52 protein-coding genes and 1 tRNA gene (1 of these 53 running past the window's edge) are annotated in these 56909 nt (G+C 60.0%); 32 read left to right on the top strand and 21 right to left on the bottom strand.

The features are described from left to right. Together recO and pdxJ are read left to right on the top strand one after the other, a co-directional pair. On the top strand, positions 1–545 hold the 3' portion of the coding sequence (gene recO / locus ACB039_RS04400) for a DNA repair protein RecO (protein ID WP_371165206.1). Its footprint begins 166 nt before the window's first position; only the last 545 of its 711 coding nucleotides appear in the window; the start codon falls outside the window, past its left edge; it ends in the stop codon at positions 543–545. Positions 546–629: 84 nt separating this feature from the next. Continuing rightward, the gene (gene pdxJ, locus ACB039_RS04395) at positions 630–1367 is read left to right on the top strand and encodes a pyridoxine 5'-phosphate synthase (protein ID WP_041205039.1); all 738 of its coding nucleotides are present in this window, start codon (positions 630–632) and stop codon (positions 1365–1367) included. A gap of 69 nt (positions 1368–1436) precedes the next feature. Here pdxJ and ACB039_RS04390 read toward each other — a convergent pair whose 3' ends face one another. From ACB039_RS04390 to barA, 3 genes are all read right to left on the bottom strand, one after another. Continuing rightward, the gene (locus ACB039_RS04390) at positions 1437–2357 is read right to left on the bottom strand and encodes an N-acetylmuramoyl-L-alanine amidase (protein WP_371165205.1); all 921 of its coding nucleotides are present in this window, start codon (positions 2355–2357) and stop codon (positions 1437–1439) included. A 41-nt stretch (positions 2358–2398) separates the two neighbouring features. Further along, positions 2399–2884: a DUF1456 family protein gene (locus ACB039_RS04385; RefSeq protein ID WP_005332775.1), complete on the bottom strand. Its 486-nt coding sequence runs from the start codon at positions 2882–2884 to the stop codon at positions 2399–2401. A 63-nt stretch (positions 2885–2947) separates the two neighbouring features. After that, on the bottom strand, positions 2948–5668 hold the full coding sequence (gene barA / locus ACB039_RS04380) for a two-component sensor histidine kinase BarA (RefSeq protein WP_371165204.1): 2721 nt from the start codon (positions 5666–5668) through the stop codon (positions 2948–2950). A gap of 272 nt (positions 5669–5940) precedes the next feature. On the opposite strand from barA, the gene rlmD reads away from it, so the two are divergent. The 14 genes from rlmD to rpoS all read left to right on the top strand — a co-directional run bounded on the left by rlmD (position 5941) and on the right by rpoS (position 20738). Then, positions 5941–7263, top strand: coding sequence for a 23S rRNA (uracil(1939)-C(5))-methyltransferase RlmD (gene rlmD, locus ACB039_RS04375; RefSeq protein WP_005332772.1), 1323 nt, complete (start codon positions 5941–5943; stop codon positions 7261–7263). 251 nt (positions 7264–7514) lie between these two features. Beyond that, positions 7515–9725, top strand: a complete 2211-nt coding sequence (gene relA, locus ACB039_RS04370; RefSeq protein ID WP_005332770.1) for a GTP diphosphokinase — start codon at positions 7515–7517, stop codon at positions 9723–9725. A gap of 79 nt (positions 9726–9804) precedes the next feature. Continuing rightward, positions 9805–10602, top strand: coding sequence for a nucleoside triphosphate pyrophosphohydrolase (gene mazG, locus ACB039_RS04365; RefSeq protein WP_041205042.1), 798 nt, complete (start codon positions 9805–9807; stop codon positions 10600–10602). 141 nt (positions 10603–10743) lie between these two features. Further along, positions 10744–12381 carry a glutamine hydrolyzing CTP synthase gene (gene pyrG / locus ACB039_RS04360; RefSeq protein WP_371165203.1) on the top strand — a complete coding sequence of 546 codons (1638 nt, stop codon included), beginning with the start codon at positions 10744–10746 and terminating at the stop codon, positions 12379–12381. Between the two features lie 89 nt (positions 12382–12470). Continuing rightward, positions 12471–13769: a phosphopyruvate hydratase gene (gene eno / locus ACB039_RS04355; protein ID WP_025328247.1), complete on the top strand. Its 1299-nt coding sequence runs from the start codon at positions 12471–12473 to the stop codon at positions 13767–13769. A gap of 288 nt (positions 13770–14057) precedes the next feature. Beyond that, positions 14058–14375, top strand: a complete 318-nt coding sequence (gene ftsB / locus ACB039_RS04350; RefSeq protein ID WP_025328246.1) for a cell division protein FtsB — start codon at positions 14058–14060, stop codon at positions 14373–14375. Next, complete coding sequence (ispD, locus tag ACB039_RS04345) at positions 14368–15078, top strand: 2-C-methyl-D-erythritol 4-phosphate cytidylyltransferase (RefSeq protein ID WP_005332753.1); 711 nt, start codon at positions 14368–14370, stop codon at positions 15076–15078. The genes ftsB and ispD overlap by 8 nt, the downstream gene beginning before the upstream one ends. A 79-nt stretch (positions 15079–15157) precedes the next feature. After that, positions 15158–15634: a 2-C-methyl-D-erythritol 2,4-cyclodiphosphate synthase gene (gene ispF / locus ACB039_RS04340; protein ID WP_041205043.1), complete on the top strand. Its 477-nt coding sequence runs from the start codon at positions 15158–15160 to the stop codon at positions 15632–15634. Beyond that, on the top strand, positions 15634–16692 hold the full coding sequence (gene truD / locus ACB039_RS04335; protein ID WP_041206808.1) for a tRNA pseudouridine(13) synthase TruD: 1059 nt from the start codon (positions 15634–15636) through the stop codon (positions 16690–16692). The genes ispF and truD overlap by 1 nt, the downstream gene beginning before the upstream one ends. Further along, the gene (gene surE, locus ACB039_RS04330; protein WP_005332745.1) at positions 16673–17434 is read left to right on the top strand and encodes a 5'/3'-nucleotidase SurE; all 762 of its coding nucleotides are present in this window, start codon (positions 16673–16675) and stop codon (positions 17432–17434) included. Before truD ends, surE begins: the two co-directional genes overlap by 20 nt. 4 nt (positions 17435–17438) lie before the next feature. Beyond that, the gene (locus ACB039_RS04325) at positions 17439–18056 is read left to right on the top strand and encodes a protein-L-isoaspartate(D-aspartate) O-methyltransferase (RefSeq protein WP_005332743.1); all 618 of its coding nucleotides are present in this window, start codon (positions 17439–17441) and stop codon (positions 18054–18056) included. Continuing rightward, positions 18053–18634 (top strand): YqaA family protein, encoded by a 582-nt coding sequence (locus ACB039_RS04320; protein ID WP_041205044.1) that lies wholly within the window; start codon positions 18053–18055, stop codon positions 18632–18634. The genes ACB039_RS04325 and ACB039_RS04320 overlap by 4 nt, the downstream gene beginning before the upstream one ends. 9 nt (positions 18635–18643) lie before the next feature. Beyond that, complete coding sequence (locus ACB039_RS04315; RefSeq protein WP_041205045.1) at positions 18644–19708, top strand: LysM peptidoglycan-binding domain-containing protein; 1065 nt, start codon at positions 18644–18646, stop codon at positions 19706–19708. Between the two features lie 46 nt (positions 19709–19754). After that, positions 19755–20738, top strand: coding sequence for an RNA polymerase sigma factor RpoS (gene rpoS / locus ACB039_RS04310; RefSeq protein WP_005331913.1), 984 nt, complete (start codon positions 19755–19757; stop codon positions 20736–20738). 87 nt (positions 20739–20825) lie between these two features. Here the strand turns inward: rpoS and tsaD are convergent, their stop codons facing one another. Then, on the bottom strand, positions 20826–21839 hold the full coding sequence (gene tsaD, locus ACB039_RS04305) for a tRNA (adenosine(37)-N6)-threonylcarbamoyltransferase complex transferase subunit TsaD (RefSeq protein WP_005331910.1): 1014 nt from the start codon (positions 21837–21839) through the stop codon (positions 20826–20828). 179 nt (positions 21840–22018) lie between these two features. Between tsaD and rpsU the strand changes: the two genes are divergently transcribed. From rpsU to ACB039_RS04280, 5 genes are all read left to right on the top strand, one after another. Next, positions 22019–22234, top strand: a complete 216-nt coding sequence (rpsU, locus tag ACB039_RS04300; protein WP_005309452.1) for a 30S ribosomal protein S21 — start codon at positions 22019–22021, stop codon at positions 22232–22234. A gap of 15 nt (positions 22235–22249) precedes the next feature. After that, the gene (locus ACB039_RS04295; protein ID WP_005331908.1) at positions 22250–22693 is read left to right on the top strand and encodes a GatB/YqeY domain-containing protein; all 444 of its coding nucleotides are present in this window, start codon (positions 22250–22252) and stop codon (positions 22691–22693) included. An 88-nt stretch (positions 22694–22781) separates the two neighbouring features. Further along, positions 22782–24569 carry a DNA primase gene (gene dnaG, locus ACB039_RS04290; RefSeq protein WP_005331907.1) on the top strand — a complete coding sequence of 596 codons (1788 nt, stop codon included), beginning with the start codon at positions 22782–22784 and terminating at the stop codon, positions 24567–24569. Between the two features lie 183 nt (positions 24570–24752). Next, positions 24753–26648, top strand: coding sequence for an RNA polymerase sigma factor RpoD (gene rpoD / locus ACB039_RS04285; protein ID WP_263685420.1), 1896 nt, complete (start codon positions 24753–24755; stop codon positions 26646–26648). Positions 26649–26838: 190 nt separating this feature from the next. Next, positions 26839–26915: transfer RNA gene (locus ACB039_RS04280), tRNA-Ile, on the top strand. 213 nt (positions 26916–27128) lie between these two features. Here ACB039_RS04280 and ACB039_RS04275 read toward each other — a convergent pair. The 11 genes from ACB039_RS04275 to purH all read right to left on the bottom strand — a co-directional run bounded on the left by ACB039_RS04275 (position 27129) and on the right by purH (position 38985). Next, the gene (locus tag ACB039_RS04275; protein ID WP_125607575.1) at positions 27129–27851 is read right to left on the bottom strand and encodes a hypothetical protein; all 723 of its coding nucleotides are present in this window, start codon (positions 27849–27851) and stop codon (positions 27129–27131) included. A 219-nt stretch (positions 27852–28070) separates the two neighbouring features. Continuing rightward, positions 28071–28736 (bottom strand): inovirus-type Gp2 protein, encoded by a 666-nt coding sequence (locus ACB039_RS04270; RefSeq protein ID WP_371165202.1) that lies wholly within the window; start codon positions 28734–28736, stop codon positions 28071–28073. A 325-nt stretch (positions 28737–29061) separates the two neighbouring features. Further along, positions 29062–29286 carry a hypothetical protein gene (locus ACB039_RS04265; RefSeq protein WP_371165201.1) on the bottom strand — a complete coding sequence of 75 codons (225 nt, stop codon included), beginning with the start codon at positions 29284–29286 and terminating at the stop codon, positions 29062–29064. Next, on the bottom strand, positions 29286–29474 hold the full coding sequence (locus tag ACB039_RS04260; protein ID WP_041993776.1) for an AlpA family transcriptional regulator: 189 nt from the start codon (positions 29472–29474) through the stop codon (positions 29286–29288). The genes ACB039_RS04265 and ACB039_RS04260 overlap by 1 nt, the downstream gene beginning before the upstream one ends. Before the next feature lie 97 nt (positions 29475–29571). Then, a complete protein-coding gene (locus tag ACB039_RS04255) occupies positions 29572–30096 on the bottom strand; it encodes a hypothetical protein (protein WP_371165200.1) in 525 nt (174 codons plus the stop codon). Beyond that, on the bottom strand, positions 30096–31388 hold the full coding sequence (locus ACB039_RS04250; RefSeq protein ID WP_371165199.1) for a tyrosine-type recombinase/integrase: 1293 nt from the start codon (positions 31386–31388) through the stop codon (positions 30096–30098). The genes ACB039_RS04255 and ACB039_RS04250 overlap by 1 nt, the downstream gene beginning before the upstream one ends. A 479-nt stretch (positions 31389–31867) precedes the next feature. Then, entirely contained in the window at positions 31868–34285 is a 2418-nt protein-coding gene (locus ACB039_RS04245) for an alpha amylase C-terminal domain-containing protein (RefSeq protein WP_371165198.1), read from the bottom strand. A 446-nt stretch (positions 34286–34731) separates the two neighbouring features. Continuing rightward, positions 34732–35286: a cytochrome b/b6 domain-containing protein gene (locus ACB039_RS04240; RefSeq protein WP_182786418.1), complete on the bottom strand. Its 555-nt coding sequence runs from the start codon at positions 35284–35286 to the stop codon at positions 34732–34734. Further along, complete coding sequence (locus ACB039_RS04235) at positions 35267–35641, bottom strand: cytochrome b562 (protein WP_041205049.1); 375 nt, start codon at positions 35639–35641, stop codon at positions 35267–35269. Before ACB039_RS04235 ends, ACB039_RS04240 begins: the two co-directional genes overlap by 20 nt. A 359-nt stretch (positions 35642–36000) precedes the next feature. Beyond that, positions 36001–37290, bottom strand: coding sequence for a phosphoribosylamine--glycine ligase (gene purD / locus ACB039_RS04230; protein ID WP_182786416.1), 1290 nt, complete (start codon positions 37288–37290; stop codon positions 36001–36003). A 102-nt stretch (positions 37291–37392) separates the two neighbouring features. Beyond that, on the bottom strand, positions 37393–38985 hold the full coding sequence (purH, locus tag ACB039_RS04225) for a bifunctional phosphoribosylaminoimidazolecarboxamide formyltransferase/IMP cyclohydrolase (protein ID WP_182786414.1): 1593 nt from the start codon (positions 38983–38985) through the stop codon (positions 37393–37395). A gap of 415 nt (positions 38986–39400) precedes the next feature. Between purH and zntR the strand changes: the two genes are divergently transcribed. From zntR to ACB039_RS04210, 3 genes are all read left to right on the top strand, one after another. After that, on the top strand, positions 39401–39838 hold the full coding sequence (gene zntR / locus ACB039_RS04220; RefSeq protein WP_182786412.1) for a Zn(2+)-responsive transcriptional regulator: 438 nt from the start codon (positions 39401–39403) through the stop codon (positions 39836–39838). Further along, positions 39828–40364, top strand: a complete 537-nt coding sequence (locus tag ACB039_RS04215; protein WP_371165197.1) for a dihydrofolate reductase family protein — start codon at positions 39828–39830, stop codon at positions 40362–40364. Before zntR ends, ACB039_RS04215 begins: the two co-directional genes overlap by 11 nt. Before the next feature lie 121 nt (positions 40365–40485). Next, complete coding sequence (locus ACB039_RS04210) at positions 40486–40704, top strand: alternative ribosome-rescue factor A (protein WP_182786408.1); 219 nt, start codon at positions 40486–40488, stop codon at positions 40702–40704. A 96-nt stretch (positions 40705–40800) separates the two neighbouring features. On the opposite strand, the gene hemW is transcribed toward ACB039_RS04210, so the two are convergent. Together hemW and rdgB are read right to left on the bottom strand one after the other, a co-directional pair. Continuing rightward, positions 40801–41946, bottom strand: a complete 1146-nt coding sequence (gene hemW, locus ACB039_RS04205) for a radical SAM family heme chaperone HemW (RefSeq protein WP_182786406.1) — start codon at positions 41944–41946, stop codon at positions 40801–40803. A 98-nt stretch (positions 41947–42044) separates the two neighbouring features. Continuing rightward, positions 42045–42641 (bottom strand): RdgB/HAM1 family non-canonical purine NTP pyrophosphatase, encoded by a 597-nt coding sequence (gene rdgB / locus ACB039_RS04200; protein WP_041205053.1) that lies wholly within the window; start codon positions 42639–42641, stop codon positions 42045–42047. Between the two features lie 237 nt (positions 42642–42878). On the opposite strand from rdgB, the gene ACB039_RS04195 reads away from it, so the two are divergent. The 3 genes from ACB039_RS04195 to ACB039_RS04185 all read left to right on the top strand — a co-directional run bounded on the left by ACB039_RS04195 (position 42879) and on the right by ACB039_RS04185 (position 45741). Further along, entirely contained in the window at positions 42879–44042 is a 1164-nt protein-coding gene (locus ACB039_RS04195; protein WP_041205054.1) for a multidrug effflux MFS transporter, read from the top strand. Positions 44043–44147: 105 nt separating this feature from the next. Then, positions 44148–45197 (top strand): oxidoreductase, encoded by a 1050-nt coding sequence (locus ACB039_RS04190; RefSeq protein WP_182786404.1) that lies wholly within the window; start codon positions 44148–44150, stop codon positions 45195–45197. 310 nt (positions 45198–45507) lie between these two features. Next, entirely contained in the window at positions 45508–45741 is a 234-nt protein-coding gene (locus ACB039_RS04185; protein WP_025328222.1) for a hypothetical protein, read from the top strand. Between the two features lie 84 nt (positions 45742–45825). On the opposite strand, the gene ACB039_RS04180 is transcribed toward ACB039_RS04185, so the two are convergent. Both ACB039_RS04180 and ACB039_RS04175 read right to left on the bottom strand, forming a co-directional pair. Next, complete coding sequence (locus ACB039_RS04180) at positions 45826–46281, bottom strand: NfeD family protein (RefSeq protein WP_182786391.1); 456 nt, start codon at positions 46279–46281, stop codon at positions 45826–45828. Next, on the bottom strand, positions 46278–47201 hold the full coding sequence (locus ACB039_RS04175) for an SPFH domain-containing protein (protein ID WP_025328220.1): 924 nt from the start codon (positions 47199–47201) through the stop codon (positions 46278–46280). Before ACB039_RS04175 ends, ACB039_RS04180 begins: the two co-directional genes overlap by 4 nt. Before the next feature lie 197 nt (positions 47202–47398). Between ACB039_RS04175 and cysG the strand changes: the two genes are divergently transcribed. The 5 genes from cysG (at position 47399) to cysC (ending at position 53653) form a co-directional block, all read left to right on the top strand. Next, entirely contained in the window at positions 47399–48829 is a 1431-nt protein-coding gene (gene cysG, locus ACB039_RS04170; RefSeq protein WP_182786389.1) for a siroheme synthase CysG, read from the top strand. 104 nt (positions 48830–48933) lie between these two features. Beyond that, entirely contained in the window at positions 48934–49842 is a 909-nt protein-coding gene (gene cysD, locus ACB039_RS04165) for a sulfate adenylyltransferase subunit CysD (protein WP_005327673.1), read from the top strand. Positions 49843–49853: 11 nt separating this feature from the next. Further along, positions 49854–51281: a sulfate adenylyltransferase subunit CysN gene (gene cysN, locus ACB039_RS04160; RefSeq protein WP_317841463.1), complete on the top strand. Its 1428-nt coding sequence runs from the start codon at positions 49854–49856 to the stop codon at positions 51279–51281. 4 nt (positions 51282–51285) lie between these two features. Continuing rightward, a complete protein-coding gene (locus ACB039_RS04155; RefSeq protein ID WP_371165196.1) occupies positions 51286–53010 on the top strand; it encodes an SLC13 family permease in 1725 nt (574 codons plus the stop codon). Between the two features lie 49 nt (positions 53011–53059). Next, complete coding sequence (cysC, locus tag ACB039_RS04150) at positions 53060–53653, top strand: adenylyl-sulfate kinase (RefSeq protein ID WP_371165195.1); 594 nt, start codon at positions 53060–53062, stop codon at positions 53651–53653. 174 nt (positions 53654–53827) lie between these two features. Here the strand turns inward: cysC and ACB039_RS04145 are convergent, their stop codons facing one another. Next, positions 53828–55504: a UvrD-helicase domain-containing protein gene (locus tag ACB039_RS04145; RefSeq protein ID WP_371165194.1), complete on the bottom strand. Its 1677-nt coding sequence runs from the start codon at positions 55502–55504 to the stop codon at positions 53828–53830. Next, entirely contained in the window at positions 55501–56676 is a 1176-nt protein-coding gene (locus tag ACB039_RS04140; protein ID WP_371165276.1) for an ATP-dependent endonuclease, read from the bottom strand. Before ACB039_RS04140 ends, ACB039_RS04145 begins: the two co-directional genes overlap by 4 nt. Positions 56677–56909: the final 233 nt, after the last annotated feature.

Below are 56909 nucleotides of genomic sequence, written 5' to 3'. Positions count from 1 at the left end.
TGAGCTGGCGTGGCAAGGGAGATCTCAAGAACCTCGCCCAGGTCGAATGCCCGGATCACTCCCTGCGACTCGGCGGCGATCGCCTCTTCTACGGCCTCTATCTCAACGAGCTGGTCTACTACCTGCTCGAAGCCCATACCCCCTTCCCCGAGGTGTTCGATGCCTATGCCCGTGCCCTGATGGCGCTGGCGGACGGCGAGACGCCGGAGCTGCCCCTGCGCCGCTTCGAGTTCCTGCTGCTGAAGGCGCTCGGTTATGCGGTGGATTTCGAATATGCCGCCGACGACGACACCCCGATCCAGCCCGATCTGCTCTACGGCTTCGAGCGGGAGCTCGGCTTTGTCGCTTGCGAGCGGGCGCCGGATCCCCGTACCCTGTTCCTCGGCGCCCACCTGCTGGCCTTCGCCGAGGGGCGATTCGATACCCCTCCCTTGCTGCAGGCGGCCAAGCGTTTCAGCCGGCTGGCGCTGCAGCCCTATCTTGGCAAACGCCAGCTCAAGAGCCGGGAGCTGTTTTTAAAGCGTAAAGCCAGCATGCAAGGCTGACACAGATTACAGACATATGGATATTGGCGCGGAGTGATTCACTGACCGCGCAGTCAACAGATGAAGAGTTTCAAGGAGTCCTCAATGAGTGAAATCTACCTGGGTGTGAACATCGACCATATCGCCACCCTGCGCAATGCCCGCGGCACCCAGTATCCGGATCCTGTCCAGGCCGCCTTCGTGGCCGAGCAGGCCGGTGCCGATGGCATTACGGTTCACCTGCGTGAAGATCGCCGCCACATCACCGACCGCGACGTGGAGATACTGCGCCAGACCATCCAGACCAGGATGAACCTGGAGATGGCGGTGACCGAGGAGATGATCGGCATCGCTTGCCGCATCAAGCCCCAGTTCGTCTGCCTGGTACCGGAGAAGCGCACCGAGGTGACCACTGAGGGCGGCCTGGACGTCGCCGGTCAACTGGACAAGGTGACCGATGCGGTGACCCGCCTCGCCGCCGTCGGTGCCCAGGTGTCGCTCTTCATCGACGCCGACCCCATCCAGATCGATGCGGCCGCCGAGAGTGGTGCCCCCTTTATCGAGATCCACACCGGCCGCTATGCTGATGCCACCACGGATGCGGAGCGCAACGCCGAGTTCAAGCGCATCGCCGCCGGCGCCTCCTATGCCGCCGGCAAGGGCTTGAAGGTCAATGCCGGCCATGGCCTGCATTACCACAACGTCAAGGCCATCGCCGCCATTCCCGAGCTTTATGAGCTCAACATCGGTCACGCCATCATAGGCCGCGCCGCCTTCGACGGTCTGGCCAAGGCCGTGAGCGACATGCGCCTGCTGATGCAGGAAGCTCGTCAGGGGATCTGATGCCGGTTTGGCTGCATCGCACAGACAAGGGACGCCTCGGCGTCCCTTGTTGTTTTCGGGGGAGGGGGCTCAGCCCTGCTCGGGAAAGTAGCGCTCGAGCAACGCCATAAGGATGGCCTGACACTCGGCGTCCGGTTCGCCGCTGACCAGGGTGGCTCGGAAATGGAGCTGGAAGGCACGCATTGCGGCGCGGCTCTGCTCATCCCAGGCGCCACTCGGCAGGATACCGTAGCCGTAGCGGGCGAGCTGCTGCTGCCAGGCGAGGGCATTCCAGACGGGGGGCGGCTGCTGGCGCAGCTCGGCTACTCTGGCCTCGTCGGGCCAGGCGCCAACGCCATGGTGCAGGGCCAGCTCGCGCCAGGGGAAGTGAGGGCCGGGATCCTGCTTGCGTTCGGGGGCGATGTCGCTGTGGGCCAGCACCTGGGTGGGGGGAATGTGGTAGCGCTGAACCAGCTCCTGGCTGAGGGCGCCAAGGGCGGCGATCTGGGCCCGGGTGTAGGGTTGCCAGTGCCTCAGGTGAGCGGGGAGGGCCGCTTCTTTCTCGTCATAGCCCAGATTGACTATCTCGATGCCCAGCGAGCTGGCATTGAGCCCGGCATACTGATGCCAGCGGCTGCGACCGGCGTGCCAGGCGCGCTGGCTGTCGGGCACCAGTTGGTAGACGGGAAGCGGCCGTTCGTCGGTGTCGCGGGGGATCAGGTAGTGGGCACTCACCTTGTGTTCGGGTTCAGTCAGCAGGCGCAGGGAGCGGGCGTCATCCTCGTCGGTGTAGTGGAGGATCAGAAAGGCGATACGTTCATTCTGGTTGGCACTGGTATGGCGGGTGGATAGCTCATAAGGTGCCGGTTGGCAGGCGCCAAGCCCCAGCAACAGGCTGAGTGACAGCAAGCTGGTGCGGCATTTACCTGGCCAGGGGGAACAGGAAAACAGGGATGGCCAGCGCGGCCTGCCGCCCAGGCGGAATGACGGGGGGCAGGCGCGCTGGCCCATGGCTCAGGCGCGCCGTCTGGCGGTGACGCGCGCGCGCGGGCTCATGGTTCGGACCTGTACTTGGCGGTGAGGCCGATGAGGAAGTTGCGCAGGATCTGATCCCCGCAATCCTGATAGTGCTTGTGATCCTTGGCGCGGAACAGGGCGCTCAGCTCGGACTTGGAGAGGTTGAAGTTGGCGAGCTTGAGGGTGCCCAGCATGTCTTCTTCCTTGTAGTTGAGGCCGATGCGCAGCTTGCGCAGGATCAGGTTGTTGTTGATCCGGTTCGGGATCACCTGGGGCGGGGCATCTTCCCGCACACCGCGGCGCACGACGATGAAGCCGTCGAGGAACTGGCTCAGTGCCGCGTCCGGGCAAGGGACAAAGCCCGGGTCCTGCTCTTCCCCTTCCGCTGCCTCTTTCAGCAACCAGCTGTGGAGCTGGGCGTGGGTGACGGTCAGGTTGCCCTTGGCAAACATCTCGACCATCTGATCGTTGCTGATGGTAAGGGCGTAGCGCAGGCGGCGCAGAATATCGTTGTTGGTCATGTTGACTCCTGTGGAAACGGCGCGATTTTACCATCTGCGGGCCTCGCAGTCAGAAAAAGCGCCTCACTCGGCCGGGGAGAGGTAGCGAGGGGCCTCCCGCTTCACCTGCTCCAGGGCATCTTGCAGCTCCAGCAATTCGGGCTCGAGATCGCTGACGGCCACACCGTCGCGCAGCTGCTGCTCGAGCTGGGAGAGCAGGCGTTGCAGGCCGGGCACCCCGGAGTAGGCACAGCCGCCGTTGAGGCGATGGAGCTGGGCCAGCACCTCGTCATCCTCCACTCCGCCCGTCAACGCGGCTTCCAGCATGGGCTCCACCTCGTCGAAGCTGGCCAGCAACATGGTCAGCATCTCTTTGGCGAGTGCCTCTTTGCCCGCCGCCTGGCGCACCGCCAGGGCCCAGTCTATCTGTTGATCCCCCTGGTTCTGATGACGCCTGTGGGCGAAGTCGGTGATGAGCTGTGCCAGCATGCCCTCGTCGATGGGCTTGGACAGGTAGTCGTCCATGCCTTGGCGGATCAGCCGCTCTCGTTCACCCGGGATGGCATGGGCGGTGACCGCGACGATGGGGGTCTCGGTGTTGAGGGAGTGATGCCGAATAGCCTGGGTGGCGCTGATGCCATCCATGACGGGCATCTGGATATCCATGAAGATGATGTCGAACGGCTGGCTCTGCGCCAGGTTGACCGCCTCCTTGCCGTTCTTGCACACCACCACCTCGGTCACCATCTCCTTGAGCATGGCGGCGATGAGCTTGAGGTTGGCCGCATTGTCATCCACCGCCAGCACCTTGACGGCTTGCACCCGGCGAGGCGTCGGCGCGGGCAGCGGCGTTCGCCTGGCCGCTTCGGGGGAGAGCAGGGCGTGCAGCAGTTTGCGATGGTTGATGGGCTTGGAAAGGCAGTGGGCGGCGCCATGGGCCAGCATGGCGTCATAGAGCGCCGGCTCGTGGCTGCTGAGCAGCACTATGGTGTTCTGTTGCCCGCTGAGGCCATCGAGACGGGCTATCACCTGTTGCGGGGTATGCAGGGTACTGCCGCCGATGATCACCATGTCCTGGCTGCCCATCTCCGGCCAGCCGTCTGCCATGGTCAGCGACTGCACGTCCAGCTGCCATTCGGCCAGCAGGGAGAGCAGGGAGGCGTGGGTGAAGGGGTCCGGCTCCAGCAGCCAGACCCGCTTGCCCAGGATGCGATCCAGCGGGAGCCGCTCGGTCTGGGGTAGGGGAGAGACCTCCAGCTCCAGATTGAACGAGAAGACGGAGCCTTTGCCAAGCTCGGACTCGAACCGGATCTGACCACCCATCTGCTGCACCAGCTTCTGGGTGATGACGAGCCCGAGCCCGGTGCCGCCATAGCGGCGGGAGATGGAGGAGTCGGCCTGATTGAAGGCCTGGAACAACTGGCGCTGCTGCTCTTCCGAGATGCCGATGCCGGTATCCCGGATGAGCACCCGCAGGCGAACCTTGCTGCCGTTGGGGGCCCCGGTCTGCTCGACGCGCACATCCACGTTGCCGCGCTCGGTGAACTTGATGGCGTTGCCGGTGAGGTTGGTCAGCACCTGTTGCAGGCGCATGGGGTCGCCGGTGAGATAATCCGGCACGGCGGCGTCTACCTGCAAGGAGAGCTCAAGTTGCTTGTCATGGGCACTCGGCCCCAGCAGGTGCATGGTCTCGTTGAGGGTGTCGCGCAGGCTGAACGGTATATGCTCGAGCTGCAGCTTGCCCGCCTCCAGTTTGGAGAAGTCGAGGATGTCGTTGATGATGCCGAGCAGGTTGCGCGCCGACTTCTCTATGGTCTGCATGTAGTCGGTTTGACTCGGTGTCAGGCTGGTTTTGAGCAACTGGCGGGTGAAGCCGATGACGCCGTTGAGTGGGGTGCGCAGCTCGTGGGACATGTTGGCCAGGAACTCGGATTTGACCCGCGCCGCCTCCTGAGCCCGCTTCTTCGCCATGTCGAGCTCGACGTTCTGGATCTCTATCTGCTCGAGCGTCTCTCGCAGATCCGAGGTCGCCTGATCGATGTTCTGCTGCATCTCTTCATGGTATTCGGAGAGCGCCTTGGCCATGGCATTGATGCCGTTCTTCAGCATGTCCAGCTCGCCGGTGAGCTGACCGCTGACCCGGGTATCGAGGCGACCCTCCCTGATCCTGTGCACAGCCTGCACCATGTCGGTGATGGGCTGGGTCACGCTCTTGACCAGGCGAAAGCCAAACAGGGTACTTATGGCGAGGCCGATGAGCACGATGATCACCGCGAAGAAGGCGTCGCGATACTGCAGGACGATGGCCCTGTCGGTGGCGAGCTGCATGGAGATGTAGCCGATGACAGGCGGCTCCAGATCGCTCGGCAGGGGGAAGCCGTCCAGGCTGGTCTCGGCCTGGATGGGGGTGCGCAAGATGATGTCATCGCCGTTGAAAGAGACGCTGGTCAGCGCCGGGATGGCGCTGCCATCGGGCAGGCGCAGCTGGCTGAAGTCCCTGTGGTAGTTGGACGTCACGAACAGCTGGTTGTCCTGGGTGAAGACGGCGATGGACTTGATGAAGGGGGAGTTCTTGCGATGGGTCAGCCCGATCAGCCGCTTGAGCGACTCACGGCTGTGCTGGGTCATGCCGTATTCACTGGCGATGGCCAGGGGCTCTATGATGTTGATGCCCTGATCGATCAGGTTGTTTTCCAGCTGATGGTAGCGGTGGAAGGTAAAGTAACCGGCGATCAGGCCGCCGATGATCAGGGTTGGCAATATGGTAAATGCCAGTACACGGGCTCTGAGGCCGTACTTGGTCATGCTGATAAACCGCCGGCAAACATGATGCAGACCATAGCCCCGGGAGCGTGTGGGCGCAGGGGGAGGGCTGGCAATACAGGCGATGTCACCGTACGGGCGCTCAGGCCGTATCCTGTCATATCAATGGGCCACTTATGGTCAGATTGGGCAATGGGGCAGAGGCTGCAGCTCGGGCCCTCAGGCCGCATTTGGCCATACTATTATTCTTGTGGGACAATGGCCTGCTGCAGATTCCACAATCATGACATAGCCACCTATAGGCACCAAGTTTTATGGCCCAGTTTTTCAAGCCCCAAAAGAAATCAACCCAGCCCCAACGTATTGAATTTACGATAGACAGTCTGGATCACCACTGTGTCGGTGTCGGCCGTCATCAGGGCAAGGCCATCTTTGTCGAAGGGGCACTCCCCGGTGAGCTGATCAAGGCTCGCATCGTCGATGACAAGAAGCAATATGCCCACGCCGCCCTGCAACAGATAGTGACCCCGGCGGCCAATCGCATCGATCCCTTCTGCCCCCATTATCGCGAGTGCGGCGGTTGCAGTGCCCAGCACCTCGGCGAAGCGGATCAGCAGGCGGTCAAGGAGGCCGGGCTGGTCAGCCTGTTCGAGCGCCTTGGCAACATCAAGGCACCGGCGCTCGAGCCCGTGCTCAAGGGAGAGTCCCGCAGCTATCGCCGGGTCTGCCGTCTCGCCATCAAGTTTGACAAGAACGGTCGCTGCACTCGTGTGGGGTTCCGCCGCCGTCAATCCAATGACCTAGTGGAGGTGGCGGGCTGCCCCGTGCTGGCCGACCCCCTCTCTGCCCTCATCACCCCGCTGCGCGAGTGCCTCAATCGTTTGAAGAGCCAGCGCGAGCTGGGGCATGCGGAGCTCATCCAGGCCGAACAGGGCATCATGATGCTGCTGCGCCACACAGGTCGCCCCAACGAGGCGGATCGCGCCCTGCTGGTGGCATTTGCCGAGGCCCAGGGGATCGACCTCTATCTGCAGGCGGCGGATGAGCGCATCGAACCCCTGCGTCAACAATTTCAGCCGAGCTACACCCTCGATGGCCTGTCTCTTGCATTCGCCCCTGGCGACTTCATTCAGGTCAACGGCCCCATCAACCAGAGCATGGTGACCCAGGCGCTGACGTGGCTGGGGGCGACCAAGGACGACAAGGTGCTGGATCTCTTCTGCGGCATCGGCAACTTCACCCTGCCGCTGGCCCGTCAGGCCCGTGAAGTGGTGGGAGTCGAGGGGGAGCTTGCCATGGTGGCCCGTGCCGAGGAGAACGCCCGTCGCAACGGCATCGACAACGCCCGTTTCTACAAAGCGGATTTGAGCGGCGACATCGTCGGCATGTCCTGGGCGCGGGAAGGCTTCGATCTGGTGTTGCTGGATCCGGCCCGGCCCGGGGCGCTGGAAGTCATGAGCCACGTGGCGGCACTTTCGCCCAAGCGGGTGGTCTATGTTTCCTGTAACCCTGTCACCCTGGCCCGGGACAGCCAGGTGCTGGTGAAGGGGGGTTATCGACTGGCTCGCCTGGGGATGCTGGACATGTTCCCCCACACCGGTCATCTGGAGTCCATGGCGCTGTTTGAACGGGATTGAGCAGGCTGTTTTGAGATTGCCGGTGCTGCGTTTTGTCGGTCTTCCGATGCCGGTAGCGCTGTTTGCGCAGGGGTGATTAGGGTAATCTAGATCTGCAAAAATGGGCCTGATGTGCGAGAGAAACCTGTTGCCGGGATCGGCAACATGCCTTGAAAACTCTCCCGCGCATCCCCATTTGAGGCAGTCATCAGCTGATGAGGGGATGGCAGAAAGCATCGGCTTTCGGCCCCATAATTTTAAGGATTGATACCATGGTTGCGGTGCGCGAAATTCATTTGAAAGACAATTTCACTCTGGAGGAGTGGGTCAGTTCCCTTACCCTGAGTGAAAGCGACAAGAATCAACTGCGAACCGTCTACCAGTACTGTCTGACGCTTGGCGACGAGGCGCTCACCAACCGCCTGCTGGTGCGTGGCGTCGAGATGGTGGGCATACTGCTGATGCTCAGCATGGATCTCGCCACCCTCAAATCGGCCATTCTCTATCCCTTCGTCGAAGCCGGCCTCATCAAGCAGGAGAAGGTGAACGAGGACTTCGGTCCCAAGATCGCCAAGCTGGTGGAAGGGGTGCTGGAGATGGAGGCCATCCGCTCTCTGCAGACCCTGCACCGTAGCGAGACCTCCCCGGAGCAGGTGGACAACGTGCGCCGCATGTTGCTCGCCATGGTGGAGGATGTGCGAGCTGTCGTCATCAAGCTGGCGGAGCGGATCGCCTGCCTGCGGGAAGCCAAGCTGGCGGATGAGGAGACCCGGGTGCTGATGGCCCAGGAGATCACCAACATCTATGCGCCGCTCGCCAACCGCCTCGGCATAGGTCAGCTCAAGTGGGAGCTCGAAGATCTCGCCTTCCGTTACCTGCACCCGGATACCTACAAGCAGATCGCCAAGCAGCTCGACGAGAAACGACTCGATCGGGAGCGCTACATCCGCGAGTTCGTGCAGTCCCTGCGCGATGCGCTGGCGGAGGCCGGGGTCGAGGCCGAAGTCTATGGCCGCCCGAAACACATCTACAGCATCTGGCGCAAGATGCAGAAGAAGCACCTCGAATTCAACGAGTTGTTTGACGTGCGTGCGGTGCGGGTGATCACCAAGCGGCTGCAGGATTGCTATGCGGCTCTTGGCATAGTTCACACCCATTTCCACCATATTCCCCGCGAGTTTGACGACTATGTCGCCAACCCCAAGCCCAACGGCTACCAGTCCATCCACACAGTGGTGGTGGGGGAGGAGGGGAAGACGGTGGAGATCCAGATCCGCACCGAGCAGATGCATCAGGATGCCGAACTCGGCGTCGCGGCTCACTGGCGCTACAAGGAAGGGGCTCAGGCCGCCGCCAAGACCAGTACCTTCGAAGACAAGATCGAGTGGCTGCGCAAGCTCCTCGCCTGGCAGGAGGATCTCTCCGAAAGCGGCTCCCTGCTGGACGATCTGCGCAGTCAGGTGTTCGAGGACAGGGTCTATGTATTCACCCCCAAGGGGGACGTCATCGACCTGCCGGCGGGGGCCACCCCGCTCGATTTCGCCTATCACGTCCACAGCATGATCGGCCACCGCTGCATCGGGACCAAGGTGGATGGCCGCATTGTGCCCTTTACCTACACGCTGCAGACCGGCGATCAGGTGGAGGTGATCACCCAGAAGGAGCCGAACCCGAGCCGCGACTGGATGAACCCCAATGCGGGCTTCCTGCGCTCCAGCCGGGCGCGGGCCAAGGTGGCGACCTGGTTCAGAAAGCTGGATCGGGACAAGAACATTGCCGCCGGCAAGGAGCTGCTGGAGAAGGAGCTGGACAGGCACAACCTGACGCTCTCCAAGGTGGACAAGGTGGTGCTGGAACGCTTCCATGCGGAGGAGCTGGAGGATCTGCTGGCCGGGATCGGCAGCGGCGACATCCGCATCAACCAGCTGCTCAACTACCTCGACACCCGTTACAACAAGCCGACGGCGGAGGAAGAAGACCGCCGCCTGCTGGAGAAGCTGGAGCAGAAGGCCAATGCGCCCTTCCGCCCCAAGGCCAAGGATCACATCGTAGTGGAAGGGGTCGGCAATCTGATGACCCACATTGCCCGCTGCTGCCAGCCCATCCCGGGGGACTCCATCCAGGGTTTCATCACCATGGGCCGCGGCGTCTCCATCCACCGGGAGGATTGCGAACAGCTGAAAGAGCTCTCTCGCCGCAACCCGGAGCGACTGATCGATGCGGTCTGGGGGGAGAACTACTCCGGTGGTTATGGTCTCACCATCCGCATCCTCTCCAACGACAGATCCGGCCTGCTGCGGGACATCACGACCGTGCTGGCCAACGAGAAGATCAACGTGATGGGGGTGCGCTCGCGCTCCAACGTGCGTGAGCAGACCGCCGAGATCGACATGGAGCTGGAGATCTACAACATCAACGCCTTCAACAGGGCCTTGGCCAAGCTCAGCCAGCTCAACGACGTGATCAGTGCCAAGCGCCTCTGATACCCGATAAATAGTGACCGGCCCCCGTGGTCGGTTGTGCTTTATGACCCTTCTTGAACGAATCGAAAGCGAAGATCCCATGTCCCAACGTTACGACCTCCCTCAATTGCTCGACATCATGGCTCAACTGCGCTCCCCGGACGGGGGCTGCCCCTGGGATCTCAAGCAGAGCTTCCAGACCATAGTGCCCCACACCCTGGAAGAGGCCTACGAGGTGGCCGATGCCATCGAGACTCAGGATTGGGATGGATTGAAGGGGGAACTCGGGGATCTGCTGTTCCAGGTGGTCTTCTACGCCCAGCTTGGCAAGGAGCAGGGACTGTTCGATTTTGCCGACATAGTCGATGCGGTGAGCGAGAAGCTGATTCGCCGCCACCCCCATGTGTTCTCCGATGCGGACCTCGGTGACGAGCAGGCGGTCAAGGTGAACTGGGAGGTGGAGAAGGCCAAGGAGCGGGCCGCGCTGGATAAAGAGAGCGTGCTCGATGACATCCCCCTCTCGCTGCCGGCCCTGACCCGGGCCGCCAAGATCCAGAAGCGCTGCGCCACCGTCGGTTTCGACTGGAAGACGCTCGGGCCGGTAGTGGACAAGATCCACGAGGAGATCGAGGAGGTGATGGAAGAAGCGCTGATGGTCGATGTGGACGAGGCACGGGTAAGCGACGAGCTTGGCGATCTGCTGTTTGCCACCGTCAACCTGGTGCGCCATCTTGGCAAGGATCCCGAGCAGGTGCTGCGTGGTGCGAACGCCAAGTTCGAACGACGTTTTCGTCAGGTTGAGCAGTTTATTGCAGCGGAAGGGCTGAAAATGACGGATTGCACCCTGGAGAAGCTGGATGCAGCCTGGTGCCGGGCCAAGGAAACCGAGCAAAGTTGATTTGGCGCAAGACGAGGGAGCGGCGAGCCTGATAGATTTTTGTTCATTGTTTGGGAGAGGGGGTTTTGGTATACTGTTTCCCCGTCCTGCTTCATCCCCGAAGCACCCCTTAAAATTCCCTAAACTTCTTTCAGGTTCAGCATGACGACAAAATATATTTTTGTAACTGGTGGCGTTGTTTCATCCCTCGGCAAAGGCATTGCCGCAGCTTCTCTGGCAGCCATTCTGGAAGCCCGCGGTCTGGATGTGACCATCATGAAACTGGACCCCTATATCAACGTGGATCCGGGCACCATGAGCCCGACCCAGCACGGCGAAGTGTTCGTAACCGAGGACGGGGCTGAGACCGATCTGGATCTGGGCCATTACGAGCGTTTCATCCGCACCAAGATGACCCGTCGCAACAACTTCACCACCGGTCGCATCTATGCCGACGTGCTGCGCAAAGAGCGTCGTGGTGACTATCTGGGCGCCACCATCCAGGTCATCCCGCACATCACCAACGCCATCAAAGAGCGGGTAATTGCCGGCGCCGAAGGCCATCAGGTTGCCATCGTCGAAGTAGGCGGCACAGTGGGCGACATCGAGTCCCTGCCGTTCCTCGAAGCCATTCGTCAGCTGGCTGCCGAAGTGAGCCGCGACAATGCCATGTTCATGCACCTGACCCTGGTGCCTTACCTGGCCGCCGCCGGCGAGGTGAAGACCAAGCCGACCCAGCACTCCGTCAAAGAGCTGCTCTCCATCGGGATCCAGCCGGATGTGCTTATCTGCCGCTCCGATCGCGCCATCCCGGCCAACGAGCGTGCCAAGATTGCCCTGTTCTGCAACGTGCCGGAGCGCGCCGTCATCTCCATGAAGGACGTCGACTCCATCTACAAGATCCCGGCCCTGCTCAAGTCCCAAAATCTGGATGACTACTTCATCGCCCGTTTCGGCCTGGAGTGCAAGGAAGCCGACTTGTCCGAGTGGGAACAGGTGGTCTACGAAGAGGCCAATCCGACTGCAGAAGTGACCATCGGCATGGTCGGCAAGTATGTCTCCCTGCCGGATGCCTACAAGTCCGTCAACGAAGCACTCAAGCACGGCGGCCTGAAGACGCGTCTTTCCGTCAACATCAAGTACATCGACTCCCAGGACATCGAGACCCGTGGCTCCGAGCTGCTGGAAGGTCTGGACGCGATCCTGGTGCCGGGTGGCTTCGGTGAGCGTGGCGTGGAAGGCAAGATCCTGGCCGCCCAGTATGCCCGTGAGAACAAGATCCCTTACTTGGGTATTTGTCTCGGCATGCAGGTTGCCATGATCGAATTCGCTCGCAACGTAGCGGGCATGACCGGTGCTCACTCCTCCGAATTCAAGAAAGATTGCGCCTATCCGGTTGTCGGCCTCATCACCGAGTGGGTGGATGAAGAGGGCAACGTCGAGACCCGTACCGAGAAGTCTGATCTGGGCGGAACCATGCGTCTGGGTTCCCAGCTCTGCCACCTGGTGGAAGGCTCCAAGGTGCGCCAGATGTACGGCAGCCCGACCATTTACGAGCGTCATCGTCACCGTTACGAGGTGAACAACAAGCTGCTGCCGCAGATCGAAGCGGCCGGTTTGAAGGTGACCGGTCTCTCCTCCGACAAGAAGCTGGTGGAAATTATCGAGATTCCGGATCACCCTTGGTTCGTGGCGGCGCAGTTCCACCCGGAGTTCACCTCGACTCCCCGTGATGGCCACGCCCTGTTCGCCGGTTTTGTGAAGGCGGCAGGCGAGTATCAGAAGCGTAATTTGAAGTAATTGAAAATAAATGCGGTTGGGGCTCTGTGCCGCAGCCGCTTTTTTTGGCATATTTTTGTTGTTTTTTTACGAAACCTGAGGAAATACACATGTCCAAGATCGTTAAAGTGATCGGTCGTGAAATCATCGACTCCCGTGGTAACCCGACCGTTGAGGCCGAAGTTCACCTGGAAGGTGGTTTTGTTGGTATGGCAGCCGCTCCGTCTGGCGCGTCCACCGGTTCCCGCGAAGCGCTGGAACTGCGTGACGGCGACAAGAGCCGTTTCCTGGGTAAAGGCGTGCTGAAAGCCATCGAAGCCGTAAACGGCCCGATCGCTCAGGCTCTGCTGGGTAAAGATGCCAAGGACCAGGCCGCTATTGACCAAATCATGATCGACCTCGACGGTACCGAGAACAAATCCAAGTTCGGCGCCAACGCCATCCTGGCCGTTTCCCTGGCTAACGCCAAAGCCGCTGCTGCTGCCAAGGGCCTGCCGCTGTACGCCCACATCGCCGAGTTGAACGGCACCCCGGGTGTCTACTCCATGCCGCTGCCCATGATGAACATCATCAACGGTGGTGAGCACGCCGACAACAACGTCGACATCCAGGAGTTCATGATCCAGCCGGTTGGCGCCAAGACCCTGAAAGAAGCCATCCGCATGGGTGCCGAGGTCTTCCACAACCTGGCCAAGGTACTGAAGTCCAAGGGCTACGCCACTGCAGTGGGCGACGAAGGCGGTTTCGCACCGAACCTGAAGTCCAACGCCGAAGCGCTGGAAGTGATCGCCGAAGCCGTTGCCGCTGCCGGTTACAAGCTGGGCACCGACATCACCCTGGCCATGGACTGCGCTGCTTCCGAGTTCTACGACGCAGAGAAGAAAGAGTACAACCTGAAGGGCGAAGGTCGTATCTTCACCTCCAACGAGTTCTCCGACTACTTGGCCGACCTGACCACCAAGTTCCCGATCGTCTCCATCGAAGATGGCCTGGACGAATCTGACTGGGAAGGCTTCGCCTACCAGACTGCTGAACTGGGCAAGAAAATCCAGATCGTGGGTGACGACCTGTTCGTAACCAACACCAAGATCCTGAAGCGCGGTATCGACAACGGCATCGCCAACTCCATCCTGATCAAGTTCAACCAGATCGGTTCCCTGACCGAAACTCTGGCTGCCATCAAGATGGCCAAGGACGCTGGCTACACCGCCGTCATCTCCCACCGCTCCGGTGAGACCGAAGACGCGACCATCGCCGACCTGGCCGTGGGTACCGCTGCTGGCCAGATCAAGACCGGTTCCATGAGCCGTTCTGACCGTGTTGCCAAGTACAACCAGCTGATCCGTATCGAAGAAGCCCTGGGTGCCAAGGCTCCGTTCCGCGGTCTGAAAGAAGTCAAAGGCCAGTAATTACTGCCTGCAATTCTTAAGCTGTTGAAAAGCCCCGCCACTCTGGCGGGGCTTTTTTGTATCCGTCGCCACCCCATTGTCAGGCCAGCCGCTGATCGGCGGCGGTTTTCGTATGGTTGCCGCCAATCTGGCGCCAAGGCCGCCCGTCCTGGGAACTGCGCGGTTTTTTGGCCCTCGTCTGCGGGGCCCAGCCATCTTTTTTAGTCCCCCGCCCCGTCTGGCACACCGGCTTTCTTTTGTCTTGCCTGCGAATATGGGAAACTAGGCCGCTTGAAGGAGACTCAGTGCATGCGGCTACTCACTCTTATCCTGCTCCTCCTGTTGGGAGGGCTGCAATATGACTTCTGGCTGGGGAAAAACGGCCTATCAGATTATCGGGAGCTCTCCAATGCCATCGAGCGGCAACAGCAGGACAATCTGGTTCTCAAGGACCGCAACAACCTGATTTACCGGGAGATCGACGATCTGACCTCGGGCCTTGAGGCCATCGAGGAGCTGTCGCGCAACGATCTTGGCTACATCAAGCAGGGCGAGACCTTCTACCGGATCATTCCCAAAGACAAAGACCAAGCAACGGAGCCGGACGGCGTCCCCTACGATGACTGATTTCCACAGCGGGCTGACCGCCATAGTTCCGGCCGCCGGTATCGGTAGCCGCATGGGAGCAGACTGTCCCAAGCAGTACCTGACACTGGCGGGGAAGACCATCCTGGAGCATACGCTCGGCTGTTTACTGTCCCATCCGGCCATAGCCCGGGTGATAGTGGCGCTGGCGCCGCACGATGAGTGGTTCGAGCAACTGGCCGTGGCGGCCGACCCGCGGGTGCTGCGAGTGGAAGGGGGAAGCGAGCGTGCCTATTCGGTGCTCAACGCCCTGCATGTGGTAGAGGGGAAGTGGGTACTGGTGCACGACGCCGCCCGCCCCTGTCTGACCCAGGGGGATCTCGATGCCCTGATAGCCAGTGCCATGGCGTGCGATGGCGCCATCCTCGGCAGCCGGGTGCGCGACACCATGAAACGCACAGACGGGGCTGGCAACATAGTGGCGACCGTCGAGCGCGAACAGCTTTGGCATGCCCTGACGCCGCAGATGTTTCCCACCGGCACCCTGAAGCGGGCGCTGGAGGAGGGGCTGGCCCTGGGGGCCCTCATCACAGACGAAGCCTCCGCCATGGAGCGCGCCGGTTTTACCGTGAAGATGGTGGAGGGGCGTGCCGACAACATCAAGGTGACCCGCCCGGAAGATCTCTCCCTGGCCGAGCTCTTTTTACAACAACAGAGTGCGCGCCAGCAGGCGCGACCCGATTGACCCGCAGAGGGGCCCGCATGATCCACATTGGACATGGTTTTGATGAGACAGATTTCTGTGTATTGAGGGGGGATCAGGCATGATGCGAATTGGACATGGTTTTGACGTGCACAAGTTTGGCGGGGTTGGCCCCTGCATGCTGGGTGGCGTCCCGGTACCCTATGAGCAGGGCCTGCTGGCCCACTCCGACGGCGACGTCGTGCTGCATGCGGTGAGCGATGCCCTGCTGGGGGCCATCGGCGCTGGCGACATCGGCCGTCACTTCCCCGATACCGCCGCCGCGTTCAAAGGGATCGACAGCCGCATCCTGCTGCGGGACGTCTTTGCCCGGGTACAGCAGGCGGGTTACGCCATCGGCAACCTGGATGTGACCATCATCGCCCAGGCCCCCAAGATGGCGCCCCATATCGAGGCCATGTGCGCCGTGCTGGCGGCCGATCTGCAATGTGATTTGAACCGGGTGAATGTCAAGGCGACCACCACAGAACAACTCGGGTTTACGGGGCGCAAGGAAGGGATCGCCACCGAAGCCGTCGTCTTACTGGTGAAACAATGATGCTGGAACAGCTGAGCTATCTGCACGGGGAGCCTGTCGCCCGCGGCATCCTCAAGGCCGAGGCCGCCGACTTCGTGGTGAATGAAGATCTCGGCTTCGAACCCTGCGGGGAGGGGGAGCACATCTTCGTGCGGGTGCGCAAAACCGGCGAGAACACCGCCTGGGTCGCGGGCCTGCTGGCCGATGCGGCCGGCGTCAACCGCAATGCGGTGACCTGGGCGGGTCTCAAGGATCGCCACGCGGTGACCGAGCAGTGGTTCGGCATTCATCTGCCGGGCAAGGGCGAACCGGATCTCTCTGTCATCCAGAGCGACAGCATCCAGATCCTGCAGGCCAAGCGCCACAACAAGAAGCTGCGGGTTGGCTACCTCAAGGGCAACCACTTCACCCTGCGCCTCACCGGTCTGGAACAGGCAGGCGATCTGGAAGCCCGGCTGCAGGCCATCGCCACTCAGGGCGTGCCCAATTACTACGGCGAGCAACGCTTTGGCCGGGATGGCAACAACCTGGACGCGGCCAAGGCGATGTTTGCCGGCAAGCGGATCAAGGATCGCAACAAGCGCTCCCTCTATCTCTCCGCCGCCCGCAGCATGCTGTTCAACGCCATCGTCAGCGCCCGCATCGAACAGGGGCTGGCACACCAGCTGCTGGCCGGTGACTGTGTGATGCTGAGGGGCAGCCACTCCATCTTCAGTGAAGAGGTGCTGACTCCCGAGCTGGAGGCGCGCCTCGCCTCCGGCGACGTGCAGCTCACCGCCCCCCAGTGGGGTCGTGGCCGGCTGGCGAGCCAGGGTGCCGCCGCCGAGTTTGAACAGGCAGTGCTGGCCCCTTACGCCGAATGGTGTGACGGGCTGGAGAAGGCCGGACTGGATCAGGACAGGCGTCCACTGCTGCTCAAGCCGGAGCAGATGAGCTGGCAGCAGGATGGCGAGGTGCTGACCCTCTCCTTCTTCCTGCCGGCCGGAGCCTTTGCCACCAGCGTGGTGCGCGAGTTAATGCAGGCCGAAGAGGCCGATCACGGTTTCAGGAACCCAACCGATGCGAATTCTGGTCAGTAATGACGATGGAGTACATGCCGAGGGCATTCGTGCCCTCAGCGAGGCGCTGACTGCCTGCGGCGAAGTCATTGTGGTGGCGCCGGATCGCAACCGCAGCGGCGCGAGTCACTCCCTGACGCTGGAAGTGCCGCTGCGGGTTACGCGCCTTGGCGAAACCGGCTTTAATGGCAGCGAGAGCTATGCGGTGAAGGGTACCCCGACCGACTGCGTGCACCTGGCGGTCAACGAGCTGGTGCGCCCGGAGCCGGACATGGTGGTGGCCGGAATAAACCACGGCGCCAACCTGGGGGATGATGTCATCTACTCGGGCACGGTCGCTGCGGCCACCGAGGGACGCCACCTTGGCTTCCCCTCCATCGCCATCTCCCTGGTGGGCAAGACCCACTTCGCCACGGCGGCCCACTATGCGGCCTTGCTGGTGAAGGGGCTGATGAAACATCCCCTGCCTGCCGATCAGATCCTCAACGTCAACGTGCCGGACCTGCCCCTCGAACAGATCAAGGGGATCAGGGTGACCCGCCTTGGCAACCGCCATCCCGCCGAGTCGGTGATCCGCAGCGAGGATCCCCGTGGCCAGCCCATCTACTGGATAGGCCCCCCCGGCAGCCAGCAGGATGCGGGAGACGGCACTGATTTCGCCGCCATCGAGCAGGGTTATGTCTCCATCACCCCATTGACCATCGACATGACTGCCTATGACAGTCTGGCGAGTCTGGGTGCCTGGCTGGATCTGCAGGGATGACGTTGTGATAGTACAGCGCCTGTTGAATCAACTGATTGCCCAGGACATTCGTGATTTCCGCGTGCTCGCGGCGATTGCGAAAGTGCCGCGCCAGCTGTTTGTGGATGAAGCCATGGCTCACAAGGCCTGGGACAATACGGCCCTGCCCATCGGCCATGGCCAGACCATCTCCCAGCCCTACATAGTGGCGCGGATGACAGAGTTGCTGATCCAGAACGATCCGGCCCATGTGCTGGAGATCGGCACTGGCTCCGGCTATCAGACCGCAGTGCTGGCCCACCTGGTGGAGCATGTCTACACGGTGGAGCGGATCAAGTCGTTGCAGTTCCAGGCCCGGCGCCGGCTGCGCCAGCTCGACCTGCACAATGTCTCGGCCAAGCACGGCAACGGCTGGCTGGGCTGGCCCAACAAGGGACCGTTCGATGCCATCCTGGTGACGGCCGCGGCGAGCGAGGTGCCCAAGGCCCTGACCGATCAGCTGGCCGAAGGCGGGCGTCTGGTGCTGCCAGTGGGGGATAGCCAGCAGACTCTGCAGCTGATCGAGCGATCCGGCTCCCAGCTGACCAGCCGGATCCTGGAGCCGGTGCGTTTTGTTCCCCTGATTGACGGAGATGTGGAGTGAAGTTGTTTTCCCGTTTGTACGTACTGGTGATGCAGTGGGCCCGTCACAAGCACGCCCCCTGGTATCTCTCCATCACCGCCTTTATCGAGTCGGTGTTCTGGCCTATTCCGGTGGACGTGATGCTGGCCCCCATGGCGCTCGCCAAGCCGCACAAGGCGTGGCACTACGCCGGGTTGGCAACCCTCTTCTCGGTGCTGGGGGCGCTGTTTGGTTATGCCCTTGGCTATGCCCTGTGGGAACCCGTGGTCCAGCCGCTGGTGATCTCGGTTGGCTATGAAGACAAGATTGCGCTGGCCGAGCAGTGGTTTGCGCAGTGGGGGATCTGGGTGATTTTTATTGCCAGTTTCACGCCGATCCCCTACAAGGTGTTTACCGTTACTGCGGGCTTGCTCCACATGGCACTGCTGCCCTTTATCCTGACCTCGCTGATCGGCCGAGGCATGCGATTTTTCCTGGTAGCGGGTCTGATGCGATGGGGGGGTGAGAAGATGGAGCGCAAGCTGATGCACTATGTGGATGTGCTCGGCTGGCTCTGTATTGGTTTGGCCATTACGGCCTATTTCTGGTTTAGTCGTTAAGGATCCACTATGCGTTCGCGTGTTTGGCAAGGAAGCAGTGTCATCGTATTGTCATGGCTACTGCTTGCCTGCTCTTCCAGCAAGACTGCTGCCCCGGTACAGAGTCTGGGCAATGACCCCATTGCCTCGACCATCCCGACTCGTCAAAACATGGCCAATTCGGGCATGCAGGGTGGCAGTTACACAGTGGTGAAGGGGGATACCCTGTACTCCATCGCATTCCGTTCGGGCATGGATGTCGCGTCCCTGGTCAGCCTCAACGGGATCAGCCCCCCCTACAACATCTATCCGGGCCAGCAGCTCAGGCTGGATGGCTCTTCCGGCGCTGTGGTCAGCACAGGCATGGCAATGAGCCGCCCTGTCACCAGCGGCAACGGTACCTATGAGGTGCGTCGTGGCGATACCCTGAGCAGCATAGGCCGCCAGTTCAATGTGTCCAATCAGACTCTGGCACAGCGCAACAACCTGCAGGCACCCTATTCACTCCATGTTGGCCAGGTACTCAACGTAGGCTCGAGTGCGGCGGCAGGCGGCCAGATGGTAGCGGCGACCACACCGTCGGTGACCAGCTCTGGACCAAAACCCATGGCGACAGCACCGGCAGGTACGACCACACCGTTTATTGCTCAGAAAACGATTGCTCCTGCACCGTCAACAGCATACGCTCAGGCGAAAGAACAAAAAAACATCAGTTCCCAGTCAACTCTCTCCTGGCATTGGCCAGCGAAAGGACGGGTCGTTGAAGGCTTCTCCGTTGCGGAACAGGGCAACAAGGGCATCGACATCTCCGGCCAGAAGGGTCAACCCGTTTACGCCGCCAGCGGCGGCAAAGTGGTCTACGCGGGTAGTGCACTCAGGGGTTACGGCAAGCTGATTATTCTCAAGCACAACGATGACTACCTCTCTGCTTACGCCCACAACGACGAGCTGAGGGTCAGGGAGGGAGACTCCGTCAAAGGCGGAGCCGTCATCGCCAACATGGGTAGCACGGATGCGCCGGATGTGCGCTTGCACTTTGAAATCCGGTACAAAGGCAAGTCAATCAACCCTATGGGCTATTTGCCAAAGCGTTAACCCAGAGAGCTAGGTCTTACTCTGGTTCAGGTCAGGGAGACATATCATGAGCCAAGAACAACTGGTAATGCAGGATGCAGAGTTAGAGTTCGACGAAGAGCTGGAGGCCCAGGAGGAAGAAGAGGTTCAGGAGGTTGCCGCCGAGGCTGAGGAGATCATCTCCGATGAGCTCATGGTGCCGGAACTGAACAAGGTGATGGACGCCACCCAGCTCTATCTGGGGGAGATCGGCTTCTCCCCCCTGCTCACCGCTGAAGAGGAAGTCTACTACGCCCGTCGTGCCCTGCGCGGTGACAAAGCCGCGCGCAAGCGCATGATCGAATCCAACCTGCGCCTGGTGGTCAAGATTGCCCGGCGCTACAACAACCGCGGCCTGGTGCTGCTGGATCTCATCGAAGAGGGCAACCTCGGTCTCATCCGCGCGGTCGAGAAGTTCGACCCGGAGCGCGGCTTCCGTTTCTCCACCTATGCCACCTGGTGGATCCGCCAGACCATAGAGCGGGCCATCATGAACCAGACCCGCACCATCCGGCTGCCGATCCATGTGGTGAAGGAGCTGAACGTCTACCTGCGCACCGCGCGCGAACTCTCCCACCGCCTAGACCATGAACCCACCGCCGAAGACATCGCCTTCGCGCTGGATCGCTCGGTCGACGATGTGAACCGCATGCTCAAGCTCAACGAAAAGATCACCTCGGTGGATACTCCCATCGGCGGCGATCGCGACAAGGCCCTGCTCGATGTCCTGTCCGATGAGCGAGGCATGGGGCCAGAGCTGGAGTCCCAGGAAGATGACATGCGCAGCAGCATAGTCCACTGGCTGGAAGAGCTGAATCCCAAGCAGCGTGAGGTACTGGCTCGCCGCTTCGGCCTGCTCGGTTATGAGCCAGCGACGCTCGAAGACGTGGGGGCCGAGATTGGCCTGACCCGGGAGCGGGTGCGCCAGATCCAGGTCGAGGGGTTGCGCCGCCTGCGGGAGATCCTGCTGGGACAGGGGCTCTCCATCGAGGCCCTGTTTAGAACCAATTGATCCGAACTAGCTGACGGCTGTTATGCCGAGGACAGTCACAACAAAGGGGCCAGAGGCCCCTTTTTCATTGCGAGAGGATCCTTGGGATCACACGGGATCCAGGGTATCCAGCGGCCAGCGCGGCACCGCCTTGACGACCAGCGGCTCGAACACGCCCGTCTTGAGGCGTTGCATGCCGGCATAGGCGATCATGGCGCCGTTGTCGGTGCAATACTCGGTGCGCGGATAGAACACCTCGCCCTTGAGACTCTCCATCAGCTCGGCCAGCTGGGCGCGCAGATGACGGTTGGCGCTGACGCCCCCGGCCACGACTAGGCGCTTGAGCCCGGTCTCTTTCAAGGCGCGGCGGCACTTGATGGCCAGAGTGTCGACCACAGCATCCTCAAACGCCCGGGCGATGTCGGCACGGGTCTGCTCATCGTCACCATTGGCGGCTATGGTGTTGGCGGCAAAGGTCTTGAGGCCGGAGAAGCTCATGTCGAGCCCGGGTCTGTCCGTCATGGGGCGGGGGAAGGTGAAGCGTCCCGTGGTGCCTTTCTCGGCCAGACGGGAGAGCAGAGGGCCGCCCGGGTAGTCCAGTCCCATCAACTTGGCTGTCTTGTCGAAGGCCTCGCCAGCGGCATCGTCGATGGATTCTCCCAGTAGTTGATAACTACCTATGCCGTCGACCCGCACCAGCATGGAGTGACCGCCGGAGACCAGCAGCGCCACGAAGGGGAACTCGGGGGCCCGCTCCTCCAGCATGGGAGCCAGCAGGTGGCCCTCCATATGGTGCACCGCCACGGCGGGTTTACCCCAGGCCATGGCGAGGGAGCGGCCTATGGTGGCCCCCACCAGGATGGCGCCAACCAGACCCGGTCCCGCAGTGTAGGCGATGCCGTCGATGTCATCTTTACCCAGTCCCGCCTCTTGCAATGCTGCCTGGATCAAGGGGATCGTCTTGCGGACGTGATCCCGGCTGGCGAGCTCGGGGACGACGCCACCGTAGTCCGCATGCAGCTTGACCTGGCTGTACAACTGGTGGGAAAGGATCCCTTTTTGATCGTCGAAGATCGCGATCCCGGTTTCGTCACAGGATGTCTCTATGCCCAATACACGCATTGCTAAAAAATTTCACTGCTAAAATGAGACGGCTATGGTAACCTTCGCGGGTTTTTTAAACCAGAGCGATCTCTGCGGGTTTACTTTCATTCCCTGTCCAGAGTATAATTTCGCACCATTTTAAGACATGCTGATCGATTGAAGGTCAGCTAACCATATATCACTGAGGTGAAAGGCACATGCCAGTAATCAAAGTCCGTGAAAATGAGCCGTTTGACGTTGCTCTGCGTCGCTTCAAGCGTTCTTGCGAAAAGGCCGGTATCCTGTCTGAAGTTCGTAGCCGTGAGTTCTACGAGAAGCCGACTACCATTCGCAAGCGTGCCAAAGCGTCTGCCGTCAAGCGTCACGCCAAGAAGCTGTCCCGCGAAAACGCACGTCGTATCCGCCTGTACTAATCGGGGGAGCATGCCGTGTCTCTGAAGGATCAACTCAAGGATCAACAAAAACTTGCCATGCTGGCCAAAGACAAGGCTCGCTTGGGAGCGATCCGTTTGTTGATGGCAGAAATCAAGCAGCGTGAAGTCGATACCCGTGTCGAGCTCAATGATGAGGATATCCTCGCTGTCGTGACCAAGATGGTCAAACAGCGCCGCGATTCCATCAGCCAATTTGAAGCTGCCGGTCGTCAGGATCTTGCCGACAAAGAGTCCGCCGAGATTCTGGTGCTGCAGGAATTCCTGCCGCAACAGCTGACCGCAGAGGAAATTGCCGTGTTGATCGAGCAAGCCATCACCGAAAGTGGGGCTGCCGTCATGGCGGATATGGGTAAAGTCATGGCTGTCTTGAAGCCGAAAATTCAGGGGCGTGCCGATGTCGGCGCCGTCAGTGCTCAGGTGAAAACCCGCTTGGCGTAACAGGCATTTCTCTTGTTAGTCGAAAGAAGCCGTGCTTCCCTGTGAATGCGCGGCTTTTTTATTTTCTCTGCAGTGAAACAGGACGGTTATGGCAGGCAGGATCCCACAATCCTTTATCGATGATCTGCTCGTACGCACAGACATAGTCGAGCTGATCGACTCGCGAGTGCGGCTGAAGAAGGCTGGCAAGAACTATCAGGCTTGTTGTCCTTTTCATAACGAAAAAAGCCCCTCTTTCACCGTCAGTCAGGAGAAGCAGTTCTACCACTGCTTCGGTTGCGGTGCTCACGGCAATGCCATCGGCTTTGTCATGGAGTACGACGGACTCGAATTCCCGGACGCCATCGAAGAGCTCGCCAGCATGCAAGGCATGCAGGTACCCCGCGAGCAGAGTCTGGGCGGCTCTGCAAGCTCTCAGCCTGCCGTCAGCAAGGATCTGTTCGAGCTGATGAACCAGATTGCCCGCTTCTATGAGAGCAATCTCAAGAACGCGCCGCAGGCGGTGGAATACCTTAAGGGGCGTGGTCTGACCGGTGAAGTGGTCAAGCGCTTCAACATAGGCTATGCCCCGGGAGACTGGGATCAGGTGCGTCGGCGCTTTGGCGCCAGCCGGGATCACGAGCAGTTGCTTATCTCCGGTGGCATGTTGATCCCCCGCGACAGCGGCCCAGGCAGCTATGATCGCTTCCGCGATCGCATCATGTTTCCCATCCGTGACAAGCGGGGCCGGGTCATCGGCTTCGGTGGCCGGGTGCTGGGGGACGGCACTCCCAAGTACCTCAACTCCCCGGAAACCCCCATCTTCCACAAGGGGCGTGAACTGTTCGGCCTCTACGAGGTGAAGCAGGCACACAAGGATCCTCGCCGGATCCTGGTGGTGGAGGGCTACATGGATGTGGTGGCGCTCGGTCAGTACGACATCGACTATGCGGTGGCCGCCCTGGGCACCGCCACCACCAGCGACCATATCCACACCCTGTTTCGGACCACGGCCGAGGTGGTCTGCTGTTACGACGGTGACAACGCCGGCCGTGAGGCGGCCTGGCGGGCGCTGGACAACGCACTCTCCCATCTGCAGGACGGGCGCGAACTCAAGTTCGTGTTCCTGCCCGATGGAGAAGATCCGGATTCGCTAGTGCGCCAGATTGGCAAGGAGGGGTTTGAGGCCTTGCTGGACGAGGCCCAGCCCTTCGCCGATTTCATGTTCGAGCGTCTCGGGCGTGATGCCGCCCTCTCTGGTGAGGCGGGCAAGTTTGAAGTGGCCAACAAGGCTGCCGAACTGATCCGTCGCGTGCCGGAGGGCTTTACCCGGGAAGGATTGATCACCCGGCTCTCCAGCATGATGCGTTGGGGGGAGAACAAGCAGCGGATCGCCGAGCTGTTTGCCCGCAATAGCCAGCCCAAGGGCGAAGTCAGCAAGCCCAAGGCCGCCAAGCTGACCCCCATTCGCCGGGCACTGGCTCTGATGGTGCAATATCCGGCGGTGACGGCCGAACTGCCGGCCATGCCGGAACTGGCTGGACTGCGGGTGCAGGGCATCAAGTTCCTGTTGCAGTTGCATCAGCAGATCCTGACTCAGCCAGGGATCACGACCGGCATCTTGCTGGAGCACTGGCGTGGCACCAAGGAGGGGGAAATCCTGGCTCAATTGGCCATGCACGACCTGTTTGAAGAGATCAAGCTCGACCAGGAGCCGGATATTCTGGGAGAATTGCAGGATACCTTCGTCGGTTTCATCAACCAGTTTCTGAAGCAACGAATCGAAGAATTGCAGGCCAAGGTGGCTCAGGAAAGGCTAAGCTCTGAGGAAACACAGGAGCTGATGATGCTGATCAGAGAGGTACAGATTGAGAAAAGAAATGAGAGCGGGGCTTGATATTTGAGTGATTAGTCCCAATATGAATACCGTTGCCCGAATCGACGGGATTAAAAGCAAACATTTTATAACCGCCTGGCCCCGACAATACTGCGGGCAGGGGTTTCTCATGACCGACGCCGCAACCAGACATAGCATGTCTGGCGGTTTTCTATTAGAATTGGCTATTTGCGCAGCAGCGCACTGTACGCGCAACCTAGCAACACCAACCGGATGAGTTCTATGGAGCAAACCCCGCAGTCTCAGCTTAAACTCCTCGTTGCCAAAGGTAAAGAACAGGGCTACCTGACCTATGCCGAGGTGAACGATCACCTCCCGCAAGACATTGTCGACTCTGACCAGATCGAAGACATCATCCAGATGATCAACGATATGGGTATCCAGGTAGTGGAAAACGCCCCGGACGCCGATGATCTGATCATGGCCGAAGGTGGTACCGCCGATGAGGACGCTGCCGAAGCAGCGGCCCAAGCTCTGGCATCTGTTGAATCTGAGATTGGTCGCACGACCGATCCCGTCCGCATGTACATGCGGGAAATGGGTACCGTCGAACTGCTGACCCGTGAAGGCGAAATCGACATCGCCAAACGGATCGAGGACGGTATCAATCAGGTACAAAGCTCCGTTGCCGAGTACCCTGAAGCCATCACTTACCTGCTCGAACAGTACGACAAGTACGAAGCCGAGCAACTGCGTCTGTCCGACATCATCTCCGGCTTTATCGATCCGAACGAAGCGGACGACGTGGCGCCGACCGCCACCCACATCGGCTCCGAACTCAGTGAAGACGATCTCGCTGACGAAGACGAAGATGAAGACGAGGATGAAGACGAAGACGGCGACAGCTCCGACGACGACGGGGACGGTGGTCCGGATCCGGAAGTCGCCCGCGAGAAGTTCGGTGAACTGCGTGCCCAGTACGAAGTCACCCGTCTCTCCATTCAGAAGAATGGTCGTGCCCACGACGACACCCAGGCCGCTATCGCCCAGCTGGCCGATGTGTTCCGTCAATTCCGCCTGATGCCCAAGCAGTTCGATCGCCTGGTCAACAACATGCGCGAGATGATGGAGCGGGTCCGCGTGCAGGAACGCATCATCATGAAGCTCTGCGTTGAGCAGGCCAAGATGCCGAAGAAGACCTTCGTCGCGGCCTTCACCAACAACGAGTGCGAAACTGCCTGGTTTGAATACCAGAAACAGGCTGGCAAGGCCTGGTCTCCGCGTCTGGTCGAGATGGACGAAGAAGTGCTGCGTTCCATCGGCAAGCTGCAGCAGATCGAAGAAGAGACAGGTCTGTCGATCGCCCAGATCAAGGACATCAACCGTCGCATGAGCATTGGTGAGGCCAAGGCCCGCCGTGCGAAGAAAGAGATGGTCGAGGCCAACTTGCGTCTGGTTATCTCTATCGCCAAGAAGTACACCAACCGCGGTCTGCAGTTCCTGGATCTGATCCAGGAGGGCAACATAGGTCTGATGAAGGCGGTGGACAAGTTTGAATACCGTCGTGGCTACAAGTTCTCGACTTACGCTACCTGGTGGATCCGTCAGGCCATTACCCGCTCCATCGCGGATCAGGCCCGTACCATCCGTATCCCGGTACACATGATCGAGACCATCAACAAGCTCAACCGTATCTCCCGTCAGATGCTGCAGGAGATGGGTCGTGAACCGAACCCGGAAGAGCTGGCCATGCGCATGGGCATGCCGGAAGACAAGATCCGCAAGGTATTGAAGATCGCCAAAGAGCCCATCTCCATGGAGACGCCCATCGGTGATGATGAAGATTCCCACTTGGGCGACTTCATCGAAGATACCACCCTGGCGCTGCCAGCGGATGCCGCCACCAGCGAGAGCCTGCGCAACGCCACCCGCGAAGTGTTGGCCGGCCTGACCGCTCGTGAGGCCAAGGTACTGCGGATGCGCTTCGGTATCGACATGAACACCGACCACACCCTCGAGGAAGTGGGCAAGCAGTTCGACGTCACCCGTGAGCGTATTCGTCAGATCGAAGCCAAGGCGCTGCGCAAGCTGCGCCACCCGAGCCGCTCGGAAGTGCTGCGCAGCTTCCTGGACGAATAGTCCAGAGGCTTTTCCCTGAGCAGTCTCAAAAGCCCCGCCACGCGGGGCTTTGTTTTATCCGGTTTGGCGCTATGGTTGCTCCGGAGCACAGATTGGGTGATAGATGGACAAAAACTCGCCAAGTGGTTGATCTGCCTATGGACGGCTTATCCTGCATCCCCTATAATCCACGCCGCAAAACCAACATCATGGCCCCTTAGCTCAGTTGGTTAGAGCAGTCGACTCATAATCGATTGGTCGCCCGTTCAAGTCGGGCAGGGGCCACCAATTCCAGCAAGGCGTAGCCGGTTAGTAACCGCTACGCCTTTTGCTTATCTGGCACTTTTGGGTGCTTTAATGGGTGCTTTTAAGGGAAGGCTAGGGGTTAGTTTTAGTTGTCATCCATCACCTGTCTCAAAAACCGCGCAACAAAAAAGCCCATCCTGCTTGGGTGGGCTTCTCGTTCGGGGGATGAGCTGTGTAATAAAAGCTCATGTCGGGTTATCTGCCTAAGCACAGATCAAAAACCGCATCACTGGCCCCGTCCATAATCATATGAAGTTCGTCAAATCCAACCGGACCCATGCTATATGCGAAATTGACTAGGTTTAACTGTATAGACACGGCCTTTTCTTTATTTCCATTTTCGTGCGTATCGATAGAGTAAAAGGCTCTTGCCTCATTCTGCATTTTTGCCCTTGGAATACCGCTTGCGCGGGCATAGATGTATCGTCTCATCTGCTCTGCAAATTGATGGCAATCTGAAACCGTGTTGTATGGATAAAATGTAATGCTATTTGGGGCTGTTCTATTAGACTCTTCGGCCGTGCCGTAACATTTTCTAAATGCGGTGTCTACAAAATCCACTATAACCTGTGTCTTCATTGCTTCGCTTTTAATAATCGGAACCTTGGCTTCATAGGCTTCCAGCACAAGCCTGAGGTATATTAGCTGGTCAATTGCTTTGTCTTGACATCCAGGACACGCATTTTCAGCTTGAACAACAAGATCTCGCGCCTTTTTAATCGCTTCCTCTTGAGTGAATTTCTCAGATAGGCGAAGCTCCATGGCATTTCTGGCTTTAGGGCCGACAATAACATTACAATATTCTCTGTCACCGGTATCGTTATATCCCATCCCAGTAGGATATTTATTCGCATACGCGCCAGCCCAAACATTACCAGTCAGCGCAGCAAGCATTACCATGAAAATGACTCTCTTCATCTTCCCCAAACTCCCGTTTTTCTGGCGATCATGCCGCTATTGTGTCGTTCGTCTAGCTATGACCTAGCCGTAACCTAGCTGTTATGATACCACCCTACAGGCGTCAATCTGAACCGTGGGAGCTTGTTTCTTGCATGTTAACGATCACGCCGTTTTGGTTTGTGTCCGTTCGGTACTAGCCAATTGCTAGCCAATCACTAACCAGATATTACCGTTATATTACCGCTGGTTGGTCACCGTAGAGTCACCGTTGTTTGAATGCGGTGGGGGAGTGAACCTAGACCAATCGAAATCCCGCACCCCATCCCGTCGATAGCCTTTGCCTCGCTCCTTGGTCAGATACGAAACACGGTAAACCGCCTCGGCGATGTTGTGGCCGTCGGTCATCAGATAGGGACTCTTGGGAATAGATAGCCGTCCCTTACGCCATTTTTCGCCTAGCTCCTCATACAATTGCGTGGGATAGCGGATTTTGTCGCCATCTATGAGCAGGGCTAAATGATAGTGCTGTCGCTTAGCTTTCTTTTGCTCACGCGCCCAAACGTACTCTAAGCGCGTTTTATACTTCCTTCTTACATGACGCACGGCCTGCTTCAAAAAGGCGCTTAGGCTTTCGTTGGTCTCCTCGTAATCGATCACGCTCAGATCTAACCGGATAAACATGACTCGTTTATAGCGCTCAACGGCCCCCACTATGCGACGGATCATCTCGCTCAATGGCTGGGTGTGGCAGCCACTCGATGGTATGGTGTTGATCGGGTACTCGATACCCTGATAACTGTAAACCGTCCGGTGTGTCACATAATCAGAACGTGTACCCCGTTTGCGTTTGGTTTGGCCTGTTACCTTGGCAGCAACAGCGCTTGGCAGGCCATCGGTTAACATGATGGGGTCGCTCCCCGCCTGTTTTCCCTTTTGGCTTGATAGCCCCTTAGATCTAAACCTCTTTCCTCATAGATATTATAAAATACCGCTCGATTTTCCGTTTTTTCGTGCCCCACTAGGCCGCGCCAATACTGGGTTTTACCCTGTTTAGCGAGCCCAATTAGCATGTCCCAATTAGCATAAATTGTTTCAAGGTGTATCAAGTCGGCAAACAGGCACGACAACAAGCGGCAAGTGGTGCCGTTGGTGGTTTTATTCATGAGTGTTATGCTCGATGGTGCTGGTGGCCGTCCTCGCCAAAGTAGGGCCACCAGCGAGTTATTGATTACGCCTCGGGTTCGCTCGGGGCGTTTTCTTTCAGCAGTAAAGCCACCTCGGGAAATGCCTCTTGAACCGCCAGCGCTTGCTCATACGCGAGCCTTTCGTTTTCCCCCTCATACTTGGGCTTGCTTCGCCAGAATCTCACTGTTATGCGCTCGAATTTTGCTGCGGCTGCACTGGCTGCCGCTCGCAGATCTGCTTTCGCGTTTGTTAGTGGGTAATGGGCCATCAGATTTCCCTCCCTTGACGCTCAATGAACGCCAATACCTCGGCCAGTTTCCAACGGATGGAATTTGGCCCAATTTTCACAAAGGCGGGAAAGTGGACGTGTGGATCGTTGATCCAGCGGCGAATGGTTGAACGGGAAACGGACGTAAGCTCAACCAACTGCTTTTCGGTAATGAGAACGGGTGACATTGATTAGTACTCCACATTGAACCAGCGCGGGATACGATGGCATGTGGCGAACTTTAGATAGCCGGTTTCACGAATAACCGGCTAGTAGTGAATGCAATCAAATCTTTTTTTTAAAGTTTGTAATCCAATTTCGAACCGTGCTTGTTTTCGTCCTCTTTCCGCCTTCATTGGTCACAAAGTAATCAACGCCAGCTATTTCTTCGAGCAATTGATCCTGGCCAGAATGATTGCTACGCAGTTCATCGAAGATCATTTCACTCGTCCAGCCAGGGTGTTCTTCCACTATGTCACGGACAGTATCTTTCAACGCGTTATACCTCTGTGTTCGGGGCCTCTTGGCTCGCTCGCTCTGCGTCCTATTGCTTAGGCGTATGTGAGTCGCTAGTCGATAAGACCAAGGATGATACCCAAGGGACATCTCTCCGCTAGATGAACGTTCACCCCCATGCTTCACAAGGTCATTAACTTGACCGGCGATCCTCATAAATTCGCCAAGCGGAGCCGCAGCCTCTTCTATCTTGATGAATATCTCGCGCTTGGACGGGGTTCGTCTTGCTTGGTTCTTCTCCAGTATGGCCGCCAATCGGCGCAGATATTCTATCTCTTCTTCTGCCGTTACCATCACACCCGCCCCCCAAAGTTGACGGAAACCACGGTATCCGCTGCCAGATCCAACAACCGCCGCTCCCATAGCTCCAAGGCTCGCCGCTTTTCTGGCAGATACTCATAGCGGTCATAGTGCTTGCTGGATACGTCATTCAGGGCGTGATTCTGTAGGCGATCGCGCAGGTCTTTGGCTATGCCAAGCTCGCCCATCAGGGTCTTACAGGTGCGGCGAAAATCGCGGGGGATGAAGTGGGCCATCTCGGTGCGCTTACGGTAACGGTCAACGGCTTGGCTTAATGACGCCATCGGCATAGGCTCGTTCTGTTTGGTGGCGTGAGCAAAGATAAAAGGGCTATCCGCCGTTGCCTCTTGCTGCTCTCTCAACACGCGCAAGGCGCTATCAGTGAGCGGGATCAGGTGGGGGCGGCCATTTTTGGAAAGCTCGGCGGTAATGGTCAGGGTCTTGGCTTGCCAGTCGATACTTGCCCAGCGTGAGGCGGCCAGCTCATAGGGACGTTGGCCGCCCGTGAAGAAACAGAGTCGGATCAGGCTGCGTAGGGTCAAGCCTAAGCTGGTGGGCTGCTCCATATCATCGAGCAACTGGCGAGCCTCTGCCCACGTCAGGAAACGCTCCCCAACACGCTCGGCGGCCTTTTGCTTGGGTATGGCAGCCACCGGATTAAGCACCAAGCCGAATTTGGCATCGTCTATGAAATTGGCGGGGTCGTTGTCATGTTTGAGGCCATGATTAAACGCTGCCATCAGGTAACTTCTGACGCGATTGGATTGGGTATCAGCACCACGGCGGATCATGTGCGCCAGAATGATTTTTATATCGTGCGCGGTCACGTCCTTGGCTTTGGTCGTGGGTTTGATTACTGGATAGGTCTCTTTCTCCAAGGCCAGCAACACGGCGGCATGGGTGCGCTTGCCATCCTTCTTCATCTGCTCGGTGTAGCTTTTGAATAGCTGTTCAATAGTGCCTTGCTGTTCATGCTCCCGCTGCTCTTGATCCCGCTTTCTGGTTTGGCGCGTCAGCTCATCTTTGGGGTCTAGGCCATCACGGATCGTCTGGCTGAATGCCTTGGCCTTTTCGCGGGCATCGGCAAGGGAGAGGGTCGGAAAGCGGCCAAGCTGAATGAAGGCGCGTTTCTCGTTGCGGGTATAGCGAAACACAAACATCTTGCCGCCACTCGGCAACACCTTGACGCCTAGTCCACCAGCACCACGGGTACGGTCATCATCCATCTTGTAATAGGCGCTTTCTTTCGTCACCAGCGCGGCGATCTCGTTGTGTGTTAGCGGCATAGTCGATTGGTCTCAGTTAAAGGCACCCAAACGTTAAATTGGGTGCTGTAATGGGTGCTTTTAAGGTGAAGCTACCTGATACTTTGTGAGACTCAATGATACAAGTGATTTTGCTATATGTCTGTGATTTAAGGGGTTTTTTATGATTTGTGAGACAGCGTGAAACGTTGTGAAAACGTTAAATTCACGACTCATAATCGATTGGTCGCCCGTTCAAGTCGGGCAGGGGCCACCACATTCAGACAAAGCCGCTCTTCGTGAGCGGCTTTGTCGTTTCTGGCGCTCACCAGCGCCGGTCCAGCTCCTAGGCATAGGGCGCCATGTGCGCCGATAGGGGAGGCGCGTCTCGGGGGATGAAGACGCAGTATGCCTGCCCGTCGGCAAGTGGGGGCCCGTCATACGAAAAAGCCTCCCGCCGATATGGCAGGAGGCCTGTTTCAGTGTCCGAGAGTGTGAAAGCCTGGGGCTAGTGTTCAGGCTTACTGGGCGCTCAAGCTGTAGGTCAGAGTCTGGTCGTTGAAGCGCACCACATAGGCACCGATTACTGCCGTGGTGATGTCTGTCCCGGCCAGCTCGGCCACGCCGTCCTTGTTGGTGTCGCCGTAGTTCTGGGTCCAGTCTCCCTTGACGTCGAACTTGAAGCGCTGGCCGCCGCTGGCATCACCGGTCCCGGTGAAATTGACGTTGGCTTGCCAGAGGTGATCGCTCACCAGCGTCATGGGGGTTGTGCCCCAGCCATTGGTGGTGCCACGGATATTCAGGCTGACGATGTTCTTGGCATAGCCGATGCTGACCGGGTTCAGGCTGTATTGCAGGGTCTGGTCATTGAAGCGCACGCGATACTGGCCGCTGACCGTGGTCAGTATGTCGGCGCCCCCCTGTTCGGCTACGCCATCCTTGTTGGTGTCACCGTAGTTCTGGGTCCAGTCTCTCTTGACGTCGAACTTGAAGCGCTGGTTGGCCTGGCCGTCGAAGGTGAGTATTGCCTCCCACTGGTTGTCGGCAACCAGCGTCATGGCAAGGGATCCCCAGGCATTGGGGGTGCCGCGCAGGTGCAGGGTGGGCAGCACGCTGTTGTAGGCGCCGTTGCTGTCGGTGACTGTCACAGTGGCGTTGGCACTGGCGGTCAGCCCTTCGGCATCGCTGACCGTCAGGGTGACGGTATGGGTGCCCGGGGTATCGAACTGGACGGTTTCAGTAGGGGCGCTGCCGCCGGTGGACCAGCTGTAGCTCGCCACACCTTCATCATCGGTGGAGGCGGAGCCATCGAACACCACGCTTTCCCCCGTCTTGATGCTGAGGGTCTTGGGCGAGAGGGCGGCGACCGGTGCCTGGTTGCTGGTGAGGGGGGTGACGGTATAGCGCAGGTCGCCTTCGCTCAGGGTGATGCGGTAGCTGCCCGCCCCGCTGACCAGGATATCCTTGCTGCTGCCCTTGTCGGCGATGCCATCCCCTTCGTTGTCGCCGTAGTTCTCGGCCCAGTTGCCGAAGACATCGAACTTGAAGCGTTGGGCACCGGTTGCGTCACCGTTGCCGGTCAGGGTGAGGGTGGCGGACCAGACACGGTTGGCATCGACTGTCATGGGGGTGTTGCCCCAGGCGTTGGGGGTGCCGCGCAGGTTCATGCTGCTGAACTTGTTGCCCGGCAGTGCAGAACCACCGCAGGGGCTGGCCTTGGTGCAACCGGCAATGATGGCGGCCGCCTTCATGCCGGGCACGTTCAGGCTGGCCTTGCCGCTGCCGTCGACGGTGACATAGCCGCCGCTGCAGTAGTCATTTCCCCCCAGGAGGTTGCAGTACTCGCCCGCTGGCAGGCCGGTCTGCACCGAGGCTATCAGGCTGCCGCTCTCGTTGTTGATGGCGACAAAGCCCTTGTCTCCCCGACCGAAGGCTATCTGGTTGTTGCCGTTATCCCACCAGTTGCTGACTGGCTGGCCTTCGGTCCTGTTGTGGAACAGGGCCATGTTCATGATGGTCGGGCGACGTTGCTCGCAGTTCCATTGGCCATCGGTGCAAGGCGTGCTGCCCGGTGCCCCCTTGTCGGTTTCATAGGTGCCCATGTTCTCGAAGCGATAGCCCGACATCACCTGCTTCCAGCCATAGGGCCAGGCCATCATGAAGGTGTTGGCCAAGTCATAGCGGGCACCGCTCATGAAGGTGAGCATGCCGCCACCGCCGTGGCCGCGCTCGCGGTCGTGATTGACCACGAAGACGAAGGCCTTGTTGGAGGGGAGCAGACCCCAGCTCTCGCCGAGGGTCTTGAGATTCTTGATCTGGCTGTTGAAGTTGGCGGCCAGATCCGTGCCGTATTTGAAGTCGGTGACGGTGTCGATGTAGGTGTAGCGGCCCGGTTGGATGTCGGGGGACTCTCCGCCTGCGCCGATCACCTCCAGGTAGGCCTTGGGGCTGCCTGCCTTGTCGAGGATGGCCTTCACCTCGCTCGGGGCCATGTGTTTGGCCGCATCGATACGAAAGCCCGCCACGCCCCAACCGAGCAGGGTCTTCATGTAGGTGGCAATCTGATCCTGCACGTAGGGAGAGCCGGTGTTGAGATCCGGCATGCCGTAGAGGGCACCGTTCCAGACGTTGTTGCTGTCGCCGTAGTTGGTGATGTCGCCGCTGTGGTGGAAGTCGTTGTAGCCGAACTGGGGATACTGATATTGCCCCGAGTTGTAGCTGCCGCCGCCGGTGGCGGTCCCAGTGCCCGAGGCCAGCTGGTTGAAGACGGCATCGGCGTAGACCTTGACCCCGACGGCGTTGCAGCGGGCGATCATGCTTCTGAGTTCCGCCTCACTGCCGCCGAAGCTGTTGAAGTTCTTGAAGCTGACGGGCTGATAGACGGTCCACCAGACTTGGCTCCCCTGCTTGTGCTCGGCGGGGGGGGGTGATCTGGACACCGCCGAATCCCTTGGGACCGAGCACTGTCTCGCACTCGGTGGCGATGTCGTTGAATTTCCATTGGAACAGATGGACCATGACCCCTTCGGCGGCGGCTGTGTGGCTGAATGAGCCCAGCACCGCGGCGAGCATGGCGGTTCGAAACACTGTGTTGTGCATGACGATTTTCCCTTCGATCTTGTAATTGACGTGTCACTGTCTTTATTTCGAACGGACCACAAACAACCTCGTTCGGCTCTGTAGCATTCATGAAATCGAGGCGATTGAAAATCGAACAGCGGAGATTAGTTAAGAATTGTGAATGAAAATGCTTTCATGACAGCGGAAGGCAAGAGGGGAAGCATCGTGGCCGATGAAGGGCTAAGGCGGCGGTGGCTAGCGGAAAGAGGTGGTTTGCAGACGGATGACGGGTAAGGGAAGACGGGCACAATGATGCCCGTCTGGTTCAGAAATGGGGCTCCTGCTGGTGCTGCGATACCTGGCGCCGACGGCGGGGCAGCATGCGGGTCACCAGGTTGCTGCGCTGACGCCAGGAGGTATAGACGATGGCGCACAGGTGCAGGGCTATCATGGCCTGCAGCGCCCAGGTGCACCACTCGTGCCAGTCATCCGCCCCCAGCTCGAAGCCGGTCTCTGTGTTCTGGAACCAGCCACTGCCAGCGGTCGCCAGTACGAGCAGCCAGAGGGCCCAGACCGCCAGCTTGCCGCTGCCGTGATGGCCGGGCGCCGCAGGGGCACGCTCGCGTAGCGCCACGGCCTGCTGGCGGAAATCGTCCCGGCTCGGGATGAGGGCGCGCAGGCGAGCATGGCCCCGTGCCAGGGTGAGCCCCCACAGCAGGCGCAACCCGATCAGGGCCATGGCGCCATAGCCCAGCCATTCATGCCACTCCTCACCCGCCTCGTTGAGCCAGAGGTTGCCGATGCATACTGTCGCCACCCCCCAATGGGTGAGGCGGACCAGACCATCCCAGTGGAAGGGGTCAGCCTTTCTGCTTGGCATATTGGTGGTACTCCTTCTTCAGGTCATTGACCTTGGCCAGGTGGGCCTGGGCCTTCTCCTGATCACCGGCCTGCAGGGCCGCCAGGCTGGCATCCAGCTCGCTCTGCACCTTGTTCATGCCCTCGAGGAACTTCTCCTTCTTGGCGGTCGGCATGTTTCTCTCCTTGGCCACATCGAGCTGAGCCTTCATCTCCTTGATGTGTTTCTCCATGGTGGCCGCATCATCTGCCTTGACGGCCTGCTTGTAGTTGAAGCCGATCTTCTTCATTGGCTGCTCCAGATCGCCAGCCATGGCGGGCAGAGTCATCAGACCAAACATCAGGGGCAGCAGCAGGGGACGCACAGTTTTCAACATGGGATTTCCTTATGAGACGACGAGATTGCAGGTTCTTATGGCACTCATTTGAGTGCGGTATCATACAGCATGATGCCATGAAAGCGGGGCAATTGTATGGGGAAAGTGCGACCAATTGTGACGAAATGTGTGCATTGTGCTGTGCATATATAGTCAGAAGGGGATGAGCCAGGGGCGGATACAGGGCGGCAACCCGGGGTCGTGGGCTCGAGGCGGCGAGAGGTGCGAAGGGGATGGATGCTGCCTGCCACTACCAAGCCGGGCTTGGGGGGAAGTCTTGGGCCGGCAGGGCGGTTCCCGGTGGCCCGGGCAGCAAAAAGGGCCCGCAGGCCCTTGTGTTCGGTGTGGAGAGGCGGCCTTTACTTGGCCTGCTCGCGCTCGATGGCGCGCCAGCCGATGTCCTTGCGGTAGAAGACACCGTCCCACTGAATGCGACCCGCCAGCTGGTAGGCGCGTTGCTGCGCCTCGGCGACGGTGTGGCCCAGCGCGGTGGCGCACAGCACGCGGCCACCGGCGGTGACTATGGTGTCTCCTGCCAGCTGGGAGCCGGCATGGAATACTTTCTCGCCGCTCGCCTCTTCCACCGGCAGGCCGCTGATGGGCTTGCCCTGCTGGTAGTCACCGGGGTAACCACCCGCCGCCAGCACCACGCCGATGGCGACGCGGGGATCATAGATGGCTTCGACCTGATCCAGCTTACCGGCACAGGCGGCCAGGCACAGCTCCACCAGATCGGAGCGCATCCGCAGCATGATGGGCTGGGTCTCGGGGTCGCCGAAGCGGCAGTTGAACTCGATCACCTTGGGGTTGCCCTGGGTATCGATCATCAGGCCGGCGTAGAGGAAGCCGGTGTAGACGTTGCCCTCGGCCGCCATGCCGCGCACTGTCGGCATGATCACCTGCTCCATCACTTTTTGATGCACCGCATCTGTCACTACGGGCGCCGGGGAGTAAGCCCCCATGCCGCCGGTGTTGAGGCCGGTGTCGCCGTCGCCGACCCGCTTGTGATCCTGGCTGGTGGCCATGGGCAGCACGTGCTCGCCGTCCACCATGACGATGAAACTCGCCTCTTCCCCGTCCAGGAACTCCTCGATCACCACACGGGCACCGGCGTCACCGAAGGCATTGCCGGAGAGCATGTCGCGCACTGCCGCTTCCGCCTCTTCGAGCTCCATGGCGACGATGACGCCCTTGCCTGCCGCCAGACCGTCAGCCTTGATGACGATGGGGGCACCCTTCTCGCGCAGGTAGGCCAAAGCGGGCTCCACCTCGGTGAAGTTCTGGTACTCGGCGGTGGGGATGGCGTGGCGCGCCAGGAAGTCCTTCGCGAAGGCCTTGGAGCCCTCCAGTTGGGCGGCGGCGGCGGTTGGGCCGAAGATGGCGAGCCCTTCGGCACGGAAGGCATCCACCACCCCTTTCACCAGGGGCGCTTCCGGCCCGACGATGGTGAGACCGATCTGCTGGGCCTTGGCGAAGGCCAGCAGGCCCTGGATGTCGGTCGCCTTGATGGCGACGTTCTCTATGCTGCCCTCGTGGGCGGTGCCGGCATTGCCGGGGGCGACGAACACCCGGGTCACCATGGGGGATTGCTTGGCCTTCCAGGCCAGGGCGTGCTCACGGCCGCCGTTGCCAATGATCAGTACTTTCATCGTATCGCTCGCTTCTATTTGTGATAACCGCCTGGGGCTGCGGTTGAAAATAGTCAGTTGAAAAGAGACAACAAAAGGGCCGCCAGTGGCGGCCCTGACTCATCAGTGACGGAAATGGCGCATGTTGGTGAACACCATGCACATGCCGTGCTCGTTGGCGGCCTCGATCACCTCGTTGTCACGCATGGAGCCACCTGGCTGGATGACGCAGGAGATGCCTGCGGCAGCGGCGGCATCGATACCGTCGCGGAACGGGAAGAAGGCGTCGGAGGCCATGACGGAGCCCGCGACGGTCAGCCCTTCATCCTCGGCCTTGATGCCAGCGATCTTGGCGGAGTAGACCCGGCTCATCTGGCCGGCACCCACGCCTATGGTCTGGCCGTCTTTGGCGTAGACGATGGCGTTGGACTTGACGAACTTGGCGACCTTCCAGCAGAACAGCAGGTCCTTGAGTTCGGCCTCGGTCGGCTGACGCTGGCTGACCACGGTCAGATCCCCCAGGGTGACCATGCCGTGATCCCGCTCCTGCACCAGCAGGCCGCCGTTGACGCGCTTGAGGTCAAAGCCCTGGGCCGGGGCAGTCCACTGGCCGCATTCCAGCAGACGCACGTTCTGCTTGGCTGCCACCGCCTCGCGGGCCGCCTGGCTGATGCTGGGGGCGATGATCACCTCGACGAACTGGCGGGCGACGATGGCCGCCGCGGTGGCACCATCCAGCTCGCGGTTGAAGGCGATGATGCCGCCAAAGGCGGAGGTGGGGTCGGTCTGGTAGGCGCGATCGTAGGCACCCAGCAGGTCGTCACCTATGGCGACGCCACAGGGGTTGGCGTGCTTGACGATGACGCAGGCCGGCTCGGCGAACTCCTTCACGCACTCCAGCGCCGCGTCTGTGTCGGCGATGTTGTTGTAGGAGAGTGCCTTGCCCTGCAGCTGGATGGCGCTTGCCACCGAGCCGGGTGCTGCCTGCTCTTCGGCGTAGAAGGCGGCAGCCTGGTGGCTGTTCTCGCCGTAGCGCATGTCCTGCTTCTTGATGAACTGGGCGTTGAAGGTGCGCGGGAAGCGGGACTCCTCGTCACCCTCCTTGTTGTCACCGTAGGAGGGGACCAGGGTGCCGAAGTAGTTGGCGATCATGCCGTCGTAGGCGGCGGTGTGCTCGAAGGCCGCGATGGCCAGATCGAAGCGGGTAGCCAGGGTCAGGCTGTTACCGTTGCCATCCATCTCGGCGATCACCCGGCCGTAATCGGCCGCCTTGACGACGATGGTGACGTCCTTGTGGTTCTTGGCGGCGGAACGAACCATGGTCGGGCCGCCGATGTCGATGTTCTCGACGGCGTCTTCCAGGGTGCAACCTGGCTTGGCCACGGTGGCGGCGAAGGGATAGAGGTTGACGACGACCATGTCGATGGGGGAGATAGCGTGCTGGGCCATGATGGCGTCATCCCGGTCGCGGCGGCCGAGGATGCCACCGTGTACCTTGGGATGCAGGGTCTTGACCCGGCCATCCATCATCTCGGGGAAGCCGGTGTAGTCGGAGACCTCGGTCACCGGCAGGCCCGCGTCGGCCAGCAGCTTGGCGGTACCACCGGTGGAGAGCAGGGCCACGCCACGCTCGTTGAGTGCCTTGGCAAATTCCAGGATGCCAGTCTTGTCAGACACACTCAGCAGCGCACGGCGAATGGGTCGAGCTTGTTCCATCACACTATCGTCCTCAGCATAACGGGGACCGTTCCATGGGAGGCGAGGCTCAACACAGAGAGTCCCCAAATAAATGGAAGTGGGGGATTTCGCAAACCACTCTCGCCCGGCGAGCCGGCAAAAGCGTTTTAGGAAATGCCCGCTTGACGCGACGCTCTCTTGTGGGCGCGTATTCTACACAAAAAATGTGAGCTGTGGTGGATTTTTTAAAGAGACAAAGCCTTGTGTGGTGCGGTGTTAAACGTTTTCTGGTGGATTTTTGCGAAACGTTTGTCTTTTCAGTGTTTTGAGGGCAAAGGGTCGGGATGGCCCGGGTTGTCTACTGCTTTCCTGCCTTTGGCTGGCAATCGCCGGGCAAAGGGGCGATAGTGGAAGCCGGTTTATATTGAGTACCATGTCTGGCGGGAGAGGAAGGATGTATCGGATCGGGGAACTGGCCAAGGCGTGCGGGGTGAAGGCGGACACCCTGCGCTTTTACGAGAAGAACGGACTCATCTCGCCGGGGATCCGCAACGAGTCGGGCTATCGCCTCTACGGCGAGCAGGACAGGCGGCGGCTGGAGTTCATCATCCGCGCCAAGTCGGTGGGCTTCTCCCTGGCGGATATCGGTGAACTGCTCTCGCTCGACGCCAACAAGGCGCGGGTGACCTGTCAGGAGGTGAAGGCGGTGGCCGATGCCAAGCTTGAACAGGTGGAGCAGAAGATAGTGGAGCTGACCCGTTTTCGCGAGAACCTGAAGTCGCTCTCCGACATCTGCTGCGGCGGCCCGCGCTCGGCGGAGCACTGCGCCATCCTGGAAACCCTGGAATCCGGCGCCCCTTCCCGTCACGAGCATCACGACCATGAACACTGAACATCATCGCCCCCGGATCTCTGCCTTCCTTGCCCTCTCCCTCGACGGCTTTATCGCGGGGGAGGGGAACGATCTTGCCTGGCTGGATCCCTATAACGGCGACTCCCAGGAGGAGACCGGCTACAGCGCCCTGATGGCCAGCACCGATCTGCTGCTGATGGGGCGTAACAGCTATGACATAGTGCGTACCTTCCCTGAGTGGCCCTACGGCGACAAACCCGTGGTGGTGTTGACCCACAGGCCAGCCGAGCCTCGGCCTCACGTCTCCTTTTGGCAGGGGGCGCTGGCGCAGGTGCTCGGGGAGTTGTGGCAGGAGGGGGCGCGCCACATCTATCTGGATGGTGGTGAGGTCGTGAGGCAGGGCTTGCAGGCCGGGCTGGTGGACGAGCTGACCCTGTTCTGGGTGCCAGTCACCCTGGGACGCGGCGTTTCCCTGTTTGCCGGCACCCTGCCCAGGCGGCTCACACCGGTGTCCAGCGTCGTGCTGCCGAGCGGCCTGGTACGGGTGGTCTATCACCCGGCCTGAGCCCTTGCAGGCGGGCGGCAAGAGGCGCACAATCGGTGCGTTTTTTCGCCGTCCTGAGCTGCCGCCCCGGCCTCTCGTTCGGCAAAGTGCCATTCATCACCATCACTGCAAAGGAGCCAGCATGGCCAAGAAGAAGGTGGCCTTCGCCACCACTGAACCCGTCCACGATCATCAGCGCGGGGTCATCCAGGACAACCACCTCAAGGCATTGGTGACCTCATCCCTGTTTCAGGCCAGGGTCGAGCCAAGCAAGAAGGGCAAGGGCAGCTACCAGCGCAAGGCCAAGCACGGCAAGCGGTGGGAGCCCGGTCAACAGCAGATGATGCGCGTCTGCTGCTGAGCGGGTTTCTGCCGCGAGGCATGACTGAAACAGAGAGGGTGCCATGGGCACCCTCTCTGTTTTGGCGGTGAAGCCAGATGTTGATGCCCCGTCGGCTTATTCGTCCATAAAGAGCTCGAGTAGCACATTCAGGTAGCGATGGCCGAGGGACGTCAACTGCCAGCTGTCGCCGAGATCCTCGATAAGCTCCTTGGTCTGGGCAATCGCCAGCATAGTCTCCACCCGCTCCAGCGGCAGCCCGGTATAGGCCTCGAACTCCGCCTTGGGGGCCGGTTCAAACAATCTGAACCGGTTCATAAAGTACTCCAGCGGCAGATCATCCTCGGTCACCGTCCACTGGCTGTCCAGATAGGGGCGGGCAGGGTCCAGATACCCCTTGGGGTGCTTCACCTTGGCGGTGCGCAGGATTTGCTGGTTCGCGAGATCCGTCACCTTGCCGTGGGCGCCGCAGCCTATGCCCAGATAGTCGCCAAAGCGCCAGTAGTTGAGGTTGTGGCGGCACTGATAGCCCGCCTTGGCGTAGGCCGAGATCTCGTACTGCTGATAACCCCGGGCGGTGAGCATGGCGTGACCCTGTTCGTAGATGTCCCACAGGGTGTCGTCCTCCGGCAGCTTGGGGGGCTTGGAGGCGAACGCCGTGTTCGGCTCTATGGTGAGCTGATACCAGGAGAGGTGCGGCGGCGCGCAGTCGATGGCCTGCTGCAGATCATAGAGGGCGTCCTCCAGGCTCTGATCCGGCAGGCCGTGCATCAGATCCAGGTTGAAGGTGGGCAACTTGATGGCGTGGGCCAGCTCAGCTGCCTTGCGCGCCTCTTCCGGGCCGTGAATGCGGCCGAGGCGGGTCAATTTTTCCTGCTGGAAGCTCTGCACCCCGATGGAGATGCGGTTGATGCCTGCCTGCTGGAAGCCGGCGAACTTGTCCGCCTCCACCGTGCCCGGGTTGGCCTCCATGGTGATCTCGCAATCCGGGGTCAGGGCGATGCGTGCGCGCACCCCGTCCAGCAGCGCTTGCATGGCTTCCACGGAGAGCAGACTCGGCGTACCACCGCCGATGAAGATGGAGGAGAGGGGACGCCCCTGGGCCCAGTGCAGATCCTTATCCAGATCCTCCAGCAGGGCGGCCACGTACTCGAGGTGGGGCAGCTCCCCCTTCTGGGCGTGAGAGTTGAAGTCGCAGTAGGGGCACTTCTGGACGCACCAGGGCACATGGATATAGAGGGAGAGGGGCGGCAGTTGCAGCATGGTGTTTCCAGTATTCAAAAAATCAAAATGGGGGCCGGTCGGGTGGCCCCCATTGTAGATGAAATGCGTGCCGGCGTATCCCGGCGCCCGGTCGGGTCTCAGTGCGCCGCGGCTAGCGCCGCCTTGAGCTTGACCAGAGCCTGGCCGCGATGGCTGAGCTGGTTCTTGAGCTCTGCCGGCATTTGGGCCGAGGTGCAGTCGTGGTCGGGGACGAAGAACACGGGGTCATAGCCAAAGCCATGCTGGCCGCGGGGTTCGTCGATGATCATCCCCTCCCAGCTCGCCTGGCAGATGATGGGGGTGGGATCGTCGGCGTGGCGCATGTAGACCAGCACGCACCAGAAGCGGGCGCTCTTGAGGTAGTCGGGGGCGCCTTGCAGCTCGGCCAGCAGCTTGTCGATGTTCTCCTTGTCGCTGGCACCGGCACCGGCAAAACGGGCGGAGTAGACACCGGGGCGACCGTGCAGCAGATCCACTTCGAGGCCGGAGTCGTCGGCCACGGCGGGCAGGCCGGTGACGCGGGCGGCATGGCGGGCCTTGATGATGGCATTCTCGACGAAGGTGGTGCCGGTCTCGTCGGCATCGGAGACTGCAAACTCGCTCTGCGGGATCACCTGGATCTTCATATCGGCCAGCATGGCGGCCAATTCCTTCACCTTTTTCTGGTTCCCTGTTGCCAGGACAAGCTTGTTCATCACACACCTCCGCAAAAATAATCTGCGCATTCTATGCGGGGCAGGGGTTTAGTAAAAGCGCCAATTGCCCGGGATCCGGTGCTGACGGACGATCCGGGTTCCACCCCCTGAGAGGTAGAATGGATACATGTTTCCCGGAAGGAATAACCAAAGTGATTAAATACCATTTCAATTCATTACTGTGAGTCAGTAGACTCGCGCCCCAATCGATTTTCCCCCTAGGCCTTGAGGTGACTGATGCCATTGATTCTTCTGCTTGTACTCCTGGTGCTGTTCAGCCCGCTGGCCATCGACATCTATCTGCCTGCTATCCCGCAGATGGCCGAGCAACTGGGAGCCGAGGTGACCCTGATGCAGGGCACCATCACCTGGTTCCTGTTCAGCATGGGATTGGGCCAACTGCTGGTGGGGCCGCTCGCCGACCGCTATGGCCGCAAACCCATCGCGTTGGGGGGCGTGCTGCTCTACGGGCTGAGCGCCCTGGCAGCCGGCTTTGCCGCCAGCCTGGGTGAGCTGATGTTGGCGCGGGTGCTGCAGGGCTTCGGTGCCTGTGCCACCTCGGTGGCCGCCTTCTCGGTGGTGCGTGACAGCTATGGCCCCAAGAAGAGCGGCCAGATGATCTCCTACCTGAACGGCGCCATCTGCTTCATTCCCGCCCTGGCGCCCTTGCTCGGTGGCTGGCTCACCGCCAAGGCGGGCTGGTCGGCGAACTTCTGGTTTATGGCCGGTTATGCGGTCATCGTCGGCAGCTGGCTGCTGTGGCGGATGCCGGAGACCCGCCCGGAGGAGACCAGCAGCAGCGGCCCGCTCATCAGCTGGTCGCGCTACAGCCCGGTGCTGCGCTCCCCGAGCTTCCTGTTCAACGCGGCGCTCTGCATGCTGGCGATGGCGGTGATCCTGGCCTATGTCACGGCGGCGCCGGTACAGCTGATGGTGAAGCTGGGTCTGGACATGAACGGGTTCAGCTACTGGTTCACCGCCAATGCGGCGCTCAACATCCTGGCCTGTTTCCTGGCGCCGCGCTTCATCGCCAGGGTGGGACCGAGACGTACCCTGCGCATCGGCCTGCTGGTGCTGCTGCTGTCGGCCATCCTGCTGACGCTGACCATGCACCTGGCGCATCCGTTGGCGATGATGGGGCCCGTGTTCCTCTCCAGCATCGGCTTTGCCATGATACTGGGGGCCTCGGCCGGTATGGCGCTGGCCCCCTTCGGTCACTGCGCCGGTACCGCCGCCGCCCTGCTCGGCCTGTTCCAGATGAGCGGCTCCGGCGCCCTGGTGGGGATCACCGGATGGTTGATGCCAGATCCCCTGAGCCAGCTGGCCCTGCACATGTGGCTGCTGTTGCCCCCCTTGCTGATGCTGATGACACGGCAGGGGCGCCGCTTGTGTTTGCAATAAATCCTGTGCTCTGATGAGCGCAAGCGGGGGCTTCTGGCCCCCTTGCTTTTTTGGGCGCGCAGTTGCCAGGTGCCTATCATATTGGACAGTTCAGCGGAGAATCCCATGAGTCAGACAATCAACGCCGCCCTGGTGGGCTATGGCTTTGCAGGCCAGACCTTCCACGCCCCCTTCCTGACCAGCACTCCCGGGCTTGCCTTGCGCTGGGTGGTGAGCCGGGATGCCGCCAAGGTACAGGCCGAGCTGCCCGGCTGCCGCGTCGGCTCGCTGGACGAGGTGCTGGCCGACAGCACGGTCGATCTGGTGGTGATAGCGACACCCAACGATACCCATGCCCCCATCGCTCGTCAGGCGCTGCTCGCGGGCAAGCACGTGGTGATCGACAAGCCGTTCGCGCTGGATCTGGTCGAAGCCGAGGCGCTCGTCGAGTTGGCCGAGAAGCAGCAGCGGCTGCTCAGCATCTTCCACAACCGGCGCTGGGACGGCGACTTCCTCACGGTACGCCGCCTGCTGGCAGAAGGGGCACTGGGCAAGATCGCCCAGTTTGAATCTCATTTTGATCGCTATCGCCCCGAGGTGCGTCAACGCTGGCGCGAGGCGGGCGGCCCGGGTTCCGGGCTCTGGTTCGATCTCGGTCCCCACATCCTCGATCAGTCGCTGCAGCTGTTCGGTCAACCGGACTGGATCCAGGCTGATTTGGCTGCCCAGCGCCCCGGCGCCCTGAGCGATGACTACTTCCACGTGGTGCTGGGTTACGGCGAAATGAGGGTCGTGCTGCACGGCAGCTGCCTGGTCTCTGCCACCATGCCGCGCTTCGTCATCCACGGCAGCGAAGGATCCTTCATCAAGTTCGGCATGGATGTGCAGGAGGAGCAGCTCAAGCTCGGTCTGCGCCCGCCTGCGGCGAACTGGGGCCTGGATCCTGAGCCCGGCCAGCTCAGCCGCATGGTGGAGGGACAGTCCAGGGTGCAGGCGGTGAGCGGGGAGGCCGGGGATTATGGCGCCTACTACCGCGGTGTCTGCGCCGCCATCAGGGGGGAAGCCGGCAATCCGGTGCCTGCGGTGGAGGCTCTGGCGGTGATGGCGCTGCTGGATCTGGCCAGAGAGAGCGACAGCCAGGGGCGGCGGCTGAGCTGTCAGAAGCTGTCTGACTGAGGACTCTTTCCCGGCACGGATGACGACAGCCAAAATGGCAACGATTGACTGACAACCGTCCTCTTGTTGGTGTTTAATTGTGCTGTCTTGCGTCAATAAAGGCGTATTGTATTAATATTTGTCGTTGCAGTAGTTCTTTTTATCTAGCCAACGAGAAAATATCATTGTGATACGCGTTTTCATTGGCCGCATATGGGGATATATTTCGCGCGCCTCCTGACTCCCGGTGGCTGGTTTTTTTTACCGGGAGCGAAGACGCACAGTGATGGTCATTGACACCATCTCTCCATCTTTTTTTGAGGGTATGCACATGAACAAAGTACTGGTAGCCGGTATCCTGGGTCTGATGTTGACCGCCTGTGGTCAGAAAGAAGAAGCCGCCGCTCCGGCCGCTACTCCGGCCGCCGACGTTGCTGCAACTGTTAGCGAAGCTGCCTCTACCGTAGAGAAGGCCGCTTCCGAAGCGTCTGCTACCGTCGAGAAGGCTGCTGCTGACGTGGCCACCAAGGCAGAAGCTGCTGTGAGCGATGCCAAGGCCAACTAAGCCTGCACCTCATAAAAAATACGGGCCCGGCGGTAACGCCGGGCCCGTTTTTTTTTATGGCCACTGCGGGCAACGGCTCCCCGCTCAGGGTAGCGGCTCCACCAGCAGGATATGGGAGTCATATCCCGTCACTCGGACTCTGCTGCCCGCCGTCAGCGGCTGGTTGCAGCGCACCGTCCAGACGGTGTCATCCAGATGCACCCGGCTGGTCCCCTGGATCACCTCATCCAGCAGGGTCAGCTCCCGGCCCAGATAGCTCTGCATCCGCTCGTTGATGGGGGCGGCCGCATCGCGGCTCGAGCGGTCACGCTTGTGCTGCCAGCGCCACCAGGCCCAGGTGGTCACCAGGGACTGAGCCGCGAACAGCAACAACTGGACCTGCCAGCCGAAGGGCCAGATCAGCAGCAAGATCCCCACCTCCAGGGCGGCGATGCCGGTCCAGAGCAGAAACCCCACCGACCCCAGCACCTCGATGGCCAGCAGCACGAAGCCGAGTCCCAGCCAGTGCCAGTGGGTCAGCCCCTCGAACAGGGCTGTCATGACTTGCCGACCTTGCCATCTTTGTTGAACAGCTCGGCCATACCCGCCACCGAGCCAATCAGGCTACCTGCCTCCAGCGGCATCATGATGATCTTGCTGTTGGGGCCTTCACCGATGCGGGCCAGGGCCTCGGTGTATTTTTGGGCCACGAAGTAGTTGATGGCCTGCATATCTCCTTCTGCTATGGCTTTTGAGACCATATGGGTCGCCTTGGCTTCCGCCTCGGCGGCCCGCTCCCGCGCCTCGGCGGCGAGGAAGGCGGCCTGGCGTTCCCCCTCGGCTTTCAGGATTTGGGACTGCTTCTCCCCTTCGGCTTTCAGGATCTTGGACTGGCGCACCCCTTCGGCCTCCAGCACTTCGGCCCGTTTCTGCCGCTCGGCCTTCATCTGGGCGTTCATGGCTTCCACCAGGGCCAGCGGCGGGCGCACATCCTTGATCTCGATCCGGGTCACCTTGATGCCCCAGGGGGCGGTGGCCGCATCCATGGTGCGCAGCAGCTTCTCGTTGATGGTGTCGCGTTGGGAGAGCATCTCATCCAGCTCCATGGCGCCGAGTACGGTCCGCATGTTGGTCATGGTGAGATTGCGGATGGCACTGGTGAGATCGTTGACCTCATAGGCCCCTTTGCGGGCATCCACCACCTGCACGAAGCTGATGGCGTCTATGGTGACGTTGGCGTTGTCCCGGGAGATCACCTCCTGGGCCGGGATGTCCAGCACCTGCTCCATCATGATGATCTTGTGGCCGACCCTGTCCACGTAGGGGATCAGCAGGTTGAGACCCGGGGAGAGGGTACGGGTGTAGCGGCCGAAGCGCTCCACGGTCCAGTTGAAACCCTGGGGCACTATCTTGATGCCCGCACTCAGGGTGGCCAGCACCAGGAATACGAAGATCCCCAGCACAATCAATGACTCATTCATGATAAAGCTCCTTATGAAACACTTTCACTAGCCTAGAGTCTGGTGCGAACCACCACAAGGACATTCGCTCCCCTTTGCCACGACATGGTTTTGCTAATTACTAAAACGCATTAAAGAGCATTTTTTATTATTTTGAGGGATAAGGACTCCTGCCTATAGTCGCCCCAGATGTCGTCGTATGCCGAGGAGTGGGCCTGATGGATTATTTACCTATGTTTGCCAAGTTGGAAGGCCGCCCGGTATTGCTGGTGGGCGGGGGCGAGGTCGCCCTGCGCAAGGCGCGCCTTTTGCTGGCAGCAGGTGCCCGGCTGACCCTGGTCTCTCCCGAGCTCGAGCCCGAATTCCATGAGTTTGCCGGTCGCTTCACCCATGTGGCGGCGCGCTTCGATCCGGCCCATCTGGCTGGCCAGATCCTGGTGGTGGCGGCGACCGACGATCTCGAGGTCAATGCCCTCGTTTATCAGAGCGCCAACCAGCTCGGTCTGTTCGTCAATGTGGTGGACGATCCCGAGCGCTCCAGCTTTATCTTCCCCTCCATCATCGACCGTTCGCCCCTGATGGTGGCCGTTTCCAGCGGTGGCAAGGCGCCCGTGCTGGTGCGCCTGTTGCGCGAACGGCTCGAAAGCCTGCTGCCCCGCCATCTCGGCGGTCTGGCCGAGCTCTCGGGCCGGGTGAGGGTCAAGGCCAAGCGGGTGCTTGTTTCTCTCTCCGATCGCCGCCGCTTCTGGGAGCGCGCCTTTGCCTCCAACACCCTCGCCGGTCTGATCGAGAAAGCCGATTGGCAGGGGGCCGAGGACTGGCTCAATGACGGGCTGGACAAGGCCCAAACCGAAGTGGGAGAAGTGGTGCTGGTCGGGGCGGGCCCAGGGGATCCTGGCCTCCTGACCCTCAAGGCGCTGCAACAGATCCAGCAAGCCGAAGTGGTGCTCTATGACCAGCTGGTCTCCCCGGAGATCCTGGATCTGGTGCGTCGCGACGCCACCCTGGTGTCGGTCGGCAAGAAGGCCGGTGCCCACAGTGTGCCCCAGGAAGAGACCAATCGCCTGCTGGTGGAATACGCCAGGGCGGGCAACCGGGTGGTGCGGCTCAAGGGGGGGGATCCCTTCATGTTCGGCCGCGGCGGCGAGGAGCTGGAAGTGCTGGCAGAGGAGGGCATTCCCTTCTCCGTGGTGCCAGGCATCACGGCCGCCGCCGGCGCTACCGCCTATGCGGGCATTCCGCTCACCCACCGCGACCATGCCCAGAGCGCCGTCTTCATCACCGGCCACTGCCAGAAGGAGGGCAAGGAGCCCGATTGGCAGCAGCTCGCAACCACCAACCAGACCCTGGTCATCTACATGGGGCTGATGCGCTCCGAGCACATCCAGCAGCAGCTGGTGAGCCATGGCCGAAGCGCCGCCACCCCCATCGCCATCATAGAGCGCGGCACCACGGCGCGGCAGCGGGTACTGACCGGCACCCTCGACGATCTGGCCGAACTGGCCCAGCAGGCGGTGAGCCCGTCCCTTATCGTCATCGGCGAGGTGGTGGCCTTGCGCAAGCAACTCGCCTGGTTTGGCGAGCAGGGTGGCGAACAGGCCGAGACAGAGGCGAGCCGCCACGAACTCAAGCTGGTGAGCCTGGCCTGAAGGGCGAGACCCGAACCGATTTGACGGTGCGGCCAAGGCGGCACCGAACTGAACCAGAACTGCGCCCCGAGCAGGCGCGATAGCAATGAACCGAGGACCCAGACATGGACCGTGAAAGACTTACCCACTTGCAACAGCTGGAAGCCGAGAGCATCCACATCATCCGCGAGGTGGCCGCCGAGTTCGAGAACCCGGTGATGATGTACTCCATCGGCAAGGACTCCTCCGTCATGCTGCACCTGGCCCGCAAGGCCTTCTATCCGGGCAAGATCCCCTTCCCGCTGCTCCACGTGGACACCAACTGGAAGTTCAAGGAGATGATCAAGTTCCGGGACGAGACCGCCAAGAAGTACGGGCTGGATCTCATCGTCCACAAGAACCCGGACGGCCTGGCCATGGACATCAACCCCTTCGTGCACGGCAGCGGCAAGCACACCGACATCATGAAGACAGAGGGGCTCAAGCAGGCGCTCAACAAATACGGCTTCGATGCCGCCTTCGGCGGCGCCCGCCGCGACGAGGAGAAGTCCCGGGCCAAGGAGCGGGTCTACTCCTTCCGTGACAAGTCCCACCGCTGGGATCCGAAGAACCAGCGCCCGGAGCTGTGGCGCGTCTACAACAGCCAGGTCAACAAGGGGGAGAGCATCCGGGTGTTCCCGCTCTCCAACTGGACCGAGCTGGACATCTGGCAATACATCTATCTCGAGAACATCGACATAGTGCCGCTCTACTTTGCCGCCCATCGCCCAGTGGTGGAGCGCAATGGCATCAAGATCATGGTGGATGACGAGCGCATGCCCATAGGCCCGGAAGACGAAGTGAAGCAGGAGCTGGTGCGCTTCCGCACCCTGGGTTGCTACCCGCTGACCGGGGCCATCGACTCCAATGCCACCACACTGCCGGAGATCATCGAAGAGATGCTGATCACCACCTCGAGCGAGCGGCAAGGGCGGCTCATCGACCACGATCAGGCCGGCTCCATGGAGCAGAAGAAGCGTCAGGGATATTTCTAAGGAATCGCAACATGAACAACCATATTCAGACCGCCATCAGCGAACAGGGCATTGAAGCCTACCTGCACGCCCAGCAACACAAGAGCCTGCTGCGCTTTCTCACCTGCGGCAGCGTGGACGACGGCAAGAGCACCCTCATCGGTCGCCTGCTGCACGACTCCCAGCAGATCTATGAAGATCAGTTGAAAGCGCTGGAGTCCGACAGCCAGAAGCTCGGCACCACAGGCGAGAAGCTGGACCTGGCACTGCTGGTGGACGGCCTGCAGGCGGAGCGTGAGCAGGGCATCACCATTGACGTGGCCTACCGCTATTTCTCCACCGCGAAGCGCAAGTTCATCATCTCGGACACCCCGGGCCACGAGCAGTACACCCGCAACATGGCCACCGGCGCTTCCACTTGCGATCTCGCCATCATATTGATCGACGCCCGCAAGGGAGTGCTGGATCAGACCCGTCGCCACAGCTTTATCGCGAGCCTGCTCGGCATCAAGCAGTTCGTGGTGGCGGTCAACAAGATGGATCTGGTGGAGTTCAGCCAGGAGGTGTTCGATCGCATCAGTGCCGAATACCGTGAATTCGCCAGGAAGCTCAGCGTCGACACCATCCACATAGTGCCGGTCTCGGCTCTGGACGGTGACAACGTGGTGAACCCGAGCGACAAGCTGGCCTGGTACGAAGGCGAGACCCTGCTCTCATTGCTGGAGAGCGCCGAAGTGGAGCGCGAGCTGGAGCGCCATCCGGTGCGCCTGCCGGTGCAGTACGTGAACCGCCCCAACCTCGATTTTCGCGGCTTCGCGGGCACGCTCGCCTCCGGCATCCTGCGGGTCGGCGACAAGCTGGCAGTGCTGCCGTCCGGCAAGGAGAGCACGGTGACCCGCATCGTCACCTTCGACGGGGATCTGGAGTACGCCCTGCCGGGTCAGGCCATCACCGTCACCTTCGCGGACGAGATCGACATCAGCCGGGGCGACCTGCTGGTGGATGCGGCGAAAAAGCCCCTGGTGACCCAGAACGTGCTGGCTCACATCGTCTGGATGGGGGAAGAGTCCCTGCAACCGGGCCGGGTCTATGACGTCAAGCTGGCCACCAAGAAGAGCCGCGGCCAGGTGGAGGCGATCCGCCACCGCATCGAGATCAACAAGCTCGACGAGCTGCCCGCCTCCGAGCTCAAGCTCAACGAGATCGGCCTGTGCGAATTCAGCCTGACCGACCCGGTGGCGTTCGACCCCTACAAGGAGATCCGAGATACCGGCAGCTTTATCCTGATCGATCGGCTGACCAACGTCACCGTGGGCGCGGGCATGATAGTGGAAGGGCTGGCGGCCAAGGCAGTGAAAGGGCAATACAGCGAGTTCGAAGTGGAGCTCAACGCCCTGGTGCGCAAGCACTTCCCCCACTGGCAGGCGCTGACCATCAGCAACGATTCCGGCAAGGAGTAAGCCCATGACCTGGCAACAATCCCTGGTGCTGGGTCTGCTGGCTGCCCTCGTCGCCCTGCTGATCCAGGGCAAACTCCGGCCGGCGCTGCTCTTCTCGGGCGCCGTGCTCATCACCTATCTGAGCGGCCTGGCGGACATCAACGCCGTGGTGGCGGGTTACACCAACAGCGCCCTGCTGACCCTGGTGTTGCTGCTGCTGGTGTCGCTCGCGGTGGAGAAGACCCGGGTCATGAGCTGGTTCGCCAACCTGGTGGGCACCGGCTCCTTCAACAAGGTGCTGGTGAAGGTGTGGTTCTCCACCGCCTTCCTGTCGGCCTTCGTCAACAACACCGCCGTGGTGGCCTCCATGCTGGGGGCGGTCAAACGCAACCCCAACCATGCGCCCTCCCGGCTGCTGCTGCCCATGTGCTTCGCGGCGACCTTTGGCGGCGTGCTGACCCTGATCGGCACCTCCACCAACCTCATCGTCAACAGCTTCCTCATCAAGATGGGGGCGCCGCCGCTCGGCATGTTCGACTTCTTTATGGTGGGAGCGGGGACATTGCTGACCGGCCTCATTGCCGTGCTGCTGTTTGCCCGTCACCTGCCGGAGCAGGACACCGAGATGAGCCGGGAATCCGGCTACTTTCTCGAGGCCAAGGTGGGCCCCGGCTCCCCCATGGCCGGGCGCAGCGTCAAGGAGAACGGCCTGCGCAGCCTGAAAAGCCTCTATCTCGCCGAGATCATCCGGGGCGATCAGGTGATCTGCCCGGTGCAGCCGGAACACGAGCTGCACGAAGGGGACATGCTGCTGTTTTGCGGCGACGTGGAGAGCGTCGGCGTGCTGCAGGAGCTAAAGGGGCTGGATCTCTACGGTCAGCACCGCCTCAACGGCCAGCATCTGGTGGAGGTGATCGTCAGCCACAGCTCGCGGCTGGTGGGGCAGACCATCAAGGATGCGGAGTTTCGTACCCACTTCGATGCGGTGGTACTGGCGGTGCGCCGGGGCGAGACCCAGCTCACCGGTGGCCTCGGCCAGATTGAACTTCACGCAGGGGACACCCTGCTGCTGGCCCCCGGCCCCAAGTTTGCGGGCAACAAGTCCCTCTCCCGGGAGTTCGTGGTGGTGAGCGGGCTGGAAGCCTCGACCCGGCTCGATGGCAAGCGCAGCGCCGCCGTGGTGCTGGGCTTTCTCGGGGTGCTGGCGCTGTCGGTGTTCGATCTGGTGCCGCTGTTCAAGGGGCTGCTGGTGATGCTGGTGGTGCTGCTCTTCTCCCGCATCCTGACCCTGGACGAGATCCGCCGCCGCTTTCCGCTGGATATCTGGCTGGTGGTGGGCGGGGCGCTGGCCATCGCCGATCAGCTGGAGAAGAGCGGCCTGGCCAGGTTGATTGCCGACTGGCTGATGGGGGAGTTCAACGGTTCCAGCCCCATCATCGCCTTTATCGGTATTTATGTGTTTACGCTGGTGCTAACCGAGCTGATGAGCAACAACGCGGCGGCCGCGCTGGCCTTCCCCATGGGTTACCAGCTGGCGCTCAGCATGGATGTCTCGACCATGCCGTTTATTCTGGCGGTGCTGTTCGGGGCCAGCTCCAGCTTTATACTGCCCTACGGCTACCAGACCAACCTGATGGTCTATGCGGCGGGCAACTACAAGATGCCGGACTACCTCAGGCTGGCGGTGCCTGTCTCCCTGGCCTACAGCATCGGGGTGATCGTCATGGTGCCCCTGCTGTTTCCGTTTTAAGGCGCAACCCTCTTCGTTTTGGGGCCCTGATGCCTCGCAAGGAGTTTGAATGAGCAATATCGTGTGGCATGCCCATGCCGTCGACAAAGAGAGCCGGGCAGAGCAGAAGGGGCAGAAGCCGCTGGTGATCTGGTTTACCGGGCTCTCCGGGGCGGGCAAATCCACCCTGGCGGGGGCGCTGGAGCAGGCGCTGGCGGCGCAAGGCAAGCACACCTATCTGCTGGATGGGGACAATGTGCGCCACGGCCTGTGCGGCGATCTCGGCTTCGACGACGCCGCCCGTCAGGAGAATATCCGCCGGGTCGGCGAAGTGGCGAAACTGATGGTGGATGCAGGCCTTATCGTCCTCACCGCCTTTATCTCGCCATTTCGTGCCGAGCGGGAGCTGGTGCGAAACCTCCTGGGCGCGGACGAGTTTGTCGAGGTGTTTGTGGATGCGCCCCTTGCCGTCTGTGAAGAGCGCGACCCCAAGGGGCTCTACAAGAAGGCGCGAGCGGGGGAGATCCGCAATTTCACCGGCATCGACTCCGCTTACGAGGCCCCGGAGCACCCGGAGATCCATCTGCTGAACGCCGGCAAGCCGGTGAAAGTGCTGGTGGATGAGTTGCTGACTGCGCTAAGGCTGCGGGGGTTGATCGATTAAGGTAGATTGTTGGTACCGAGCGTAAATAAACAAGGGGGCATTTGCCCCCTTGTTTATTGGTTTCCAATTATTTCCCTTTTCGCTATCACCATTTCGTCACTGACGCTTTAGCAAACCTAATTGTCTGGCTATTACGCGGCAACCAAGATGATGGGCATGACGACTTTATTTTGCTTATTGTTCTTGTTTCACAAACGGCGTGGCATAGCTGAAGTATTCAGTTTGAGGTGTGCGATGCACATCCCAGCGTTTCGTATGTCCAGCTGGGCACTCTCGCTGATCTGCATGAGTAAGGACTAGGCGTTTTTTGGCACGTGAGACACCGACAAAAAAAGCACAGCGGTTTTCATCTTGATTTCCAAAGAAGCTCTCGTTTTCGACGGCCATGATGATGACCGAATCAAACTCAAGGCCCTTGCTCTTATGGATGGTCAGTATTCGTACGGCTTGATCGTCTGAGAAGCGCTTAAGGGCTTGGGGCAAGTCAGGCTCCAGCGTTAGCAATTCTTCAATCTTGGTCTTGGTATCACGGATTACTTCGCTTAGCCGGTCACGAGACTCGTAATCAGGGGAAAGCGACATTAGTATTTCAATACTGATTTGCTTCAGGAATATTTGAACAAACTCCCACCAGCCAAAGAAAGGGGGATTAACCAGCTCGTTAAGGGCTATTTCTTTTCGTTGCTGCTTGATCAGCCGATCAAGGTCTTTGCGCGCGTTCGACGGAATATCTTCATCTGCAAACGGGATTAGCTGGTTCATGAGCCGAATCCATGCTTTGGGCTCGTGCTGACCATAGAGGCAGGAAAGATAGTCCACGATCAAACGTGCGGCAGGCTCGACCGTGATGTCTTGCATCTGCTGCTCGTTGCGGAATGGGATGCCACGAGCCTCCAGTGCTGCCATCAGGTGATCGGCGTACAGGTCGAGCTGATTACGAATCAGGACCGCAATTTCTGCAGGTGGCAACTGTTCGGTCTTTATCCAGCCTGCAATCAAATCTGCGAGGTAGTCAGCTTCTTGACGACTGTTTTCGAAGCGCCACGCGAATACCTCCCCTTCGTCGCCTGCAAGTTGCTCATCATGCATGACAGAAGCTGGATCCAGCTTGCGAATGATCTCGTTCTGCAAACGCAACAAACGCGGTTTAGAGCGGAAGTTGCGGTACATATTGAGCGGAGTTGCTGCAAAATTAGCAACGAAGTCTTGAAAAATGCCTTCCAAAGCTCCTGCCCAGCCCATGATCTTTTGCTTGGTGTCGCCCACGGCGGTCAGGCGAATGTTCGTACCTTGAAAGGCGATCTTGAGGAGTTCGTATTGAAGGTTCGTACAGTCCTGGAATTCGTCGAGGAAGACATCGCTGTAGGTTTGACGGATGGCATGTCGCGCGACAGGGGACTTTCTTAGAATCTCAATTGCCCACGGCACCAGATCGGAAAACGTGATCAACGTCCGTGATGGGCCAAGTTTCCGATCTGCAATTTGGTATCCAGCATCTAGCGCAAACTCACCAGTTAGCACAGGTCGGAAACGATCGATGATGCGCTTGGCGAATGCGTGAAAGGTATAGCTGTCAAACCGTGTAGCAAGTTCTGAACCACAGCGTCGCTTGACCCGTTCTTTCAGGTTACTGCTGGCATCGACCTTGAACGAAATGGCCAGAATCCGTTTGGGATAGCGGCAGGTACCTGTGCGCAGTAGGAAATCTGCCCGCTGTGCAAGCATTTCCGTCTTTCCCGCCCCCGGGCCTGCAGTAAGAGCAAGGCTGCGGATTTGCTCCTTGGCTGCAATCAGGGCGTTGGGCTCAAGTGTCAGCCCATTTGCAGGTTCCCAAGTATCGACCGTTATCATTCCGGCAGATCCGCGAGTTTGGTGATGATGGCATCAGCCAATCTGCTCAGGGATGCAGGCATGTCAGCCAGTAACTCTTCATCAGTCAGTTGAGCCAGCGCATCTAGATGGGCTGCGGGTTTGCTACCAAGCTTAAAGCGCTGATGGTAGGTGTTAAATAGCTTCTGCTCGTCTTTGCTGTACTGGCTTGCGTCGTGGTGACTTTTACCCAAAACAGCTTTGATCATTGACTCATCCGGCTCATCCCTTTCGACGCCATAGGCCTCAGGAAAGGCAAGCAACATTGCAAAGTCGAGGTCTAAGGGCTCAGAAAAGTAGACTCCGCGATTTTCCAGTTCAGTGAAGACACTCTTTTTCTCGTTACCAAAACAGTAGTGAGTTCTAATCGGGGCCTCATCGGTACTCCATTTTGGCAAGTCCCAGTCTTCAGGAAGTACTTTCGCAGGCTTAAATTTCGCCAGTTGATCGTTGACGACCTTTATGCGTCCCCAGCCTGCGGCATAACGAGCTACATCCAGATCAAGGAGTGTCAGATACGGGATCCGCAAAGCCGATAGTAGACGCCAGAAGTGATTGACGTGCCTGCCCCCTAGCGGCGCAATTGTGACGGCGGACTCATCAACCGGCGCTCCTTTGACTTGTAGCAGGCGTGGCAACACTATCTCTTCGCTATCACCTTCGCCTAGCACGACAAGACGAGAGAAATAGATCTCGGGAAATGCCTGGACTGCTTCCCGCACGAATTTGTGTGCATCGTCTGTCTGTTCCGGTAATTGAATGAGTGTGACTCGTGATGTTCGCTTCTGAGTCAGCCGTAGATAGCGGATACGTTCCGGAGCGACGCGCCGCAGCATGGATGGTGCGTGGGTGGCGATTAGCGCTTGTGCGTCACCTTGTCCGGTCATTCCATTGAGGGCACTGACGATCCGCCCAAGGTAGTGCGGCGAGAGACTGTTTTCTGGCTCTTCGAGTGCTACCACCGTAAAGACGGGGGGGCGCAGCTTGTCTGGATCGAATGAAGTATCTTCAGCCGCCAGCACCGCACGGCCAATTGCGTGCGAAGAGAGTACCAGTGACAGATACAGCATCGACTTCTGGCCGTCGCTAAGTCGTGAGAAATCGACCAACTGCTCTCCATGGCCAGGTGTGAAAGACACCGACATGTGCCGCAACAAGGCTTCGATCTCGGACGCAACAAAAGTGAGCTTGGGGTCGGCAAAGAAGTTGCCTTTGTGTAAAGCGCCCCATGCATTTCTCAAACTTGCGCTGAACGCATTGATTGATGGATTGCCCGTGTAGTGGTCAACTAAATCCGGACACTTGGTTAGGCCGATCCTCGGCTTTTGCTGGCGCGATCCCGTCATTGTGTTGATGTGGACGCCGCCAGTTGTAGTAATCCATCAGG

Source organism: Aeromonas sp. S2(2024) (genome assembly GCF_041402505.1).
GTDB classification, from domain to species: domain Bacteria; phylum Pseudomonadota; class Gammaproteobacteria; order Enterobacterales; family Aeromonadaceae; genus Aeromonas; species Aeromonas media.
Note: the sequence above shows the minus strand (reverse complement) of the source record. Positions and strands in the feature narration are given on the sequence as shown.

Excerpts from the sequence above, each read along its gene's own strand:
- pdxJ (WP_041205039.1), top strand. The coding sequence starts at position 630 with ATGAGTGAAATCTACCTGGGTGTGAACATCGACCATATCGCCACCCTG.
- ACB039_RS04390 (WP_371165205.1), bottom strand. The coding sequence starts at position 2,357 with ATGGGCCAGCGCGCCTGCCCCCCGTCATTCCGCCTGGGCGGCAGGCCG.
- ACB039_RS04385 (WP_005332775.1), bottom strand. The coding sequence starts at position 2,884 with ATGACCAACAACGATATTCTGCGCCGCCTGCGCTACGCCCTTACCATC.
- barA (WP_371165204.1), bottom strand. The coding sequence starts at position 5,668 with ATGACCAAGTACGGCCTCAGAGCCCGTGTACTGGCATTTACCATATTG.
- rlmD (WP_005332772.1), top strand. The coding sequence starts at position 5,941 with ATGGCCCAGTTTTTCAAGCCCCAAAAGAAATCAACCCAGCCCCAACGT.
- relA (WP_005332770.1), top strand. The coding sequence starts at position 7,515 with ATGGTTGCGGTGCGCGAAATTCATTTGAAAGACAATTTCACTCTGGAG.
- mazG (WP_041205042.1), top strand. The coding sequence starts at position 9,805 with ATGTCCCAACGTTACGACCTCCCTCAATTGCTCGACATCATGGCTCAA.
- pyrG (WP_371165203.1), top strand. The coding sequence starts at position 10,744 with ATGACGACAAAATATATTTTTGTAACTGGTGGCGTTGTTTCATCCCTC.
- eno (WP_025328247.1), top strand. The coding sequence starts at position 12,471 with ATGTCCAAGATCGTTAAAGTGATCGGTCGTGAAATCATCGACTCCCGT.
- ftsB (WP_025328246.1), top strand. The coding sequence starts at position 14,058 with ATGCGGCTACTCACTCTTATCCTGCTCCTCCTGTTGGGAGGGCTGCAA.
- ispD (WP_005332753.1), top strand. The coding sequence starts at position 14,368 with ATGACTGATTTCCACAGCGGGCTGACCGCCATAGTTCCGGCCGCCGGT.
- ispF (WP_041205043.1), top strand. The coding sequence starts at position 15,158 with ATGATGCGAATTGGACATGGTTTTGACGTGCACAAGTTTGGCGGGGTT.
- truD (WP_041206808.1), top strand. The coding sequence starts at position 15,634 with ATGCTGGAACAGCTGAGCTATCTGCACGGGGAGCCTGTCGCCCGCGGC.
- surE (WP_005332745.1), top strand. The coding sequence starts at position 16,673 with ATGCGAATTCTGGTCAGTAATGACGATGGAGTACATGCCGAGGGCATT.
- ACB039_RS04315 (WP_041205045.1), top strand. The coding sequence starts at position 18,644 with ATGCGTTCGCGTGTTTGGCAAGGAAGCAGTGTCATCGTATTGTCATGG.
- rpoS (WP_005331913.1), top strand. The coding sequence starts at position 19,755 with ATGAGCCAAGAACAACTGGTAATGCAGGATGCAGAGTTAGAGTTCGAC.
- tsaD (WP_005331910.1), bottom strand. The coding sequence starts at position 21,839 with ATGCGTGTATTGGGCATAGAGACATCCTGTGACGAAACCGGGATCGCG.
- rpsU (WP_005309452.1), top strand. The coding sequence starts at position 22,019 with ATGCCAGTAATCAAAGTCCGTGAAAATGAGCCGTTTGACGTTGCTCTG.
- dnaG (WP_005331907.1), top strand. The coding sequence starts at position 22,782 with ATGGCAGGCAGGATCCCACAATCCTTTATCGATGATCTGCTCGTACGC.
- ACB039_RS04275 (WP_125607575.1), bottom strand. The coding sequence starts at position 27,851 with ATGAAGAGAGTCATTTTCATGGTAATGCTTGCTGCGCTGACTGGTAAT.
- ACB039_RS04270 (WP_371165202.1), bottom strand. The coding sequence starts at position 28,736 with ATGTTAACCGATGGCCTGCCAAGCGCTGTTGCTGCCAAGGTAACAGGC.
- ACB039_RS04265 (WP_371165201.1), bottom strand. The coding sequence starts at position 29,286 with ATGGCCCATTACCCACTAACAAACGCGAAAGCAGATCTGCGAGCGGCA.
- ACB039_RS04260 (WP_041993776.1), bottom strand. The coding sequence starts at position 29,474 with ATGTCACCCGTTCTCATTACCGAAAAGCAGTTGGTTGAGCTTACGTCC.
- ACB039_RS04255 (WP_371165200.1), bottom strand. The coding sequence starts at position 30,096 with ATGGTAACGGCAGAAGAAGAGATAGAATATCTGCGCCGATTGGCGGCC.
- ACB039_RS04250 (WP_371165199.1), bottom strand. The coding sequence starts at position 31,388 with ATGCCGCTAACACACAACGAGATCGCCGCGCTGGTGACGAAAGAAAGC.
- ACB039_RS04240 (WP_182786418.1), bottom strand. The coding sequence starts at position 35,286 with ATGCCAAGCAGAAAGGCTGACCCCTTCCACTGGGATGGTCTGGTCCGC.
- ACB039_RS04235 (WP_041205049.1), bottom strand. The coding sequence starts at position 35,641 with ATGTTGAAAACTGTGCGTCCCCTGCTGCTGCCCCTGATGTTTGGTCTG.
- purD (WP_182786416.1), bottom strand. The coding sequence starts at position 37,290 with ATGAAAGTACTGATCATTGGCAACGGCGGCCGTGAGCACGCCCTGGCC.
- purH (WP_182786414.1), bottom strand. The coding sequence starts at position 38,985 with ATGGAACAAGCTCGACCCATTCGCCGTGCGCTGCTGAGTGTGTCTGAC.
- zntR (WP_182786412.1), top strand. The coding sequence starts at position 39,401 with ATGTATCGGATCGGGGAACTGGCCAAGGCGTGCGGGGTGAAGGCGGAC.
- ACB039_RS04215 (WP_371165197.1), top strand. The coding sequence starts at position 39,828 with ATGAACACTGAACATCATCGCCCCCGGATCTCTGCCTTCCTTGCCCTC.
- ACB039_RS04210 (WP_182786408.1), top strand. The coding sequence starts at position 40,486 with ATGGCCAAGAAGAAGGTGGCCTTCGCCACCACTGAACCCGTCCACGAT.
- hemW (WP_182786406.1), bottom strand. The coding sequence starts at position 41,946 with ATGCTGCAACTGCCGCCCCTCTCCCTCTATATCCATGTGCCCTGGTGC.
- rdgB (WP_041205053.1), bottom strand. The coding sequence starts at position 42,641 with ATGAACAAGCTTGTCCTGGCAACAGGGAACCAGAAAAAGGTGAAGGAA.
- ACB039_RS04195 (WP_041205054.1), top strand. The coding sequence starts at position 42,879 with ATGCCATTGATTCTTCTGCTTGTACTCCTGGTGCTGTTCAGCCCGCTG.
- ACB039_RS04190 (WP_182786404.1), top strand. The coding sequence starts at position 44,148 with ATGAGTCAGACAATCAACGCCGCCCTGGTGGGCTATGGCTTTGCAGGC.
- ACB039_RS04185 (WP_025328222.1), top strand. The coding sequence starts at position 45,508 with ATGAACAAAGTACTGGTAGCCGGTATCCTGGGTCTGATGTTGACCGCC.
- ACB039_RS04180 (WP_182786391.1), bottom strand. The coding sequence starts at position 46,281 with ATGACAGCCCTGTTCGAGGGGCTGACCCACTGGCACTGGCTGGGACTC.
- ACB039_RS04175 (WP_025328220.1), bottom strand. The coding sequence starts at position 47,201 with ATGAATGAGTCATTGATTGTGCTGGGGATCTTCGTATTCCTGGTGCTG.
- cysG (WP_182786389.1), top strand. The coding sequence starts at position 47,399 with ATGGATTATTTACCTATGTTTGCCAAGTTGGAAGGCCGCCCGGTATTG.
- cysD (WP_005327673.1), top strand. The coding sequence starts at position 48,934 with ATGGACCGTGAAAGACTTACCCACTTGCAACAGCTGGAAGCCGAGAGC.
- cysN (WP_317841463.1), top strand. The coding sequence starts at position 49,854 with ATGAACAACCATATTCAGACCGCCATCAGCGAACAGGGCATTGAAGCC.
- ACB039_RS04155 (WP_371165196.1), top strand. The coding sequence starts at position 51,286 with ATGACCTGGCAACAATCCCTGGTGCTGGGTCTGCTGGCTGCCCTCGTC.
- cysC (WP_371165195.1), top strand. The coding sequence starts at position 53,060 with ATGAGCAATATCGTGTGGCATGCCCATGCCGTCGACAAAGAGAGCCGG.
- ACB039_RS04145 (WP_371165194.1), bottom strand. The coding sequence starts at position 55,504 with ATGATAACGGTCGATACTTGGGAACCTGCAAATGGGCTGACACTTGAG.